Raw genomic sequence first — 56305 nt, 5'->3', positions numbered from 1 at the left:
GTCGCACGGGCGCTCGCGCACGGCGCCGACCCGCGGGCCGATGGCCACGCAGCGATCCTGACGCCCGCACAGGGCGTGCACAGCCGCTTCCTGCCTGAATCGGGCCATCTCACGCCCGGGCGCACCAACCACGACTACCAGAACATCCTGCTTCGGTTGCTGGAAGGCGGCCTGGCGTGCGCCGACATGCTCACGGTGGCGCTGCCGGCCGCCGCTGCCGCCGACAACACCGACATGCTCGACTTCCTGCTGGCCCAAGGGGCCGACATCCGCGCCGACGGCGCCCGCGCCCTCGCGGCCGCCGCCAGGAACATGGCGCAAGAGGCAGTTGCCTGGCTGCTGGGGCATGGCGCGAACGTGCATGCCGACGGTGGCGCGGCACTGCTTGCCGGTGTCGCCTCGCTGGATGCCACCACCGTCCGGATGCTGCTTGCCGCCGGCGCCGACCTGCAGGCCGCAGGCAGCCTCGCGTTCCGTACCGCGCTCGCTTCGCGGCCGCACGATCTTTACTCGGACGAGTCCGACCTGGTGGCAGAGCGCGCCGACATGCTCGTCTTCCTGCTCCGGCAGGGAGTGCGCCCGGCCGGCGCGGACCTGCGCGACGCCGGGGACAGGCTGGATGCAAGGCGCGTGACCGAGGCGGCCGCAGGGCACGAAGGCATCACCCCCGCCGACGCGGAACTGCTGCGGACACTGGCCGGGCTGGCCTGGGGGCCGGAGGGCGCCCGATGAGCTACGATTTCGCGGAGCACCTGCACCTCGACGGCACGGTCTATTCGCTCCAGTCCTTCCCGCTCAACGACTGGCTGGCGTCGCTGTCGCCCCGCCCCCGCTTTCGCCCCTGGCCAGGATGCTCCAACGGTTACCGCGCCACCTGGGAGGTGGCGGAACGGGACAGCGGCCGCGTACTGTATCTCACCGAACTCAAGGCGCCGGTGGAGGACCTGCTCGCGCAGCTGTTCGGCCGGCCCGATACGCCGCTGGCGGCAACCTGGTTCAGCGGGATGCTCCGGGGTACCCGTGGACCCATACGGCGCACCGGCTACCCGCCCCACACGTTCACCGACGACGAAATCCATCTCGAGATCGTCTCCGGCAGCGTGGTACGCGAATGGGTGCTCGACCTGCGCGGGGTCCCTGACCAGACCGACGACGAATTGCGCCTGTCGCTGCCCCGCTTTCTTTGGGGGCCGCGCCTGCGTGGCGAATCCCCGGACTGAATTCGATCGACTCATTCCCGACCAGGACGATGATGCACACAGCGCCAGACGAGATACTCCGCGAAGTACGGGACCTCCACCAGTTCATCCTCGCGCTGCTCGCGAGTCCCGACAAGACAAGATGGCACTGGCCATCGTACTACCTGCTGTACGTCGACATGGACCGCATGGCGTGGCGTCTCCGGGGGACAAGGACCGTGTTCGCCGACGAACCGCTGTTCGGGAAGGTTGCCGGGTTCGCGGCAGAACCGCGCCCGGTCGCCGGGCAGGCCGAAGCGGTGGACGACGCGTTTGCGGACCTCGGCAAAGCGCAGGGATCGATCGTGGACCGGTTGTGGCACATGTCGCGCAACACGCTGACCGTCATCGAGGACAAGCAGCTGCGGCAGCGAATGCGTGCGCACCTTCATCCGAAAAGCGAGTGGTACCAGGTATTCCGCTCGGACTACTGCCCGGGCCGTGTGTCGGCCGACGGCCGGACGCTCGAAAGGAGCATCCTGAAGACCGATCCGGAACCGCCGGATCGGATTCACGATCTCGGAGAAAAGAATCTCCACGTCCACCAGACCTTCGACATCGGTACCGACGCGGCGCGCACTTTGCTGGCTCAAGCGCTCGCCAGGGTGGAGGACGAGCACGCCCGCGTGTCGCGTGCAATGGCGGACTGTTTCCTCGCGCACTGCTCACTTGAAGCGCTCCTGCATCCGTCATCCGTATGAAGGGGAACGGACCGTTTGCAGGCAGCTTCGTCGAACTCCACGAGGTCGGCGCCGATGGCCATGCCGCCGCGCCGGAGATGATCCCCGTGCAGGCGCCGGCACGCAGCGGCACCCCGATCCTGGTGATCGCCGCTGGCCCCTTTGCGTACGCTGCGGCAAGCGCGCAGGCGGTACGCATCGCAAGGCGGCACACCGGCGGCGCGCTGCGCCTTGCCGTCGTCGAGATCGAGGACGGGCCGGTCGCGCCGGACGAAACGCACCGGGGCGAACTCGAGGCCGCCTTCGATGCCGTGGTGGCCGTGACGCGGGGACGGCGCCGGCAGCTAGTGAGCCGCCTGCTCCGGACAATACTGAGACGCGACGGACAGGACCAGCCGGTCGGTTGCGACTGGGACGACGTCAGCCACATCCTGGGAACTTCGCGCGGGGCTGCAGTTCGTTTCGGATGCGGACACGCTACGGGCGGCACGCGTGCCTCGCTTGCGGCCCTGGAGGCGATCAGGCAGGCCGATTCCCGAGGCCCGGGTCTGCGCGCCGCGCATGGCGTCTGCGTCGGCATCCGCGCTGCCTCGACAACGATAGGCGGCAGCGAAATCAAGGAAGCGATCCATCTGGTCCGTGCCCGGGTCCATCCACGCGCCGCGATCACGATGTCGATCGGATCCGAAAGTGCCCTGGAAGACGGCGCATTCGAAGTCGACATCTTTGCCTTCGGACAGTTCGACGCAGCCGAACTTGCGCGGCAAGGCACCGGCGCCGACGATGCGCTGCCGGATCAAGCTGCCGATCCGGAGGCGCCGGGGCAAGGAAAGGAAGCGTTGCGCGATCCGCTGTATGGCGCCGCCCGATCGCTCGTGATACGTAGCCAGCGTGCGTCGATTTCGCTGGTTCAGCGGCACCTGCGCATTGGCTATGGACACGCGTGCCGGCTACTGGAGAGCATGGAGGGCGATATCTTGTCCGCCCCCGGCGAGGATGGGAAGCGTACGGTGCTGGTGCCGGGCCAGACGCCGCAGCATTCGTGGCGCCCTGAATAAAAAAATTACAACCTCAAAGCGCTACCTGTCATACCATCGGTAGAGAACCACAGCGGTTCTTTCCAGAACAAGAAACAGGAGACGACAACCATGAACTTGCGCGCAAGTTTCAGCAACATGAAGGACAGTACCCGGGAAGACTGGCAGCTGATCGGCCAGGAATTCGTGCCCTATACAAAAGCCCTGCCCGACCGCATCATGGCCCACCTGAAGATCCTCGAGGGCGACTACGGCGGCTTTCCGGTCGACCGCTATACGCACTCGCTGCAAACCGCGACCCGGGCCTTGCGGGATGGGCGGGACGAGGAATACGTGGTCTGCGCACTGCTGCACGATATCGGGGACACACTGGGCAGCTTCAATCACCCCGATATCGCGGCGGCCATCCTGAAACCTTTTGTGACCGACGCCAATCACTGGATGGTGCAGAACCACGGCGTATTCCAGGGCTATTATTTCTTCCATCACCTGGGCTTGAACCGCGAGATGCGCGACCAGTTCGCGGGCCACCAGTTTTACGACTACACGGCCGAATTCTGCGACCTGTACGACGCGCCGGCATTCGACAGGCAGGCGGAAACACTGCCGCTCTCCGAATTCGAGCCGATGCTGCGCCGCGTATTCGCCAAGCCGCGCCGCAGTATTTATAAGACGGATACGCCTGCCGAACAATCGGCCTGAACCCACATCACCGGAGAAACCCGCATGCATATCCCTTCTCTTAAAGACCAGGTCAGCGCCGACGAGTGGCAACTGCGATGCGATCTGGCCGCCTGTTACCGGCTCGTTGCGATGTACGGCTGGAGCGACCTGATCTTCACGCATATCAGTGCCCGGGTGCCCGGGCCCGAGCACCACTTCCTGATCAACCCCTACGGAATGATGTTCGACGAGATCACCGCATCGTCCCTGATCAAGGTCGACCAGGACGGCAACAAGCTTTCCGAGTCGCCCTTGCCGGTCAACCGCGCCGGTTTCGTCATCCACAGCGCCATCCACGCCGTGCGCGACGACGCGCAATGCGTGATTCATACCCATACCCGCGCCGGGGTGGGCGTCAGCGCCCAGCGCAATGGCGTGTTGCCGATATCCCAGCAATCGATGTTCGTTCTCGCCTCGCTCGCGTATCACGACTACGAAGGCGTCGCGCTGCACGATGCCGAAAAGCCGCGCCTGCAGGACGACCTGGGCATGGCCAATTTCCTCATGTTGCGCAACCACGGCTTGCTGACGGTCGGCGCCAGCATCCCCGATGCCTTCCTGTCGATGTACACCTTCGAAAGCACGTGCCAGATCCAGCTGGCCGCACAATCGGGCGGCGCCGAACTGGGAATGATCGCACCCGAGATCCTGGGCAGCGCCGCCGAAGCGCTCAGGGCCCAGACCTCGGGAATGGGTGGAGCCTTCGCCTGGCCTGCGCTGCTACGCAAGCTCAAGCGCGTCGACGACAGCTACCTGACCTAACCCGTCCTGACCCGGGCGCGCGCGACGGCCCTTCCCTCACCCCGCCTGCGTCCCCGATGGCGGGCCGAGGGACGGGCCGGCTCGCTCGCTCTACTGGTTCGTGTGATTTGTTCTTTCCCATACCAACAACAAGGAGACATGAATGAGCAGTTTTATCACGCTGTTACCGACCCTGCTGATCGGCGCACTCGCCCTGATCATGTTCGGACTGGGCCTGTCGCTCACCCTTGCCGACTTTCGCCGCCTGCTCGGCCATCCCAGACCGGTGGTGCTGGCACTCGTGCTGCAGGCATTGGTGCTGCCTGCGGTCTGCTACGGCCTGATCGTGGCGCTGGACGTGTCGCCGGTGTACGCCGTCGGCCTGATGCTGCTCGCGGCCTCACCGGGCGGCGTATCGGCAAACCTGTACAGCCATCTTTTTGGCGGCAACGTCGCAATGAATATTTCGCTGACGGCCATTAATACGGTGCTGTCGATCGTCAGCCTGCCCCTCATTGGCAACTTTGCGATCAATACCTTCGCCAGGACCGGCCAGGTCGTGCCCATGCAAACCGGTAAAGTGATCGAGGTGATCGGCATCGTGCTGGTGCCGGTGGTGATCGGCATGTTCGTGAAAAGCCGGGCGCCGGCGTTTGCCGCGCGCTCGGAAAAACCCATGAAGGCCTTTTCGATGGTGGTGCTGGCGGCGCTGGCACTGATCGCCATGGCCAAGGAGTGGACCTCGCTGACCGCTTCGTTCGCCTCGATCGGACTGGCCGTCATTGCCTTCAACGCAATCAGCCTCGGACTCGGTTACTACGTGCCGCGCCTCATGGGGCTGGACAAGCCGAATGCGATCGCGATCGGCTACGAAATCGGCATCCATAACTCGACGCTGGCGATTTTTGTCGCGGTATCGGTGCTGGGCGACTTCAAGCTGATGGTACCGGCGGCGATCTACTCCGCCAGCATGTACGTGCTGGCGACGGCCTTCGGTTTTCTCGTGTTAGGGAGACAGCCGGCCGTGGTCGCGGCGCGAGCCTGATTCGGTTCCGGCAGATGGCGCCTCAGAGCGGCGCCATCTCTACCGCCACGCCCGACAGGACTGCGTTACCCGACAAGGGGTCGCGCAGGTTCTCGTCGAGCAGCGCGTTCAGGTTGACACCGGGCCGTTCGGCCGCCACGCCAAGACGGGTTCCGTCCAGGTCATGGCCCCAGCCATGGGGCAGGCTGACCACGCCGGGCATCATCTCGTCGCTCACTTCCACCTGGACGTCGATGCGGCGCGCGCCGTTCCGCAGTTGCGCCATGCCGCCGTCAAACAGGCCGAGCCGGGCGGCGTCGACCGGATGAACCAGCGCCGTGCAGCGGTAGGCGCCCTTGGCCAGCGCCGGGAGGTTGTGCATCCAGCTGTTGTTGGAGCGCAGCTGGCGCCGGCCGACGATCACGAGATCGGGTGCGGGCGCCGCGAGGTCCGCCGCCACGCGCGCCAGGTCATCGAGCAGCATCGGCGGGGCCAGTTCGATCTTGCCGGACGGCGTGCGCAAGGCTTCCGGGATGCGCGGGGTCATCGGTCCCAGGTCGATACCGGACGGCGCCTGCCTGATCTTCTCCAGTGTGAGGCCGGCGGGCATACGGCCGAACCCGTCGCCGTAAGGGCCGGTGCGCAGCGCCAGGTCGAGCAGGCGCTCCGGCCCGCGCTGCGGGGCCAGCGCCGCCATCACCTGCGCGGCGGCCGGACCGAACAACTTGTCGAGCTCCTGTTCCAGCGAGGCGGCGTCGAGCGCCGCGATATCGGCGTCGGCGCCCTGCCCCTGCGCGATCGCGGCGATGCGCAGCAGGCTTTCCCACTCGTCGGGCTGGCCGGGCTGGCGCGGGAGCACCGGCGGGCTGTAGCGCGCGTGATTCCGGTGCGAGAACTGGGTGAAGCTGACGTCGTAGTGCGCGTCCTCCAGCGGTGACGGTCCGGGCAGGATCACGTCGGCGTGGCGCGAGGTTTCGTTGAGGTAGATGTCGAGGCTGACCATGAACTCCAGCCCGTCCAGTGCGGCGGCCAGGCGCGGGCCGTTGGGGCTTGACAGCACCGGATTGCCGGCGATCGCGATCAGCGCCTTGACCTGTCCCGGGCCGGGTGTATCGATTTCCTCGGCCAGGCAGGTAATCGGCAGCTCGCCCGCCACCTCGACGGCACCCGACACTCGCGAGCGATGGCGTCCGCTGACGACCCCGCGGCCGGCGCCCGGCTTGCCGCGCGTGTTGGCCGCGAATGCCGCGGCCTTGGGAAACATGGCGCCGCCCTCCTCGTCCAGGTGGCCGGTCAGGACATTGATCACATCGATCAGCCAGGAGCACAGGGTGCCGAACTGCTGGGTGCAGGTGCCGATGCGGCCGTAGATGGCGGCGCGCGGCATAGTGGCGAGCGTGCGGGCCAGGCTGCGGATGGTGGCGGCATCGATGCCGCAGCGCGCGGCAACGCGTTCGGGCGCGTAGTCCCGGACCGCCGCGGCAAGCTCCTCGAACCCGTTGCAGTGCTCGGCCAGGCGGCCCGGCCGCACCAGCCCTTCGTCGAACAGGGCATGCACCATGCCGAGCAGGAAGAAGACATCGGCGCCGGGACGAATGAAATGGTGGGCATCGGCCACCTCGGCGGTCTCGGTTCGGCGCGGGTCCACCACGACCATCCTGCCGCCGCGCGCGCGCAGTGCTTTGGCCTTGCCGCGGAAGTCCGGCACGGTCCACAGGCTGCCGTTCGATACCATCGGGTTGGCGCCGAGGATCAGCAGGAAGTCGCAGCGTTCGATATCGGGGACGGGAACCGACAGCCAGTTGCCGAACATCAGACCGACGGACAGCATCTTCGGCACCTGGTCCACGCTCGACGCCGAGAACATGTTGCGGGTGCCGAGCGCCCTGGCCAGGCGCGGGAAGTAGAGCATCAGGCTCATCTTGTGCGAGACCGGGTTGCCGAGGACGGTCGCCACCGCGTCCGGTCCGCCGGCCGCGATGATCGGCGGCAGGCGCCGCTCGATTTCCGCATAGGCCTCCATCCAGCTGGCTTCGACGAACTTGCCGTCGCGCTTGATGAGGGGCAGGCGCAAGCGGTCGGGGTCGTCGTGCAGGTCCTTCAGGCCGACCGCCTTGGGGCAGAGGAAGCCCTTCGAAAACACGTCATTGCGGTCGCCGCGAATGCGGACGACGCGGCCCTCCTCCAGGTCCAGTTCGAGGCCGCAACTGGCCTCGCAGAAGGGGCAGATGCGGTGGGCGACTGCGGTCGAACTTGTCATGGCGACCCTTTAAGAAGGAAAACCGAACGGTCGTTCGATTGTGGTCAGGGATGATCGAATTGTCAAGCAATGCGGTTGCCCCGCCGGCCTGCCAGCCTTTCGCGATGATTGCACGGGCTCTTACAAATGGTTTCGATTGAATCGTTTACAGGCTTTATCGTGCGCGCCTCAGCAAGTAGTCTAACGGGCTCGGCATGCGTCACCTCGTGCCGCAGCTGGTGCGCGGCAGGTGCGCGGCCGGCCGAACGCTATTTCTTCAAACGGAGTCTTCCTTGTCCGAATCTACAATTCCCACCCCGGCGACGGTCATCAAAATCATCGGTGTCGGCGGTGCCGGCGGTAACGCCGTCAACCATATGGCATCCTCCGGACTGTCCACCTTCGAATTCATTTGCGCGAATACGGACGCGCAAGCCCTGTCGAATACCCGTACCGAACAACGCATCCAGCTCGGCGAGAGCGGCCTGGGCGCCGGCAGCGACCCGATGGTCGGACGCGAAAGCGCCACCCGCGAACGCAACCACATCGCCGAGGCGCTCAAGGGCGCCGACATGGTCTTCATCACCGCCGGCATGGGCGGCGGCACCGGCACCGGCGCCGCCCCCGTGGTCGCCGAAGTGGCGCGCGAGCTGGGCATCCTGACCGTCGCCGTCGTGTCGAAGCCCTTCGAATTCGAAGGCCCGCGGCGCATGCGCGTGGCCGAGGAAGGCATCGCGGCGCTGGCACGCTGCGTCGACTCGCTCATCATTGTCCTCAACAGCCGTCTCGAGGAAGTACTGGGTGAGGACGTCACGCAAAAACAGGCCTTCGCCGCGGCCGACGAGGTGCTCAGCAAGGCAGTCACCGGCATCGCGGACATCATCGCCGTACCGGGGATGATCAACGTCGATTTCGAGGACGTGCGCACGGTGATGCGCCAGACCGGCATGGCAATGATGGGCACTGCCCAGCACGCCGGCGACGACCGTGCCGCCAGGGCGGCCGAGGAGGCCATCGCCTGTCCGCTGCTCGACGGCGCCAACCTGCGCGCCGCGCGCGGGGTGCTGGTCAACATCGCCGCTTCCGAGGAAACCTTGATGCTGCGTGAAACCAAGCTCGTCATGAACACGATCTGCGCCCAGACCAACGAGGACGCCATTATCAAGTTCGGCGCGGTCTTCGACGACACGCTGGACGACGCCATGCGCGTGACGGTGGTGGCCACGGGCCTGAACCGGCCCAGCGACCTGGCGCCGGGTACGAGACGGCCATCGATTGCGCGCCCGGGCACCCAGCCGCATTCGGTCCTGCGCCAGAACGCGGTGCACGCGCCGGTCCGGCTGGCGTCGGCCCAGCAGACTGGATCGATGTCGCGCCAGTCCGCTGAACGGACCGATGAGGATACCCGGTAAGGCCGCCTGGCGGCATACCCGGGGCTTCAGCCCAGCGGCAGATGGTGCGGACGCACGAGCATATGCCAGTCGCGGTGCTCACCGAGAATCAGGCCCAAGCCGCCCTCGATGCCCGCGCGTACCCTGGCCTCGTCGCCTTCGGCATGGGCGGCCATGATGGCCGCCCTGCTCTGCCCCAGCTCGGCGGAGAGCCGGCGCGCCGTCGCGGCCAGGCGGTAGGACTCGGTCTGCGCCAGCGCGCCATGCAGCGACGCCCCGAGCGAGGGGAAGAAGATGGTGACGAAGGACAGCCACATCGAATGCACGGCGAGGTGAGCAAGCGCGCCCCCCAGCGTCAGGACGAACAGGCAGGCATTGATCTTGTGAACGCGGTGCATCAGGGCCTCGCTGCGTAGCGCCAGGTGGTCGTGGTAACCGCGCTGGGCGTCGAACTGGGCGACGGCCCAGTCCACGTACTGCCCGACAAAAGCGGGACTCGACCATGCGCCGCGCAGCGTGGCGGCGACGGCGGGCTCGTGGCGGGCGCACAATGCGTTGATCGCCGGGCTGTCGGAAACATGCAGCGCGCCTGCTCCCAGCCGGGCATACCAGCTGGGCGAGGTGCCTGCATGCGCAGGGACGGCCAGCGGCGCCACCAGCGGCAGGTAGCGTGCCAGTTCGGCCTCGGTGCGGCTGGCCAGCCACTGTCCTTGCCAGTCCTGGCGGTGCCCGCGCCGATACAGCAATCCCAGCACGGCAATCAGGACCACTTCCAGCACCGCCCAGTACGGTGCCCAGGCATGCATGGCATGCCGTCCGTTGTCCCAGCCGAGGGCCAGGGGCATCACGGCGCACAGCACCGCCATGGCGCTCAGCAGATACAGCCCCCAGAATGCGCTGCGATAGCGGTTGCCGGACCTGATCGCACAGTTGTTGCTGGCTTCCTGCGCAGGCGCGATCGCGCTCACCAGGTCGGCGATGGCCGCTGGCGGAGCCACGGCCGGCAGTTCAGCCGCCGCAGGAAAGCGCACGCCGAGGAGCAGCAGTGCCTGGATACGCTGATGAAATGCCATAAATCCCTAGTCGAGCATGGTGTAGGTCGCGGCAAAGATCTCGGCGCCGACGATACCGAAGTGGCCGTCGCCATAGTCGAGGAGCCAGTCGCCCGGCTGGCCGGACAGGCGCGACACCCCGTCGCCAAGCACGACCGCGAACGGATCGGTCATCCGGACTGCCAGCGATGGGCGCGGCACGCTGTCGTAGGCGCCAGGCGGGCCCGCCGGCCGGTAACGCTGCTCGAAGGCTGCGCGCTCGATCGGCCACTGCTCGCCGGTCGGCGCGCTCACGACGGCGTCGCCGGCGCGGGCGCGGACCGGGCCCTCGCGGGTGTGGATCGTTTCCGGCTGCGTGGCGAAACGGACCATGACGCGCATGGCACGCTTCTGGACGCGCACAACGCCGGGTTCGCCGAGCAGCGCAGGCGCACCGCCGCCCGCTCCGGCCGAATGAAATTCGCGCATCTGCATTCCCCCTGCTTGCCGTGGCGCCCGACCCGCAGATGTGCTGACGCAGCGCCTGCGCTCACTCATATCTGCCCTGGCAGCGCACGATGAAGGACTTGCGCTCAGCCGCATCGTCGATTTCATCGGCCAGCCTGGCAATGAGTTCCGCCGGCCCGGCCGCCGCGGGCGCCATGCGCCGCACCAGCACCTTCGCAATCGGACCGATCAGCCTGGCCAGGTGGCCCTCGATCCTTTCGAGCACGGCGCTGTCGATGGCGGCGGCAGCCGGCACGGGCGCCGGCAGGCGCTGCGGTGGCCTTGGCGCAGCGGACGTCAGGTCTGCAGACGTGTCCGGCCCCGTTGGCGGACGCCCGAGAAGCACGGACAGGCAGTCGCGCAACTGACCCAGATGGAAGCCGAACTCACCATCGATCGCGTCGAGCCAGTGCTGGGTGCTGATGAAATATTCCAGGCTCTTGGACAGGGGCACGTCCTCGATACGCAGCGGAAGTATATGCAGGCCCTTGTTCACGGCCCGCTCGACTTCCCGGCGCACCTGCGGAGAGCTGTTCGAATTCGACGAAAACACCAGCACCAGCACGCGCGCCGTATCGAGGGCGTCGATGATGGCTTCGGCCCAGTCCTCGCTGGGCCGGATATCGCGCGGCGCCACCCAGCATCGGATGCCGTGCGCTTCCAGGCTGTGGCAAATCGCGTCGGCGAATACCTTGTCGAAGTGCGAGTGACTGAGAAAGACGTCGTGTGCCATCCTGTCCCCGCTCAGCCCAGCATCGCCATGGCTTTTTCAAGGCTGCGGCGCATGCGGTTGAAGGCGTTGCCGAGCACCGCGATGTCGTCGTTGCCCCGGATGTCGAACGGTTCCACCTCCGCCTTCCCCGCGCTGACTGCGTCGGCGATCCGGGTGATCCTGCGCATGGGGCGCAGGATAAAGCGATAGATGACCAGATTGACGACCAGCAGCAGTCCGGCGAAGGTCGCCACCATCCCGGTCATGATCACATTGAACACGCGGTCAGCCTGCGCCATGGGCACAGCCAGCGGCACCGACACGATCTGGCTCCCGACTGTTTCGCCGAGTTTCCAGCCAAATCCATTGGCGTCGCCATACAGGGCGCGCATGGACGTTGGCGCGGCGGATGGCACGCTATGGCAGGCCAGGCACTGGGCGTCCCTGATCCGGATCGGCCGCGCGAGGAACAGCGATTGACCGGTCGGCGTCGCGCGCTCGCCCACCACTTCCTTCAGGTCGGGATGATCGCGCAGGTTACGCACGACGTCGGCCTCCCACTCCACCACGCGGTCGCGCGGATTGGTCGGGTTCAGCGTCGCCTCCTTGTAGCTGTACTCCTTGAACGCCGCCTGCATCCTGGAGAAACTCTGCGTCGCGGCATACGAGGGCACCGTCTGGGGCAGGAATTCCTTGTGGAGCCGCGCTTCCAGGAGGGGCTTGATCTCCGCACTGGTGTAGCTGCGCGCCGCCAATGCCGCTTCCATCATCAGGCTGGCGTGGCTCATCACTTCACGCTTCGCGTTTTCTTGCAATACGTTTTTGCTGATCAGGCCGGTTATCGTCAAGCCGGCACAAAACACCGCAGCCAGGGAAAGATTGACTTTCAGTAGGAGGTGCATGGCCTGCCTTTACGGAGAACGGCGATAGAAGATGTACGAATCATAACATTCAGCTATTGCCATGCTAGCAAATATTATTGTTTGGGCATCAGATGCAGCTGGTCCCGTGGCGCTAACGCATCATGCGAGTCAATGTCCCTGTCACCGGCACTGTCGTTCGCCGTCGGGGATCAAGCCATCTCCTATGCCTTAGGGAAATATCCCACATCACCATAAAGAATTGGCGTCCGATGGTGCGCTGCACAATAATTGATCAGTCTGTCCTATTCTCCTCCAGGAAATAGACTCAGCCCGCGAGTTCGCTGGCGGGCTTCTCCACTCTAAAATTAAAGAACTGATGATGAAGAAATCGATCGCACTTCTCTGCTTCGCGCTCTGCACCGGTGCCGGCTCCGCAGCCCAGGCCGCAAACAATGGCGACGCCGCCTGCACGCAGCTCTCTTCCGACATCGCTGCCCGGAGCGCCCTCTTCGTGAAAGTCGCCGACGCTGCGCCGGACCTGACCGACATCATGCCGTCGGCCCCTGCAGCCCTGCGTCAACGTGTCCACGACAAAACGCTGGCATTACATAATATTGCCAACGAAATCTGGTCGTTGCGCACGCGCATGGCCTATCTTGATTGCACCCAGGCCGGGACCTTCGCTTACTGAGCGGCATCGCGCCGCAGCGCGGCGCCGTCGCGCACCAAGTGGTAGCGCAGGCCGCCGGCATGGCACTTCATTATTTGGTGAACCGGCCTCATGAAATCGTGACGTGCGGATTCCGGAACATCGCTGACGAGGCTGGGCATCTGTGGCACTATGCGCCGATAACATCGATGAACACGCTGGAGGCGCAGTAGTGGGAAACCCGCAGTTACCTTCGAATGAGGACCTGCTCGCGCAGATACGTTTCGATCCAGACCAGGGCACCATCTGGCTGTCCGAGCAGCGCGTGATGCTCAACCATGCGGGCGTTTGGGGCGCGCTGCGCGACGAGCTGGTAGAGACCATGGGCATGCAGCGCGCGCGCGCCCTGCTGATGCGCTACGGCTACCAGACCGGATTGCGCGATGCGGAACTGGCCCGCAAACTGCGGCCGGACCTGCCGGTCGAACAAGCCTTCATGGTGGGGCCGCAACTGCACAGCATACGCGGCCTCGTGCACGTGACGCCGCTGGAGCTGGAGTTCGACCTCGCCAAGGGGAGCTATTTCGGGCGCTTCGAGTGGCGCAATTCGTTCGAGGCGCAGGTCTACCTCCAGCACCACGACACCAGCAAGGAGCCGGTGTGCTGGAGCCAGCTTGGCTACGCCAGCGGCTATACCACCTATTTCATGGGGCGCTCCATTATCTACAAAGAGGTGGCCTGCGCCGGCTGTGGCAGCACGCATTGCGAAATCGTGGGAAAACCGGCCGAGGAATGGGAAGACCACGCCGAAACGCAGCGGCTGCTGATGCGCGATTCGATGGCCGAAGAACTGTTCGCCCTGCAAAGCCAGCTGAGCGAACTGCGGGAAGCCGTGCAAGCCAGCGAGCAGGACACCCCGGCCAATTCCGTGGGGCGCTCGCGCGCCTTCCGCGAAGCGAGCCAGCTGATCCGGCGCGCGGCGGCAAGCAAGGCCAATGTGCTGCTGCTGGGCGAAACCGGCGTGGGCAAGGAAGTGTTCGCGCGCGCGCTGCACGCGGGTTCGCCGCGCGCGGAGCAGCCCTTTGTCGCGGTCAACTGCGCCAGCATTCCGCCGGACCTGATCGAAGCGGAGCTGTTCGGCGTGGAGAAAGGGGCGTACACGGGCGCCACCGTCAGCCGGCCCGGCAAGTTCGAGCGCGCCAACCGTGGCACCATCTTCCTCGACGAAGTCGTCGAACTGTCGGCGCGCGCCCAGGCCTCGCTGCTGCGCGTGCTGCAGGAAGGAGAACTGGAACGCGTGGGCGGCACGCACAGCCAGAAAATCGACGTGCGCATCGTCGCCGCCACCAACGAGGACCTGCAGCAGGCGGTGGCCAACGGCAAGTTCAGGATGGACCTGTACTACCGCCTGAACGTCTATCCCGTCCACATCCCGCCCCTGCGCGAGCGCACCGACGATATCCCCCTGCTGACGGAACACTTCGTCGGAAAGTACAACGCCGTGTACGGCAAGCGCATCCTGGGCGTATCGGACAAGGCCCTGCAGGCGCTGATGCACTATGCATGGCCGGGCAACATCCGCGAGCTGGAGAACATGATGGAGCGCGGCGTCATCCTCACCGACAGCAACCAGATGATCGACGTCCATACGCTGTTTCCGACCCTCGCCGAAGCCGGCGGCATGAAGGCCATCGCCCCGTCCGGCCACCTGCATACGCCGCCCGCGCCGGGCGCCGCCTCCAGCCCGGACACGCTGTGCGAACAACTGCTGAATAACGAGTTCAAGCTGGACCAGTTCGAAGCGCGCCTGATCCACACGGCCATGGCCAGGGCCGCAGGCAACGTCACCCAGGCCGCCCGCCTGCTCGGCATCACGCGTCCTCAGCTCGCCTACCGGCTGGACAAGCTGAAACTGCCCAAGTAGCGTCCCCGCGCCCGGCGTCGCCGCCGCGGCGCGCCTCCCTCCCTCCCCGCCTGCGCATTTGCTGAATCCCGCCCGCGGCGCCTCATCAAATCGTGAACCCCACCTGCCGCGCCGCCCGGGCGCGGACATGTCTTTCCTTTAAATTCAATCACTTGGCCTCCTGGCACACCAGTTGCTATAGCTCTTGTTCAGCCATAGAAAACAGGAGGAGACATGAATCCGTTACCCGACATGCCCAGCCGCTTCGTGCGCGTCACGTCGCGCGATGCCGACTGGGTCCAGTTCGAATTCTCGATCGGCGACCCCGACCTTTGCGTCGAGCTGACGATGCGGCCGGCCCAGTACGAGACCTTCCGCCGGCGGCAGTGTGCTCTGGTGCTGCCGGACCTTCCCGCCACCCAGCTCGAACACGAACGGCGCCACTGGCACGAGAGCGTGCCCGGCGCCTGCCCCCACGACTAAAACAACCAGGAGACCAGCATGCAAATCGACATACGGACCGACAGCGTCAAGCCTGTCCGCCAGACCTTCGCCAACATCGCGCGCCGCCTCGGCGCGGACAAGCCGGCCACCCGCTACCAGGAAGCGATGTACGACCTGCAGCCCGAGGCCAACTTCCACTACCGCCCGCTGTGGCAGCCGGAATACGAGCTGTACGACAAGCGCCGCACAGCCGTCGTCATGGCCGACTGGTATGCGTTGAAGGACCCGCGCCAGTTCTACTACGGCACCTGGGTGAACACCCGGGCGCGCCAGCAGGAGTCGATGGAAAAGAACCTCGAATTCCTCGAACAGCGCGCACTGCTGGCCGCCTTGCCCGAGCCGACGAAGGAACTGCTGGCCACGACCCTGGTCGTGCTGCGCCATACCGAGTGGGCCGCCAACATGAACAACGCCTACGTCACCGCGTACGGCTACGGTTCCGCCATTACGGAGGCGACCATGTTCCACACCATGGACCGCCTGGCGCTGGCCCAGTACCTCACCCGCATCGGACTGCTCATCGGCGGCAAGCCGGCGGTCGCGGCAGCCAGGGACGCCTGGCTGCAGGACGCGGCATGGCAACCCGTACGCCATGCCGTGGAAGACCTGATGGTGTGCCAGGACTGGTTCGAACTGTTCGTCGCGCAGAACCTGGTGCTGGACGGCCTCGTCTACCCGCTGTTCTACCAGAAGCTGGACGCGCAGCTGGCCCTCGAGCACGGTCCCGCCTGCGCGCTCGCCACAGACTTCATGCGCGTCTGGCATGCCGAGACCGCACGCTGGGTCGATGCGGTCGTCAAAGCCGCCGTCCAGGAAAGCCCTGCCAACGCCGCCACCATCTCGCGCTTCGCCTTCGCATGGCTCGACCGCTTCGAACCGGCACTGGCCCAGGTCGCGGAGCGCCTGTTCGGCCCCGATGGCGGCGACGTCCTTGCGGCCGTGGCGGCGCCGCTGGAAAAACGCCTGTCCGGCCTCGGCCTGTCCCGTGAAGGAGCCGCATCGTGAGCGATCAACTCGTCTTCATCGCGCTGCAGACCAACGAGGACACGCGTGCCGTAATCGAGGCCATCGAGACCGACAACCCGCACGCGACCGTGCACCGCTTTCCCGCGATGGTGAAGATCGATGCACCGGGCCGCCTCGAGATCAACCGCGCCACCATCGAGGACCTGATCGGCCGCAACTGGGACATGCAGGAGCTGCAGCTCGGCCTGATCTCGTTGGCCGGCAACATCGACGAAACCGAAGACCAGCTCGTGCTGGCCTGGCGCTGAATACAACGACAAGGAGACAAACATGAATACCGCAAGCACGCAGGCACAGGGCCAGGCTGGCCAGGCCAAGGCCCAGGCCACGTCGGCGAAGATGTCGATCAAGGAAAAATATGCCCTGCTCACCCGCGACCTGGGCTGGGACACCACCTACCAATCGATGGACGCCGTCTTCCCTCAAGATAAATTCGAAGGCATCGTGATCCACAACTGGGACGGCTGGGAAGACCCCTTCCGCATGACGATGGACGCGTACTGGAAGTTCCAGTCGGAGAAGGAGCGCAAGCTGTACGCCATCATCGACGCCTTCCAGCAGAACAACGGCCAGCTCAACGTGACGGATGCGCGCTACGTGAACGCCCTCAAGCTGTTCCTGACCGGCGTCTCGCCGCTGGAATACGCCGCCCACCGCGGCTTCGCCATGGCCGGCCGCAACCTGCGCGGCGCCGGCGCCCGCGTGGCCTGCCAGATGCAGTCCGTGGACGAACTGCGCCACTGCCAGACCCAGGTCCACACGATCAGCCAGTACAACAAGTTCTTCAACGGCTTCGAGGACTGGACCCACATGCACGACCGCCTGTGGTACCTGTCCGTGCCCAAGTCCTACTTCGAGGACGCGATGACGGCGGGACCCTTCGAATTCATCACCGCCATCTCGTTCTCGTTCGAGTACGTGCTGACCAACCTGCTGTTCATGCCCTTCATGTCGGGCGCCGCCTTCAACGGCGACATGGCCACCGTCACCTTCGGCTTCTCGGCCCAGTCCGACGAGTCGCGCCACATGACGCTCGGCCTCGAAGTGGTGAAGTTCATGCTGGAGCAGGATCCGGCCAACCTGCCGATCATCCAGAAGTGGGTGGACAAGTGGTTCTGGCGCGGCTACCGCCTGCTCACGCTGGTGGCCATGATGATGGACTACATGCTGCCCAAGAAGGTGATGAGCTGGAAGGAAGCGTGGGAGATGTATTTCGAACAGAACGGCGGCGCCCTGTTCGCCGACCTGGCCCGCTACGGCGTGCGCATGCCGAAGTACCACGAACAGGCCGCGCAGGAAAAGGATCACCTGTCGCACATCGCCTGGTCGATCTTCTACAACTTCAACCATGCCGCCGCCATCCACACCTGGGTGCCGGAAGAAAACGAGCTGGATTGGCTGAAGGCGCAGTACCCGGACACGTTCGAGGAACACCACCTGCCGCACCTGCGCTACTGGCAGGAACAGCACAAGGCCGGCAAGCGATGGACCAATCCGGGCCTGCCGATGCTGTGCCAGCTCTGCCAGGTCCCGATGGCCTTTCGCGAACCAGGCGACCCGACCCAGGTTTGCTACCGCGAGGTCAAGTACGAAGGCGAGAACTACCACTTCTGCTCGGACGGCTGCTGCGACATCTTCAAGAACGAACCGGAAAAGTATGTACAGGCGTGGCTGCCGGTGCATCAGATTTTCCAGGGCAACTGCGGCGGCCCCACCCTGCCCGAGGTGCTCGACTGGTACCACCTGAAACCCGAGGCCGCCGGCGACTACGCCGACTCGGCCGACCGCGCCAACTGGGAGCGCTGGACCAACGACAACCCTAAAGCCGCCTGAGCGGCACGCGAGGAGACATCATGCCAGTCATCGCATTAGCACCAGACTACCGCGGCGAAGTCCGAGACCGCGTCGAGAACTTCCACGGCAACCAGCTCGTGTACTTCGGCTGGGACCGTCGGATGCTGTTCTGCAGCCCCTTCACGCTGCCGCTGCCGCCCGACATGCCATTCAAGACCCTGGTGAGCGACGTGCTCACGCCGCTCCTGGCCGCGCATCCCGAAGGCGCTTCCATCGACTGGAGCACGGCGACCTGGCTGCGCGCCGGCCAGCCCTTCGTGCCCGAGCTTGAGGCCAGCCTGGTGGCCAATGGCCTGGGCCATAAAACCGTGCTGCGCCTGCAAACCCCGCAACCGGCCGGCGTCGGCGGCAGCGGCAACTGAACGGAGGACACCATGAGCTACCAATTGACGATCGAACCGCTGGGCCAGACCGTGGAGGTGGCCGAAGGCCAGACCATCCTGGACGCCTGCCTGCGCGCCGGCATCTGGCTGCCGCACGCCTGCGGCCACGGCCTGTGCGGCACCTGCAAGGTGCAGGCCAGCGGCGGTGAACTGGAACACGGCGAGGCCTCGCCCTTCGCCCTGATGGACTTCGAGCGCGACGAGGGCAAATGCCTGGCCTGCACCGCGACCGTGCAGACGGACATCATCATCGAAGCCGACATCGATCCCGATCCGGACGCGCAATGCCTGCCGCTGATGGACTACCAGGCCCGCGTGGCGCGCATCGAGACCCTCACGCCGACAATCAAGGGCGTGTTCCTCGAGATCGAGCACGAGCACGGTGACGCCGCGCTGCGCTTCCAGCCGGGCCAGTACGTGAACCTGTGGCTGGCGGGGGAAGCGGCGCCGCGCGCGTTTTCCATCGCTTCCGCGCCATCGTCGCGCGAGGTCGAGCTGAACATCCGGCTGGTGCCGGGCGGGAAAGTGACCTCCTACGTCCACGACGGGCTGCGGATCGGCGAGCAGGTGATGCTGTCGGGACCGCTGGGCCGCTTCTTCGTGCGCAAGAGCGACCCTCGGCCGCTGCTGTTCATCGCCGGCGGCTCGGGGCTGTCCAGCCCGCGCTCGATGGTGCTCGACCTGCTCGAGTCCGGCGACACCCGCCCGATCCGCCTGATCCAGGGCGCACGCACCCTGGACGAGCTGTATTACCGGGCCGAGTTCGAGCAACTGGCCGCGCGCCATCCGAACTTCGAGTACCTGCCGGTGCTGTCGGGCGAGCCGCAGGATTCGGCGTGGGCCGGCGAACGCGGCTACGTGCACGAACTGGCCGGGCGCCACTTCGAACAGGACTTCCGCGGCTGGCGCGCCTACCTGTGCGGGCCGCCGCCGATGATCGAGGCGAGCATCGCGGCACTGATGCAGGGCCGGCTGTTCGAAAAGGACATCTTCACGGAGAAGTTCCTGTCCGCAGCGGACGCCGGCCAGGCCGTGCGCAGCCCGCTGTTCCGTTCACTTTGAGAACCGCATGATGAGGATTGCATGAGCACCAACGAACACCGCATCGACAGCGTCGAGGTACTGCTGCTCGACGTTCCGACCATCCGCCCGCACCAGCTGTCCATGGCCACCATGCGGACCCAGAACATCGTGCTGGTGCGCATACGCTGCAGCGACGGCATCACGGGCTGGGGCGAAGCCAGCACCATCGGCGGCCTGGCCTACGGCGAAGAAAGCCCGGAAAGCATGCGCGCCAATATCGAGACCTACATGGTCCCGATCCTGGTCGGCGCCGACGCCGCCAGCCCGGGCGCGCGCATGCTGGACCTGCGCAGCCGCCTGCAGGGCAACCGCTTCGCCCTGTGTGCGATCGAAACCGCGCTGTTCGACGCGCAGGCGCGCCGTCTCGGCGTACCGCTGTCCACGCTGTTCGGCGGCCGGGTGCGCGACAGCCTGCCCGTCGCCTGGACGCTGGCCAGCGGCGACACGGCGCGCGACGTCGAGGAAGCCGAACGGATGCTGGACCTGCGCCGCCACAACGTGTTCAAGCTGAAGATCGGCAAGCGTTCCGTGCGCAGCGACGTCGCCCACGTGACCGCCATCAAGCGCACCCTGGGCGAGCGCGCCAGCGTCCGCGTGGACGTCAACCAGGCCTGGGGCGAGGCCGATGCCGTGCTGGGCATGCGCCTGCTGCACGACGCCGGCGCCGACCTGCTGGAGCAGCCCATCGCCGCCGCCAACATCGAGGGCATGCGCCGCCTGCGCGACATGAACCTGGTGCCGGTGATGGCGGACGAGGCGCTGCACGGGCCGGTCGACGCCTTCCGCCTGGCGGAGCGGCGCGCGGCCGACGTCTTCGCCGTCAAGATCACGCAGTCGGGCGGCCTCACCGGCGCGCAGGAGGTCGCGGCCATCGCCCGCGCGGCCGACGTGGCGCTGTACGGCGGCACGATGCTCGAAGGCGCGGTCGGCACCATCGCCTCGGCCCAGCTGTTTGCCACCTTCCCGGCGCTGGCCTGGGGCACGGAACTGTTCGGGCCCCTGCTGCTGACCGAGGAAATCCTGACCACGCCGCTGGAGTACCGCGACTTCGCGCTACGCCTGCCGACCGGCCCGGGCCTCGGCATCGAGCTCGACGACGACAAGCTCGCCTTCCTGCGCCGCAAGGACCGGTAGGCGCGCACATTTTTATCGATTCAGGAGACACCATGCTGTTCAAAGTATCCATGACGGTCCGCCTGCCGCACGACATGCCGCAGGCGCATGCGGATGAACTGAAGGCCACCGAACGCGCCGTCGCGCAGCAGCTGCAGCGCAGCGGCAAATGGCGCCACCTGTGGCGCGTGGCTGGCCGCTACGCCAACGTCAGCATCTTCGACGTGTCCGGCGCGGACGAGCTGCACGCCCTGCTGACCGCGCTCCCCCTTTTTCCCTATATGGACGTGGAGGTGGAGGCCCTGTGCCGCCATCCTTCGTCGATCCATGACGACGACCGCTGAACCACCCATAACAAGCAAGGAGACAGACATGAACAAGCAAGCCATCGCAGCACTGCTGGACAAGATCGAAAGCACGGAAACGGCCAGCGGCAACCCGCGCGTGCAGGCCGTCGTCAACCGCATCGTGCGCCACCTGTTCGCAACGATCGAGGAGATGGACGTCCAGCCCGACGAATTCTGGAGCGCGGTCGGCTACCTGACCGAAGCCGGCCGCAACGGCGAATGGGGATTGATCGCGGCCGGACTGGGCTTCGAGCACTTCCTCGACCTGCGCATGGACGAGGCGGAAGAGCGCGCCGGCCTCTCCGGCGGGACGCCGCGCACGATCGAAGGGCCGCTGTACGTCGCCGGCGCCCCCGAATCGGTGGGCAGCGCACGCCTGGACCAGGACGAGCAGCCGGGCGAGGTGCTGTTCATGCAAGGCCAGGTCCGCGGCGCCGACGGCAGCCCCGTGGCGGGCGCATTGGTGGAAGTGTGGCACGCGAACCACCTGGGCGGCTATTCGTTCTTCGATCCCACCCAGAGCCCGTACAACCTGCGCCGCTCGATCCGCACGGATGCCGACGGCCGCTACCGCTTCCGCAGCAAGGTGCCCGTCGGCTACAGCGTGCCGCCAGGCGGCTCGACCGAAAAGCTGCTGACGCTGCTGGGCCGTCACGGCACCCGCCCCGCGCACATCCATTTCTTCGTGACGGCACCTGGCCACCGCAAGCTGACCACGCAGATCAACATCGATGGCGATCCCTACCTGTGGGACGACTTTGCCTTCGCCACCCGCGAGGGCCTGGTGCCGGCGATGCGCAAGGTGGACGACGCCGCCGCGCTGCGCGCCAGGGAAGTCGACGCGCCCTACTATGCGATCGACTTCGATTTCGACCTGCAGGCGGCGCGCGACGGCCTTCCAGCCGACCAGATCGAGCGCGCGCACTTCGAGGCCTGAAGGGAGCGACCGATGCGGCTACTGGATCCTGGCGCGCGACAGCTCGCCTACACGCTGGAAGGCCCCGAGGGCGCACCGGTCGTGATGTTCTCGAACTCCCTCGGCACTACCGCGTCGTCGTGGCAGCCGCAGGCCGACCTGCTGTCGCGGCACCTGCGGGTGCTGCGCTACGACACGCGCGGCCATGGGATGAGCGGCCTGGCCGACGCGCAAGCGCACGGCCCTGGCCGAGGCTATACGCTCGCCCAACTCGGCGGCGACGTGCTGCGCCTGCTGGACGCGCTGGACATCGAGACCGTCGACTTCTGCGGCATCTCGATGGGCGGTCTCACCGGCTTGTGGCTGGGCGTCCATGCCGGTCCGAGGCTGCGACGGCTGGTCGTTGCCAATAGCGCGGCCCGGATCGGGACGGCAGAAGGCTGGACAGCGCGCGCGGATCAGGTGCTGGCGCAGGGCATGGATCCGATCGCGGCCGGCGCGGCCGAACGGTGGTTCACGCCCGACTTCCGCGCACGCGTCCCGGCGGCCGTGGACGGGCTGGTCGGCCAATTGCAGGCTTGCGATCCGCAGGGCTATGCGGCCTGCTGCCTGGCCCTGGCGGAGGCCGACCTGCGCGCGGAGCTCGCCGCGATCTCCGTGCCGACACTGCTGGTCGCCGGCCGCGAGGATCCGGTAACCACCGTGGACGACGCGCGCTGGATGGAGGCGCGGATCGCCGGCGCGGAATGCGTCGAGCTGCCGGCTTCGCACCTGTCCAGCGTCGAGGCGGAGCCGGAGTTCACCCGACACCTGCAACGGTTCCTGGAATGAGGGGACGGGCGGCAGGCTTCAAGCAGTCCCAGGCCGGGACACCAGCTTCGTGCCGGCCACTGTCCGCAAGACTTCACGCGGGCCGGCGGCGATGGAAGGTCAGCGGGCTCACCGAACCATATGGCACCGCGGACGGCGGTGGCGAGCGCAAAATGCCGGGCTTCATCGCCCCGACGACGTGCATCTCGCAGGGCTTGCAATCGAAGCGCAGCGTGTAGGTGTCCTCGCCCGTGCTCAAGGTCATCGGCTCGGCCTTCACCTGCCCTTGCACCCCCTGCACGCCCTTGGCCTGTTTCGGGCACAGGTTGAACGAGAAGCGCAGGCAGTGCTTGGTGATCATCAGCGACACCTCGCCCGCCTCTTCATGCGCTTCGTAGGCCGCGTCGATCAGGCCCACGCCATGCTTGCGGTAGAAGGCACGCGCCTTTTCGTTGTAGACGTTGGCCAGGTAGGACAGCTGGGTCGCCGGATACACGGCGGGCGGTTCAAGCGGCGCCTTGCGTTCCGGTCGCTCCCATGCGGCCAGCCGGGCCGCCTCATGTGCCGCCACGGCATCGCGCCGCAAGGCATTGATGGCGGCGGCGGGCACGAACCACGGCTGCGACAGCTCCAGGGCGATGCCGTCGGCTTCGAACATCGTGTTGCCCAGCTTGGTCAGGCTGGTACGCAGCGCCGCATCGGCCTGATCAAGGTTGTGCGCCGGCTGCAGCGGCAGCTGCGCGCGCGTGATTGATTGGATGCCGTCCTCGTCGCGCAGGGTCAGCGCCAGGCCGTCATCAAGCTCCGACAGGGTCAGGTGCAGTGCCACCTTGCGGTCGGCCGAACGTTTGCTGAGCGCCGCTTCCCACTGGTGGTCGCGGTTGCGGTGGACCTGCGTACCCGGCTTCAGGCCGGGCAAGCTGCTCACGGGCTCGTTCGGGAACACGCGCCAGCGCTGGCCCTCCTCGCTCTCTCCCAGCTTCTGCACCGTGTTGACCCCGATGCCGACGCTGGTGCGCTTGTTCATGTAGTTCAGGCCGTCGCCGTTGGCCAGCGGCGCGTCGGTCATCATCTCGAACTCGTCGATGCCCACCCTGGTGACGGTGCCGACTTCCACGCCCAGGTATTTCGGCGAATCGAAGGCGCCGATGTCGTCCTGGCGCCCTTGCGCGAAATAGTCGGTGTGGCCGCGATTGAAATTCTTGTCGACGTCGGGCGTGAAGAAGATCTGCGTGTGCCCGCTGGCGGCGCGCACGAAACCAGAACGACCCGCCGCGCGGCGCTCCAGGATCTCGTCCAGCAGCAGGCGGTAGTGGGCCGTGATGTTCTTCACGTAGCCCATGTCCTTGTAGCGGCCCTCGATCTTGAACGAGCGGATGCCGGCGTCGATCAGCGCTTCCAGGTTGCGGCTCTGGTCATTGTCCTTCATGGACAGCAGGTGCTTGTCGTAGGCCACCACGCCGCCCTTCCCGTCCGTCAGCGTGTAGGGCAGCCGGCAGGCCTGGGAACAGTCACCGCGGTTCGCGCTGCGGCCGGTGTCCGCATGCGAGATATAGCACTGCCCGGAAAACGCGACGCACAGGGCGCCATGGATGAAGTATTCGAGCGGCGTGTCCACCTCTGCGCGAATCTTGCGGATCTGTTCGATGGTCAGCTCGCGTGCCAGCACCAGCTGGGAGAAGCCGACGTCACCCAGGAACTTCGCTTTCTCCACGGTGCGGATGTCGCACTGCGTGCTGGCGTGCAGCTGGATCGGCGGCAGGTCGAGTTCGAGCAGTCCCATGTCCTGGACGATCAGCGCATCGACGCCCGCCTCGTACAGCTGCCAGACCTGCTCGCGCGCCAGATCGAGCTCGGCGTCGTGCATGATCGTGTTCATCGTGACGAAGATCCGGGCGCGGTAGCGGTGCGCGAACTGCACCAGGCTGGCGATCTCCTCCAGGGAATTGCTGGCATTGTGGCGGGCGCCGAAGGCCGGGCCGCCGATGTAGACGGCGTCGGCGCCGTGCAGGATGGCCTCGCGGCCGATCTCGGCGGTTTTGGCGGGGGACAGCAATTCGAGCTGGTGGTCTAGTAGAGACATGGCACGTTCCTCGTCGACGAAGGCGTCGATTATAGCTTTGGAGGGGACGGCGTGTCATCGGCGCCGGGTTGGCAGAGGCGTGTTCGCATTTCAGACAAAAGCATGTGCCGATATCTCGTGTCACACTTGCACTGCGGCCGATCCAGGGCCGGCGTATCCATGAAGGAGCATCGTCATGCCAACGCAAGCACGCTCGGGCGGCATCACCCTGTTCTTGTGCGGCGACCTCATGACCGGGCGCGGCATCGACCAGATCCTGCCGCACCCCGGAAAGCCGCGCCTGTTCGAACCCTGGATGCGCTCGGCACTCGGCTATGTGCAACTGGCCGAGGAGACCAACGGCCCGATCGGCCGGCCGGTCGACTTTGCCTACATCTGGGGCGACGCCCTCGATGCCTTGCGCCGTACCGGGCCGGACCTGCGCATCGTCAACCTGGAGACTGCGGTCACCGCCAGCAAGGATGCCTGGCCCGGCAAAGGCATCCACTACCGCATGCACCCCGCTAACCTGCCCTGCCTCGCCGCGGCCGGCATCGACTGCTGCGTACTGGCCAACAACCATGTGCTGGACTGGGGCACGCAAGGCCTGAAGGAAACGCTCGACAGCCTGCGCCGCGCCGGCATCGCGACGGCCGGCGCAGGGCTCGATGAGGCCGGCGCCGCGGCACCGGCCCTGCTCGATGTACCGGGCAAGGGCCGGGTATGGGTGTTCGCGTGGGCCATGGAAGACAGCGGCGTGCCCGCGGACTGGCGTGCGGGTCCGTCCCGCCCTGGCGTGAACCTGTCGCATGAGGCCTCCTGCATGCCATTTGGTCGGGCCCAGACATGGAACATCTCTTCCGTATCCGTGTCAGCCCCGTGCAGCAGCGTAAAGGCCGTGTCGAACAACCACTGATGACGTCCGCAGTGCTCGGTCTGGAGCGCCGGCATATCCGGCCTGCCGAACTGGGCCTGACTGTCCACGGGATTCGGGGCGCAATAATGGCGATACGCACACGCCGCACAGTCGGTTGCTGCGCTCTCGCTCGCCTGCCTCAATTGCTGCCTGGTGGGCGACGCCAGCAGCTGGTCGAGCGAATCGGTCACCCTGCCCATGCGCAGGCTGGCATCGCCCGTCTCAAGAGCATGCGAGCCTCATCGCTCGGATAGACCCAGCCGTCGTAATTGTAGTCCAGCACACTCGAGCCAGCGCCGGTTGGACTTTGAAGATCGACATAGCCGGCGTCGAACGTCGACAGGATCTTGTTCATCACGATCGACATATAGACTTCGCGCAGCTGAACGCCCTGCTCGTTCCACCACAGGATGCGTCGCAAAGCACGCTCGTAGAAGACCTCGAATTTTTCATGCATGTAGCCGACGCGCGCCAGGTTGCGCTTGGCGAAGCCGTAGATGCTCAGTGGGCGCAGAAAGATTTCCTTGAAGCCGAGCCGCACATACTCGTCGACAATCTCCTCCGGGAATTCGAGACGCTTTCGTCGTCGTCATCAATGCTGACACGGCGTGCTCGCCAATACGCTGCCGGGCCAGCGCGATGCCTTCCAGGGTACGCTTATAGCTTTCCCTTCCCGGTACGGGGCGGTTGCGGTTGTGCATGTGCTCTGGTCCATCGAGACTTGTCGAGAGGACGACGTCATACGCGCGAAAGAAGTCGCACATTGCCCCGGTCAGCTGGTGCAGCGTCGATGCGACCACGAAGCGCAGGCGCTTCCGTCCTCCATTGTTCAGTTGAGTCAGCTTCTCGACCGCCCGGACGATCAGGTCGAAGCGCAACAATAGGTCGCCCCCCTGGAACTCGACCGTAACGACGGGCCGGCAGCGACCGTTTCCCGTTTTGCTGCGCGCCGCGCGGCAAGCAGGCGCTCTTTCCCGATGTTACGTCCGTGGTTTGGAAAGAAAAAACGTGCCGCCAGTTCAGCCCTGCGGCTGGGGGAAAGCTTGTCAGGGTCGTTGAGCAAGCTATCGAGTTCATTGTGGTGAAGGAAGAGGTGATCGCCTGACGCCGAGATACCTACCAGGGTTCCGTCGGTGAGCCGTCGTACGTCAAACGGCATCCCGCTGCTCTGCAGGCTAGTGGCGCACGCCGGGGATTCGAACTGACGCTGAGTTAGGCTTGGGCTGCGACTTACTCTCGAGCGAGGGTGAAAAAGCCAGCGGCTGCATCAGTCAAAGCTCTCTTTACGTTTTAGCAGGCAAGCTTATCAGTATCCTCGAGGAAAAATATCTCACATTGTCACTTCCGGCAAATTTTCGTGGCGCATAAGCTCGGTATCGCCCATCGCCTTGGCGACAGAGCCCATGAGGTCGTTTGAGCAGTCCGTTAATTTCAACTACTTGCGACGCTTGCCAGCGCTGAAACCCCGACTTACCAAGGGCAGACACGTTTTCTTGTCAGAAGCGGGCACTGCCATGGTGCTTCTTGAGTGAAAGCTCTCAGTCACGGAAATGACTGTATTTGGCGCCGCAAAACCAGATTCGCTAGGCCGGAATCGTTACTTGGTGCGTACTGGCGGCACTTGGTCGCACACCTAGTATCAGTCAAAGACACAGAATGTTGCGTGCCATGGATGACCGGATCGCCACCACTGCAATGAGGAGAATCAGATTGTGCAGCCACGCCGGTATGCACGACAGCAACGTACAAAGGCGCATTTGTTTCCTTCGATGATGCGAATCAATGTTGCAAGACACTCTGATTGCAGAGGAATCGACCTTAGTCCACACTCGATCGAGCAAGTTTTCATCAGGAAATAACCGCACTACTGCAAATACAAGGGAAGACATGGACTCGGATAACGTTTGGCCTGCGAAGCGGCGTCGATACTGGTCATTCATAGCGCTTCTCTACTCACTTTTAGGCTGGACGCTTTTCGACGCGTGGCTATTCCTGATAGGCGCCGGATTTTCATTGCATTTGTTTGCCGCAATTCCCGGGGCATCGCTTGTTATATGGTCTGGCCGCGGTCCAGCATTCGACCGTAGTAATGTGGAGGCTGAACGCGGCACGAGTCCAGCGACGGAATCCTGGCAGGCTGGAATGTCATGCGGCCTGCTCTATGTTTCAGGTGTGATTTTCGGAGTCCTATTCCTCGCCGGAAGCCTTACCCTGCTCGGAATGGCTGCTATTTCCCTCGCCTTTGCCCCGTGGGCTCGCCTGTCTTTCAGCCGTGACAAGCTCGCCATATCCTGCGTGAGCGCAATGGGCGGATTTGGATCTGCCATTGCGATAGGACACAAGTCTATCGACACGATGTTTCTACCCCTCGCCGCCTGGGCGTTCTGGTCGTGTGCATGCTGTGCATTGCTGCTTAGGAGGGAGCAACGACGGCGTATCACGCACGAGAAGAATGGGTCAACGAATGCTGTTGAACCAGAGCCCTGCACGATCCACTGCGCTGGTTAACGAGCATTAGCGGCAGCGCTAGCCTGGGCCGTTGGGCTAGTTTTAGAACGATGGCCTTTGATAGTTTCCAATCCAGAACTATTTCTTCTAAGTTAGAGCTATCGAGTATTTCAACGGTCTCGAGGATATGAGGCAATTATGACATCTGGGCAGAATGCATTTCGTGGAAGGCGCAGCGCCTGCACAAGTCCATTGGCTATATCGCGCTCTGTGAAAAACAGGCGCCCCAGGCAGCAAGGTGCCTTTGCTGTGATGTTCGTTCCATTGCTGATAGTAATGCTCGGCTTCTGGGGCCTTGCCGTGGATATCGGACAGATCTACAACCGCAAAGTCGACCTGTACGGAATAGCCAAGGCGGCCGCGCTCGCAGCTGCACGGGAGCTCGACGGCACTCCTGCAGGACTTGTTGCGGCGAGGAACGCAGCGAGTGTGGCCGTAGCAAATCTCCGCTACCGAAACTATGGTAGCGGCACTGCCTTTACGTGGCACGACGACGCCCTCAGTTTCGGCACCACCTCATCGCGTACTGGAACCTGGGTTACCTCGGCCGGAGCAGCCCAGGCTGCGGAACTCTTTTTTGCACGTGTCGATACCGCAGGTCTTGATCCAGCCATTGGCGAAGTCGAGACCTTTTTCATCAGGATCCTCGACAGCAGCCTGGCGAAGGTTCAGCTCAGCGATAGTGCGATCGCTGGGCGCACATCGGTGAAGGCAATGCCGATCGGGGTCTGCGCGATGTCCCCGGATGCCGCGGCAGCGCGTCCTGCCACCAGCTCTTCCGGGGCCACGCTCTCGGAGCTGGTGCAATATGGGTTTCGTCGCGGGATCAGCTACGACCTGATGAAACTCAACCCAAATAACACAACGCCAGCCCGTTTTGCAATCAACCCCGTCTCCGAGCCTGGAACAAATAGCCAAGGCTTCAACATCCCAGCGCTGGCACCCTTCGTATGCAGCGGGTCCATGTGGATTAGACGGATAACAGGCAGCCCTATCCGCGTCTCCGAACTCCCCGACACATCTCCCCTTGCATCGTTGAGTACTGCGCTCAACACGCGTTTTGACACCTACGCAAACACGTCCTGCGCCCCGAGCAGCGCTTCACCGGACATCAATATCAAGTCATATGCATACGACCAAGCCGGTATCGTCAAATGGATGAGCCCCAACAAAGGTACACCAGCCGTGGCAACGACGACAGCCCGTGGCAAGATTGAGCCCGTCATTGACTTGCCGGCGCCGCCAGCAACACCTGGGGAGTACGGCCCTTTGTGGGCATATGCGAAGGCAGCCAAGGCGCCTTCCCCTGTGACTTCGCCCGAACCGCCCGGCGGCTATCCGACGTTTTCTCACACGGACTGGCCCACCCTGTACCCGTCGGGTCCCACTTCTTCAAATTACCCGACATCGCCGCCAGTGCCCTATCTTTCGTCTACCACAGCCAGCGGCTATTACCAGGCTCCGAGCCTGGCCAACAGACCCATGGCGGTCCCGCACCGGCGGGTACTGAACATCCCGCTGCTCTCATGCAGCCCGTCAGCGCCATCCGGCGCGAACGCACCGGCCACAGTGGTCGCGATCGGGAAGTTTTTTATGACCGTACCAGCGACCGACAACAGTCTCATCGCCGAATTCGCCGGATTGATTCCCCTGCAATCGTTGCCAGGTCACGTGGAGCTCTTCCCATGAAAAAATTCCCTCCTGCAGTAGTCCGCAGATCAACGAAATACCAGGCCGGCGTAGCTGCCGTAGAGTGCGCACTCCTGCTGCCGGTTCTCATAGCGTTCCTTACACTAGGTTTCTTCACTGTAAGCATATTCTGGCATTACACGATGGCACAGAAAGCGGCACAGGACGCCGCCCGCTACCTGTCTACCGTGCCCGTAGCAGAAATGATGACACCCGCCTCGGCACGAGCGGCAGGGGACCTTGCCCAAGAGATCATTCGACGGGAAATCGCTGAGGTTTCATCGAGTTCTGAAATTGGTACTCTCGAAACGTTCTGTGATACGTCGAATTGCGGCGGCAACGCAGCGGGAACGCTCCCTACGACCGTCCGCGTTCATTTTTTGATCTCAATGTTCGACCCTTTCGGGCTTGTTGACACGGGGTGGTATGGCTTGCAGATTACTGCCAATTACACCATGCGCTATGCCGGCAACTAACCTGTCGCGGCGCGACGCCTGGCGCCCACTCAAGACACAGGCCGGTACTGCAGCAGTCGACTTTGCGCTGCTCGCCGTCATTTTTTTTATGTTTGTTTTCGGCATCATCGAACTGGCGCGCGTCCTGTTTGTGATTAACACCCTGCATGAGGTCACGCGCAGGACTGCCGCTGCTGCAGTGAACGTCTATCCGCGTGACACCGCCGCAACTGCCAGGGTAAGGCAATACGGGATCCTACGAAGCTCGCCTGGTGGGCTCGTGCTTGGGAACCCCGTTACGGACGAACATGTCCGTTTGGAATACCTGCGGTTTGACCTGTCTGTGATACCCGAGGCATTGTGGCCAAACGACGCGGCCGTGAACAGGCGGATTTGCATGAGTGATTTGCGTGCGCCCACATGTATCCGCTTCGTTCAGGTCCGAATTTGCGACCCAGCCATAACGGACCAGTGCAATACAGTGACTGCGGAGATGATATTGCCGTTGGTCGATCTGCGCGTGCCATTTCCTCGAGCAACGACCATTGTGCCTGTCGAGTCATTGGGATACGTCCAAGGAACCCTTCCGCCGGCCGCGCTGCTATGAGGCGCGTGCCGGCAAGGCGGGCTGCAGATGAAGGCGGCTTGGAATCGGCTGAAACAGCACGCAGGCGCCGCACTCGCTATCGCGTCTGTCCAACGTTGCGAACGATGCCAGATGCAACCGCCTCGCCAGTTAGCTTTCGCAATCCCTTTCGCTAAAGCCTGTTTCGGTCGCAAGTGCTCCTAAAGCCATCCGGCAACATTACGCAGCAGGCGATACCAAGCCTTCAGTCGACTCCCCTTTCCAAGACCTGGCCTGGGTGCCCCCCATGTTTTCGTCCCTTTTGTTCTGTCGCTAGCTGCTCGCTGCCGAGCGCCGACGCCACCGCAAACTTTCGCTCAATGGTCGCTCTCGTTACCTGCTCCTCCTGAAGCATGCCTGACAGCTCCTGGATTTTCTTGTCGAGTCTATCGCCACGCCCAGGCCAGTTACGGCCGGGCGCACCTTCCTGGCTCGCCGCCCTGACATCTTGCTGCGCTACCTCTCCGTGCTGTGCACGCGTGAAGCGATATTTTGTCGCGCCTTTTCCTCTGTCGTTGAACAATCGTTCCACAACGGTTCAACGAGCGTTCAACAGGATGGAAGCGGCAGCCGCAGAAACTCGTTGTTGAACACCCGTTCAACAAGCGTTCAACAACGGTTCAACACCTATGCCGCGAGAAGCACCCGAACCAAAGCGGCTGAGAAACAGAGGTACCTCGTTCATCGGCCACGTCGAGCGAAAATCGCCTCGATTTCGGGCTTGAGAGCGCCAAATTGGCACCAGCGAGAGTTTTCGGGCTCCTCAAGCATCTCGCCTGACAGGCACGGGCGTTTTGCTGTGCCTGAGCACGTTTCCTGGTCCCCGCAACCTTGGCTATGCCTCAAGCGGGCGGTGCGCTCGTTACGCGAATCGGCCTCGGCCGCAATAGAAGTTTTGTCCCGCCCTCCCGGGTGGACCCTGTTTTATCTGGCGCTCAAGGCTTTCGTCTTGCGTGCCACCGTTCCTTCCGTCAAGGAAGACCCGCCCGCACCGCAAGTCGGAGAGGCAAGCGATCGCTTGGCCTCGTTGAGCATCTCCCTTGCCTCTGCCAGTTTGATCCCGTCCGGACCGTACCTGCCGAGGACCAGCGTCTCTTGCCGCCCATTGATCGCATAGTTGTAACGAAAGGATAAAAAAGCCCCTGAAATCAGGGGCTTCCTTGTGCTCTATTGCCTGAGCTTGCGGGCTACTGCCGAGTTGTTGATTATTCCCACTCAATCGTCGCCGGCGGCTTCCCCGAAATATCATAAACCACGCGATTGATCCCGCGCACTTCGTTGATGATCCGGTTCGACACCTTCCCCAGCAGCGAATGCGGCAGATGCGCCCACTGCGCCGTCATGAAGTCGAGCGTCTGCACCGCGCGCAGCGCGACCACGTATTCGTAGGTACGCCCGTCGCCCATCACGCCCACCGATTTCACCGGCAGGAACACGGCAAACGCCTGGCTGGTCGCTTCGTACCAGTTCACCGGCGCCTTGCCGGCGTCGATGCCGGCGACCGGCGGCAGTTCGAACGGGGTGTTGCGCAGTTCTTCGATGAAGATGGCGTCGGCTTCGCGCAGCAGGTCCGCGAATTCCTTCTTCACTTCGCCCAGGATGCGCACGCCCAGGCCGGGGCCCGGGAACGGATGGCGGTAGACCATGTTGTGCGGCAGGCCGAGGGCGACGCCGAGCTTGCGCACTTCGTCCTTGAACAGTTCGCGCAGCGGTTCGAGCAGTTTCAGGTTCAGGGTTTCCGGCAGGCCACCCACGTTGTGGTGGCTCTTGATGGTCTGGCCCTTCTTGCCCTTGCCTGCCGATTCGATCACGTCCGGGTAGATCGTGCCCTGGGCCAGCCACTTCGCATTGGTCAGCTTGCCGGCTTCGACCTGGAACACTTCGACGAATTCGCGGCCGATGATCTTGCGCTTCTGCTCGGGGTCGTTCACGCCGGCCAGGTGGCCGAGGAACTGGTCTTCGGCATCGATGCGGATGACCTTGACGCCCAGGTTCTTCGAGAACATGTCCATCACCATCTTGCCCTCGTCCTTGCGCAGCAGGCCGTGGTCGACGAAGACGCAGGTCAGCTGGTCGCCGATGGCGCGGTGGATCAGGGCTGCGGCCACGCTCGAGTCGACGCCGCCCGAGAGACCCAGGATGACTTCGTCGGTGCCGACTTGCGCGCGGATCTTTTCGACGGCTTCGCCGATGTAGTCGGGCATGTTCCAGTCGGATTTGCAGCCGCAGATCTCGTGCACGAAGCGGCCGATGATGGCTTCGCCTTGCGTGGTGTGCGTGACTTCCGGGTGGAATTGCAGCGCGTAGAAGCGGCGCTCTTCGTCGGCCATGGCGGCGACGGGGCAGCTGTCGGTGGAGCCCATCAGCTTGAAGCCTTCTGGCATTTCCAGGACCTTGTCGCCGTGGCTCATCCAGACCTTCAGCATGCCGTGGCCTTCGTCGGTGACGAAGTCGTTGATGCCGTTCAGCAGTTTGGTGTGGCCTCTAGCGCGCACTTCGGCGTAGCCGAATTCGCGGACCTTGCCGTTTTCCACCTTGCCGCCGAGCTGGGCGGCCATGGTTTGCATGCCGTAGCAGATGCCGAGCACGGGGACGCCGAGTTCGAACACGGCTTGCGGGGCGCGCGGGGAGTCGCCTTCCAGCGTGGAGTTGTGGCTGCCGGAGAGGATGACGCCGGAGGCGCCGTAGTTGCGCACGAATTCGTCGTCGACGTCGTAGGGGAAGACTTCGGAGAAGACGCCGGCGTCGCGGACGCGGCGGGCGATCAGTTGGGTGACTTGGGAGCCGAAGTCGAGGATCAGGATTTTGGAGTGCATTGGGCCGATTTAAAGAAGTGATTCGAATTCAGGGGCAGCGCGTGGCGTCGCGGATGATTATCGGGTGCAGACGCGTGGGCTCGGGGAGCCCACCCTACGGTGCACGACCGATGCAGATGCAAAAAAAGCGGCCGCATTGGGCCGCTCTTGCATTACTCCGAACGGTAGTTCGGCGCTTCCTTGGTGATCTGGACGTCGTGGACGTGCGATTCGCGCATGCCCGCCGAGGTGATCTCGACGAATTCCGCCTTTTCGCGCAGTTCGTCGATCGTCGCGCAGCCGCAGTAGCCCATCGACTGGCGCACGCCGCCGACCAGCTGATAGATGATCGCGAGCACGCTGCCCTTGTAGGCGACGCGCCCTTCGATGCCTTCCGGGACGAACTTGTCGGCCTTGGCCGAGGCGTCCTGGAAGTAGCGGTCGGCCGAGCCTTCGGCCATTGCACCCAGCGAACCCATGCCGCGGTAGGATTTATAGCTGCGGCCCTGGTACAGGATGACTTCGCCCGGCGCTTCTTCGGTACCGGCGAACATCGAGCCCATCATGACGGTCGAGGCGCCCGCTGCCAGTGCCTTCGAGACGTCACCCGAGTAGCGGATGCCACCGTCGGCGATGCAGGGCACGCCGGTGCCGGCCAGCGCTTCGGCCACGTTCGAGATCGCGGTAATCTGGGGCACGCCGACGCCTGCGACGATGCGGGTAGTGCAGATCGAGCCGGGACCGATGCCGACTTTGACTGCGTCAGCGCCGGCCTCGACCAGCGCCCTGGCGGCGGCGGCGGTGGCGATGTTGCCGCCGATGACGTCCACGTGCGGGTAGCGGGTCTTAATGGATTTCACGGTGTCCAGGATGCCCTGCGAGTGGCCGTGGGCGGTGTCGACCACCAGCACGTCGACGCCGGCCGCGACCAGCAGCTCGACGCGCTCGCGATCCTTCTCGCCGACGCCGACCGCCGCGCCGACCAGCAGCTTGCCCTGCGCATCTTTCGATGCGAACGGGTGCTCGTGCGACTTCATGATGTCTTTCACGGTGATCAGGCCGCGCAGTTCGAAGGCGTCGTTGACGACCAGCACGCGCTCGAGGCGGTGCTTGTTCATCAGGCGCTTGGCTTCTTCCGTGTTCGCTTCCTCGTTCACGTACACGAGTTTTTCGCGTGGGGTCATCTTGGTGCGGGTTTCCGCATCCAGGTTGTCTTCGAAACGCAGGTCGCGGTTGGTGATGATGCCGACCACCTGCTTGCCCTCGACGACCGGGAAGCCCGAGAAGCCGTGTTGGTGCTGCAGGGCGATGACGTCGCGGATCTTCATCGTCGGCGGGACGGTGATCGGATCGCGCAGCACGCCTGCTTCGAAACGCTTGACGCGCGCAACTTCGCGGGCCTGGTCGGCCGGGCGAAGGTTCTTGTGGATAATGCCGATGCCGCCTTCCTGCGCCATCGCGATCGCCAGACGGGCTTCGGTCACGGTATCCATCGCGGCCGAGAGCAGCGGGATGTTCAGCGTGATGTTGCGGGTCAGCTTGGTGCGAAGGGAGGTGTCGGCCGGAAGAACATTGGAGTAGGCCGGGACGAGCAGCACATCATCGAACGTGAGTGCTTTTTGAAGTAGACGCATAGCATTTTCCTATAGGCGCAAAAGCGAATTATACAGAAAGCCGCGAAAGTCGTCGCACGTTGGGTAAAAAAGACCGTTTCCGCACGGCTTCGTTGACAGCCGCGGGGAATCATGGAGAATCGCACTCAGTTGCTAAAGAGTTGCCACACGAAAATATCCACCATGCCAAGATCGCTTCGCCCCTCCCTGTCCCGCTGCGCCGCCGTGCTCCTGTTCTGCTGCGCCGGCCTTGCGCAGGCCCAGTTCGTCTGGATCGGCCCGAACGGCACCCGCGTGTATTCGGACCAGCCGCCGCCGCCCGGCACGCCGGCCGCGAAGATCCTGAAGGGACCGGGTCGCGCGGCGCCGCCGCAGGTGCTGGAGGCCGGGAAGGAAGCGAAGGAGGAAGACAAGGCGCCTGCTCCCGCGAAGCCGAAGCCTCCGACCCTGGCGGAGCGCGAAGCCGACTATCGCAAACGCAGGCAGGAGAGCGAGGACGCGCAGCGCAAGTCGCAGGCGCAAGCGCAGCAGGCGGCGGCCCAGGCCGAATATTGCGAGAACCTGCGCAAGCACAAGCGCCTGTACGACTCGGGAATCCGGATCGCCGACGTCGGGGCGGACGGCCAGAAACGATTCGTGAGCGATGCCGAGCGTGCCGCACTGGCCGAGCGCACCGCCAGCGAAATGAAAGAATGCCGCTAGGCGCCTTCCCTCATTTCCGGGCGCCGGCTTCCTTCTTTGCCGCACGCTTGCGGCGCGAATCCTTGGGGTCGGCCACCAGCGGGCGATAGATCTCGATGCGGTCATGCGCGCGCAGGACGGTATCGAGGGTTTTCTTCTTGGCGAAAATGCCGACCGGCTGGGTCACCAGGTTGATGTCGGGGAAGGCGGCGAGCACGCCGCTGGCCTCGATCGCCTGGCCGATCGTCGTGCCGGGAGCGACGTCGAGCGGCCGCAGGAATTCCTGCTGCGGCGTCGCATAGCAGACCACCACCGCGAGGGTGCCAGCCGCCCCATCAGACACCATAGACCACCTCGGCGCGCTTGCAGAAGGAATCGACCATGTTATTGGCGATCATCCCGAACACGGGTCCGACGAGCTGTTCGAGGATAATGCTCGAGAACTCGTACTGCATGTCGAAATCGATCTTGCAGGCGTCTTCACGCAAGGCCTTGAAATTCCAGGTGCCTTCCAGCATTTTGAAGGGGCCGTCGACCAGGTGCATCTTCATCTGCGTCGGACGCTGGTTGTGGTTCGAGGTGGTGAAGCTCTGCTTGACGCCGTGGAAGTTGATGCCGAGGCTGGCCACCAGCTTGTCGTCGCTGCGTTCGAGCAGCTTGACGCCGCTGCACCAGGGAAGGAACTTCGGATAATCTTCCACCTTTGCCACCAGATCGAACATCTGTTCAGCGCTATAGCCCAGGAAAACTGATTTGTGCACTACTGCCATTGGTCAACCGTTTGTTATGATGTTGGACAAGTTGCATTTCGCGGCCATTCGGCCGCGACAGCTGTAGTTTAACCGACCCGCGGATTTTCGCTATTTCATGAGCATCGCTGACAATAAAAAAGCATTTTTCGACTACTTCATCGAGGACCGTTACGAAGCGGGCCTGGTGCTCGAGGGCTGGGAAGTCAAGGCCATTCGCGAAGGACGCGTGAACATCAAGGAAGCCTATGTCGTCGTGCGCGGCGACGAGCTGTTCCTGTTCGGCTGCCACGTGAGCGCGCTGACCACTGCCTCTTCCTTCAGCCACCCGGAAGCCCTGCGCACGCGCAAGCTGCTGCTGCACCGTGCCGAGATCGACAAGCTGCGCGGCAAGGTCGAGCGTTCGGGCTATACGCTGGTGCCCTTGAACCTGCATTACAAGGGCGGGCGGGTGAAGTGCGAAGTGGGCCTGGCCAAGGGCAAGAAGCAGCACGACAAGCGCGCGACCGAGAAGGATCGGGATGCCAAGCGCGAGGTGCAGTCGGCGATGAAGACGAACCGGCGGTGATTCGCGGCGCGGTGTGCACATGTATGTAAACGCGTGGGCTCGGGAGCCCACCCTACCTTACGCAATTGTCGTTGGCTGCAGTGCACCGTAGGGTGGGCTCCCGAGCCCACGCGTAAACCGTGAGCAGCCCGCAGCCAACGCTCAAGCCAGCTTGCTGGCCCTCCACGCCCCAAAACTCAACACCAGCCCCACCCCCACCCCGCAAGCCAGTTTAAAAGCGCTGTCGAACAGCACCGGCGCCACCAGCCCCGACACCAGCGCGAACGACATCATCTGGATAAACCCCAGCATCGACGAGGCCAGCCCGCGATTGTCCGGAAACAGCCCCAGCGCCGTCATCTGCACCGCCGGCATCGCCACGGCCAGGCCGAAGGTATAGATCGCCAGCGGCAGCACCGCCCAGGGAATCGCGGCCGGGAACAGCGCGTTGTAGCCGATGTTCAGCACCGCCGCCGCCAGCATGGTGCCGAAACCGATCCACTTCAGGCGCCCGGCCGCCATGTGCGCCGCGCGCTTGCCGCCCCAGGCGGAACCGAGCACCATGCCGCCGATCAGCGGAATGAACATCCAGGCAAAGGCCGTTTCCGGCAGCCCGAGAATGACCATCACGAAATTCGCGGCGGAGCCGATATACAGCGACAGGCCGCCGAAGGACATGCCGACCGACAGCGACAGCAGCAGGAACTGCGGATTGCGCAGCACCTTCAGGTAATTGGCCGCGATCGTCGCCGGATGGAAAGGCTGGCGCTTCTCGACCGGCAGGCTTTCCGGCAGCAGGCGCAGCGTCAGCACGATCAGCAGGGTGCCGAAGGCAGCCAGGAACCAGAAAGTCGAGCGCCAGCCGAAGTGCACGTGCAGCCAGCCGCCGAGGATCGGCGCGATGGCCGGCGCCAGGCCGAACACCATCATGATGTTCGACATCATCTTCTGCGCTTCGGCGCCCTTCAGGCGGTCCTGCACGATGGCCTGGCCGATGACGGAACCGGCGCCGGCCGACAGTCCCTGCAGCGCGCGGCAGGCCAGCAGGAAGCCGAAGCTTGGGGCAAAGGCCGCGCCGACCGACGCCAGCGTATAGATCGCGAGCGCGACCAGGATCACGCGCCGCCGTCCGAAGGAATCGGACAGCGTGCCGTAGAACAGCATCATGAAGGCAAAGCAGAACAGGAAGACCGACAGGGTCTGCTGGACGGCGACCGGACCGACATTGAAATCGCGGCCGATGGCCGGCATCGAAGGCAGATAGGTGTCGATGGCTAGGGCCCCGGCCATGCCGAGGCAGGCCAGGACGACGGTCAGGATTCTGTACATCAGGGACTTTCAGTGAAGCGGGAAGGCCGAGATTGTACAGAATATTAGGTCAGCTCATCGGGAGCGGGCCCGGAGCGGCAGCCGCTTAGTAGCGCAGGGACATGCCGAAGCGGTCGAAGCGCGGATGCCAGTTACCGAGCGTATCGGCCGAGACCAGCACCCGCTCGGCGCGGCCGATCAGCAGATTACGCGGCACGAAGCCGATGTAGCGCGAATCGGCGCTGTTGTCGCGGTTATCGCCCAGCATCATGTACTGGTCCGGCGGCACCGTCACCGGTCCGAAATTGCGCGCCGGCGAATCGATCTGCGGGAAGAATTGGACGCGGCGCGCGTGGCCATCGAGGCGCTCGTTGATGCGCAGCGCCGGCACTTCGCCCTTGCCCGCCGGTTCCATCACCTGCTGCACGGCGTCGTACTGGGCATGCTGGCCATTGATGATCAGCATTTCGTTGCGCATCTCGACCACGTCGCCCGGCAGTGCAACCAGGCGCTTGATCAGGCGCGTGCCGTCCTTCGGCGAACTGAAGGTGACGACGTCGCCGCGCTGCGGTTCGCCGGTGCGGGTGACGATGGTGTCGGTCAGCGGCACCTTCAGATCGAAAGCCAGGCGGTTCACGAACACCACGTCGCCCTCGAGCAGGTTCGGCCGCATCGAGGACGAGGGAATCGGGTTCCAGTCCGCGACCGCCGTTCGGAACACGCCGAACAGCAGCATGAAAGCGATAAAGCCTTTGTTGGCGCGGATGAAGTTCTTCACTGGAGTCTCCCGATGTGTGGTGGTTGGTGTCTCCACTTTATACGGGGCAATTCTTTGGAAAAGCTTAAGCTTCAGGCAACGAAAGGCGGCTTAAGGAAGGCTTCAGAAATGCTCAGCTGCGCCAGCCGCGCAGGCCGTACCAGAAGCCAACGATGACCGGGACGCCGAGCGCAAAAGCGGACAGGACGTCCCAGATGCCGTCGCCCAGCAGCGCGCTGAGGAGGCCGATCGTGGTGAGCAGGCCGAGCAGGATCGGCATGCCCCACAGTTTCAGGAAAGGGCTGTTCATCGCCCTTCCCCGCTGCGCACCAGTGCCCGCGCCGGCGTTCCCGTTTGCCGCGCGACGGCCTGTGCATGCCGCCTGAGCGCGCGCCCACGCTGGAACCACAAATACAGTCCGCTGCCCAGCACCACGATGGTCGCGAGGTCGAGCAGCGCCCACAGGAACTTCATCCAGCCGCCGCCGTAGTCGCCGAAGTGCAGCGGCTGCGAGATCAGCAGGCCCGTCAAATACCACGGCAGGTCGCGGTGGTCGGTGATGGCGCCAGTCTGGGCGTCGATCAGCACCGGCTTGTACAGGCGCGAGGAAAAGGCTTCGTTGCCGCGCATGTAGACGCCGTAGTGATGGGGACTGGCGAACGGCGTGCCGGGGAAGGCCACGAAACCGACCTGCATCCCGGGCGCCGCCTTCTCGGCTGCCTTGACGGCCGCGTCCATCGAGGCCAGTTTCGTCGGCGGCGGCGCGCCCTTGTAGGGTTCGAGCATGGCCGCGATCTCGGTCGCCTGCCAGTATTTCAGCAGCACGTCGGCCCAGGTATTGACCATGCCGGTCGCGCCGACGACCAGCGCCCACACCAGCGTGACGATGCCGAGCAGGTTATGGAGGTCGAGCCATTTCAGGCGTGCGGTGCGGCCGTGGCGCACGGTGCCGAAGTCGAGCTTGCGCATGAAGGGCGCGTACAGCACCACCCCGCTGACGATGGCCACCAGCAGGAGCAGGCCCATCAGGCCCAGGAACAGCTTGCCGGGCAGGCCCGCGAACAGGTCCACGTGCAGGCGGAACATGGTCGACATGAAGGCGCCGCCCTCGAAAGCCGGCTCGGTGATGAGCTTGGCCGTGCGCGCGTCGACCGCGATCGGCTTGTAGTGTTCGTCGGTCGGGTGGTCGCCCAGGGTGACGTTCCAGATCGCCGGCTCGTCCGTCTCCTGCGAGATGTACATCGTGATCTTGTTCGGATACAGGGCGCGGGCGGCGGCGATCACGTCGTCGACATTCGCGCGCGGCGGATCGGCTGCCAGAGTGGAATCCAGCTTCGGCGCCTCGACATCGTTGCCCAGCAGGTGGCCGATCTCATGGTGATAGATCAGCGGCAGGCCGGTCAGGCACAGCAGGAGCATGAAGATGGTGCAGACCAGGCTGCTCCATTTATGGATCCAGGACCAGCGGCGTAGGGAATGCGATGACATGTGGCGCTTGAAGAAGATGAGTACAGATAATAATGGTTCTCATTTACAGCCGCAAGCTTCGCGTGCATAATAATGATAACTATTCTCATTCAAGAACAATACTACCGATGAACCAGCTCCGCCTTACTCCCCTCGCCTTTGGCGCTTTCGTCTTCATCTCCGGCCATGCCGGCGCCCAGACCGCCGCTCCAGACACCCCTGAACAGCCGATCCAGACCGTCGTCGTCACCGCCTCGGCCGACGCCTCGGCCCAGGGCCTGCCGAAGGATTTCGCCGGCGGCCAGGTAGCGCGCGGCGGCCGCATCGGCCTGCTGGGCAATGTCGACATGATGGACACGCCCTTCAACACCACCAACTACACCCACGCGCTGATCCAGGACCAGCAGGCCAGGAGCGTCGCCGACGTGGTCCAGAACGACCCCTCGGTGCGCGTGGCGCGCGGCTTCGGCAATTACCAGGAGCTGTATGTGATCCGCGGCTTCGCCGTCAACTCGGACGACCTCGCCTATAACGGCCTGTACGGCCTGCTGCCGCGCCAGTTCGTGGCCTCCGAACTGCTCGAGCGCGTCGAAGTCTTCCGCGGTGCGAACAGCTTCGTAAACGGCGCGGCGCCGGGCGGCGGCGGCATCGGCGGCATGATCAACCTGGTGCCGAAACGCGCGCCGAACGCGCCCCTGAACCAGGTGACGCTGGGCGTCGAGAGCGGCGGCCAGCTGTACGGCGCCTTCGACCTGGCGCGCCGTTTCGGTCCCGAAGGCCGCGCCGGCCTGCGCATCAACGGCGCGCGCCGCGACGGCGACACCGCCATCGACCGCGAGGGCCGCGAACTGTCCGTGTTCTCGGTCGGCGCCGACTACCGCGGACGCGGCTGGCGGGTGTCGGCAGACGCCGGTTACCAGAACCACCGGCTGGACAAGGCACGCCCGAGCGTCACCGTCGCGGCCGGCTTGCCTATCCTCGAAGCGCCCGATGCCGACAGCAACTGGGCCCAGCCCTGGACGGTGTCGAAGGAACGCGACGTGTTCGGCACCCTGCGCGCGGAAGTCGATCTCGGCAAGGATTCGGTCGCCTGGGCCGCCTTCGGTGCGCGCAAGGGCGACGAATCGAATGTGCTCGCTTCGGCCGACGTCTTCGCCCGGGACGGCAGCGCCACCATGAGCCGCTTCGACAATGTGCGCGAGGACGAGGTGCGCACCGGAGAGCTAGGCGCCCGCACGAGCCTGCGTACCGGCGCGATCGGCCACACGCTGTCGGCCACGGCCTCGGGCTTCCACAGCGAGTCGCGCAACGCCTTCGCGCTTGGTAACGCGCTGATCAACACGAACATCTACCGTCCCACGGACGCGGCCGCGCCGGGCTACCTCGCCTACCCCGGCGGGAACATGAGCGATCCGCTGTTGACGCGCAAGACCATCCTGTCGAGCGCGGCGATCGCCGACACCCTCTCCTTCGCCGGCGACAAGGTCCTGCTGACGCTCGGCCTGCGCCACCAGCGCATCAGGGATGCCGGCTACGACTACGCCACCGGCATCGAGAACTCGCGCTACGAATCGAGCGCCAACACGCCGGTCGCGGGCCTGGTCTACAAGCCGGCCGAGGGTGTGTCCCTGTACGCGAACTATATCGAGGCGCTGCAGCCCGGCACGGTTGCCACCAGCTTCGACCGCGCGCATCCCTTCGCCAACGAAGGCGAGGTGCTCGCGCCCTACACCTCGCGCCAGAAGGAAATCGGCGTGAAGGTCGACGCCGGCAAGTTCGGCGCCAGCGCGGCCCTGTTCACGACCAGCCAGCCGCAGACGAATGTCCTGAACAATACCTTCGGCCTGTTCGGCGAACAGCGCAACCGCGGGCTGGAGCTGTCGGTGTTCGGCACGCCGGCCAGGGGCCTGCGCCTGCTGGGCGGCGCCACCCTGCTCGACACCCAGCAGCGCCACACCTACAACGGCGCCACCGACGGCCGCGAGGCGATCGGCGTGCCGGAAATGCAGTTCAACCTCGGCGCCGACTGGAGCGTGCCGGGCGTGCAGGGCCTGTCGCTGAACGCGCGCGCCGTGCACACCTCGGACCAGTTCGCCGATGCGGCCAACCTGCAAAGGCTGCCGTCCTGGACCCGCCTCGATATCGGCGCCACCTGGATGACGCGCGTGATGGCGCGCGACGTGACGCTGCGTGCCCGCATCGACAATGTCGCCAACCGTAGCTACTGGGCGTCGAGCGGCGGCTATCCGGGCTTCGGCTACCTGGTGGCGGGTGCGCCGCGCACGGTGAGCGTGTCGGGGTCGATCGACTTCTGAGCATGTAGGGTGGGCACTGCGTGCCCACGCGTTGCGGCGGCTGCACACCACTGACTTCACGTTATCCCGCAACTGCGCGACCGCCGAGACGGCGTGGGCACGGAGTGCCCACCCTACGAGCTGATGCTGAAGGGGCGCAATGTCGCATGGATGCCGTCGCTGCGCGGCCCTCGACGAGGGTTCGGCAGTGGTGCTGGTCGGGGCGGCGCACTTGCCCGGACCATGGGCTGCTGCGCGCCTCAGTGGACGGCGAACCGAAGCGCGGTCCCGAAGCCGGATGCCAGTATCATCAACAGGAAAAATCCGAGGCACCGAAGCAGCGCGCGGGCACGCTCGCCGCGCGGGCGGGTGCGCAGCAGGTAGATCGGCAACACGACCGGCGTCAGCGTGACGACGCCAGTGCTCATCCAGCGCGAGGGCAGGAACAGGCGCGCTTCGCTATCGAGCCGGTACCAGTAGAACGGTAAAAAGCTCGACAGGAAGGCCGACACCAGGACCCACCACGCGGGCGGCATGGCGGATGTCGGTTCGAGCGGCTCGAGGAGTCCGGAAACCAGCATCAGCGCCAGCATGGCCATCAGTACGTGCTTCGTGCGCATTGTTTCACCTCACCACGTTCGACAGCCGGCCGTATGCATGTTCGTGGTCTTGCCTACCCATGCGGCTTGACTTCGTCCTTCAAGGCCGCCAACGCCATTTTTTCGACCATGCCCGGCGCCAGCAGCTTGAGGAAGCGCCCGAGCTTCCCCTTGGCCGACATCACCACCTCGCGCCTGCGCGCATTCATGCCCTCGATGATCAGGCGCGCGCACTCCTCGACGCTCATCGCGCCCTCTTCCTTCAAGCCGCTCGCTCCCGCCGCCTCGCCCTGCGCATTGAAGCCGCGATAGCGGATTCTGGTTGCGACCACGCCCGGATACGCTGTCGTCACGCTCACGCCGGCGCCCTTCACTTCCGCCCGCAGCGCCTCGAAGAAGCCGGTCATCGCGAACTTGGTGGCGCTGTAGGCGGTGCGTCCCGGCACGCCGATCAGGCCTGCGAGCGAGGAGACGGCGACGATGCTGCCGCGCGCATCCTTGAGATGCGGAAGCGCCGCCTGGGTGCACCAGACGCTGCCCCACAGGTTCACCCGCATCAGCTCTTCATACCAGCCGAGGTCCTCGACCTCTTCGAACAGGGCGTGCGCCGAGCGCCCGGCGTTGTTGACCAGGACATCGATGCGGCCGAAGCGTTCGACGGCCGTGATCACCAGCCTGCGGCACTGGATCTGCACGCCCACATCGGTCGGCACCGCGAGCACCTGTGCACCGAAAGCGGCGCATTCGGCCGCCACTGCGTCCAGCTGCGCGGCGTTGCGGGCGGCCAGCACCAGCGCCAGGCCCGCGCCCTCCTTCGCCGCCAGCTGGCGCGCCATCTCGGCGCCGATGCCGTCGGAGGCGCCGGTGATGATGATGACCCGCGGCGTTGGTGCCCCGGTCATTTCTGCGTCTTCACGATCTGCAGCGCGCTGGCAATCAGCCCGCTCATCTCGCCCAGGTTGGCCGGCACGATGATCGAGTTATTCGTCTTGGCCAGCTTGCCGAAGGCGTCGACATAGTGTTCGGCCACGCGCAGGTTCATCGCGTCTTCGCCACCCGGATCGCGGATCGCGGCGCCCACCTGGCGCAGCGCCGTGGCGCTGGCCTCGGCGATGGCGACGATCGCGCTCGCCTCGCCCTGGGCGCGGTTGATCGCGGCCTGGCGCTCGCCTTCGGAACGCGCGATCGAGGCTTCGCGTTCGCCGCTGGCGATGTTGATCTGCTCCTGGCGCCGTCCCTCGGACGCCGCAATCAGTGCCCGTTTTTCGCGCTCGGCGGTGATCTGGCGCTGCATCGAATGCAGGATCTCGGCCGGCGGCGTCAAATCCTTGATCTCGTAGCGCAGCACCTTCACGCCCCAGTTCGCGGCCGACTCGTCGATGGCGTTGACGATCGTGGTGTTGATGTGGTCGCGCTCCTCGAAGGTTTTATCGAGCTCCATCTTGCCGATCACCGAGCGCAGCGTGGTTTGCGCCAGCTGGGTGATGGCCTGGATGTAGTTCGACGCGCCGTAGGAGGCGCGCATGGCGTCGGTCACCTGGAAGTACAGGATGCCGTCCACCTGCAACTGGGTGTTGTCCTTGGTGATGCAGACTTGCGGCGGCACGTCGAGCGGGATTTCCTTGAGCACGTGCTTGTAGGCGATGCGGTCGATGAAGGGGATCACGATGTTCAGGCCCGGCGCCAGCGTCGCGTGGTACTTGCCGAGGCGCTCGACCACCCAGGCGTGCTGCTGGGGGACGACGTTGATCGTCTTGAAGACGAAGACCATCGCGATGATGAAAATGACCAGCGCTACCGTTCCGAACGAGAATTCCATGAGCATGCTTTCAAGATGAGTATTCGTTTGTTTATGAATTTGCGACGATCAGGCGGCTGCCCTGCACTTCGACGATGCGGTATTCGCCGGCTTCGGGCAGCGCGCCCGGGCCGAGTTCGACATCCCACAGCGCACCGCGGTACATCACGCGCGCCCGGCCGCCCTGCCAGCTGGGAACGCTGACACGCTCGCCGATGTCGAGGTTCACGTTGTGGTCGCGGTTGGCGCTTCCCTTGGCCGGCCGGCCGAAACGGCTGCGGTGCAGGATGCTGGTGGCGACGACGCCGACCACGGCCGCGACCAGCGTCTGGATCGGTCCGCTCAAGCCCAGCAGCGCGGCGATGCCGCCGAAGGCCAGGCCAATGGCGATCATCAGCAAATAAAAGGTGCCGGTGAACAGTTCGGCGATCACCAGGATCCCCGCACCGACCAGCCAGTTCATCCAATCAAGCATGGCGTTCTCCTGTCGGGCAGTACTCAGCCGCTCTTGCGCGGCGTGAAAATCGGCGAGACCGGCGCCTTGGCCTCGGGCGCCTTGCAGGTTCGTTCGCAGCGCTGCCAGGTGCTCTCGCAGGCCGCCGTGCGCACGATGCGCCGGTTCTGCACCGCCGAGTGCTCGCCGGCCCGCACCGGCTCCGGCGAAGGTGCGCCAGTCTTCGCAGCCGTGCGCGCCAGCTGGTTTTTCTCCTGCATCACCAGCAGGCCCTCGCCGTCTTCGGCCGCCAGCTGCGCCACGTCGGCCTTGCAGGCACGGCGTTCGCTGTCGCAGACGGAATGGCAGAAAGTTGGCTCGGCCGCAAGGACGGCGTGCGAGACCAGCATACCCGCCAGGGTGAGGAGCAAGGGTGCGAGGCGCATGTATCTCTCCAGTCAATGTGAAAAACCCCCGCCGCCGCAGGGCTGACGAGGGTTACCAAAAGTTTAACCCGTTCCCGGGATGAGTCAAGACTTTTGTTGCCGTTAGGCTATTAATAAATTCTTAATCGCGACCCACGACATTATCGTCCCGAAAGCAGTATCTTGAACAATTCATTCATCACTGAAATATCTGTCATTGCCAACGAGAATTGGCGCAAGGGCCGGAACCGGCCTATAAAGGGAGTATCGGTGATCGCAGGATGCACCGCAATGCAATCCCAGGAGATGGAAATGAAACGATTGGTCAGAACTGTCACGCGCCTCTTGATGCGCATGTCCCGCCACCGCGCCGAGCGGTTCATGGAACGACAGGCAGCCGGCGGCTGCAACTAAAGCCGGCAAGGTACGACGCACACGCCAACCATTCGGTTGGCGTTTTTTTTGGCGCATCGCCGGTGCGAAAAAAAACCCTCGCCACCAGCAAGGTGAGCGAGGGTTTTTCCGGTCCAGCGAAGCTTACATCTTCGCCAGCTTCTGCCAGGTCTCGATCACCGAGTCCGGATTCAGCGACATCGACTCGATGCCCTCTTCCACCAGCCACTGTGCGAAGTCAGGATTGTCCGAAGGACCCTGGCCGCAGATGCCGATGTACTTGCCCTGCGCGCGGCAGGCCTTGATCGCCAGCGACAGCATGGCTTTCACGGCCGGGTCGCGCTCGTCGAAATCGGCGGCCAGCAGCGGCATGCCGGAGTCGCGGTCCAGGCCCAGGGTCAGCTGGGTCAGGTCGTTGGAACCGATCGAGAAGCCGTCGAAGTGTTCGAGGAAGCGCTCGGCCAGGATGGCGTTCGACGGCACTTCGCACATCATGATGACGCGCAGGCCGTTTTCGCCGCGCTTCAGGCCGTATTTCGCCAGCAGGGCAATGACCTTCTCGGCCTGGCCCAGGGTGCGCACGAACGGGATCATCAGCTCGACGTTGGTCAGGCCCATCTCTTCGCGCACGCGCTTCATCGCGATGCATTCCATCTCGAAGGCTTCGGCGAAGTCTTCGGCCAGGTAGCGCGCGGCGCCGCGGAAGCCCAGCATCGGGTTTTCTTCGTCCGGCTCGTAGCGCGAACCGCCGATCAGCTTCTTGTACTCGTTCGACTTGAAGTCGGACAGGCGCACGATGACCGGCTTCGGCCAGAAGGCGGCGGCGATGGTCGCCACGCCTTCGGCCAGCTTGTCGACGTAGAAGGCTTTCGGCGAAGCGTGGCCGCGGGCGACCGATTCCACCGCCTTCTTCAGGTCGGCGTCGATGTTCGGGTACTCGAGGATGGCCTTCGGGTGCACGCCGATGTTGTTGTTGATGATGAACTCGAGACGCGCCAGGCCGACGCCGTTGTTCGGCACCGACTGGAAGTCGAAGGCCAGCTGCGGGTTGCCGACGTTGAGCATGATCTTGGTCGCGATCGGCGGCAGTTCGCCGCGCGATACTTCCGTGATTTCCGTTTCCAGCAGGCCGTCGTAGATCTTGCCTTCGTCGCCTTCGGCGCAGGAGACGGTGACGAAGGTGCCGTCCTTCAGCACTTCGGTCGCGTCGCCGCAGCCGACGACTGCCGGCACGCCCAGTTCACGGGCGATGATGGCCGCGTGGCAGGTGCGGCCGCCGCGGTTGGTGACGATGGCCGAGGCGCGCTTCATGACCGGTTCCCAGTTCGGGTCGGTCATGTCGGCCACCAGCACGTCGCCCGGCTGCACGCGTTCCATTTCCGACGGGTCGGTAATCACGCGCACCGGACCGGCGCCGATCTTCTGGCCGATCGCACGGCCCTGCGTCAACACCGTGCCGCTGCCCTTCAGGCTGAAACGCTGCTGGGCGTCGGTCGCCTTCTGCTGCGATTTCACGGTTTCCGGACGCGCCTGCAGGATGAACAGCTTGCCGTCGCGGCCGTCCTTGCCCCACTCGATGTCCATCGGACGGCCGTAGTGGTTCTCGATGATGACGGCATACTTGGCCAGCTCGACGACTTCCTCGTCGGTCAGCGAATAACGGTTGCGCATCTCGATCGGCACGTCGACGGTTTTCACGGAACGGCCGGCTTTCGCCTCGCTGGTGAATTCCATCTTGATCAGCTTCGAGCCGATGTTGCGGCGGATGACAGGCTTCTTGCCCTGGGCCAGCATCGGCTTGTGGACGTAGAACTCGTCCGGGTTGACCGCGCCCTGCACCACGGTCTCGCCCAGGCCGTAGCTCGAGGTGATGAAGACGACGTCCTTGAAACCGGATTCGGTGTCGATCGTGAACATGACGCCGGCGGCGCCCAGGTCCGAGCGCACCATGCGCTGCACGCCGGCCGACAGGGCGACTTCGGCGTGGGTGAAGCCTTTATGGACGCGGTACGAGATCGCGCGGTCGTTGTAGAGCGAGGCGAAGACGTGCTTCATCGCTTCCAGCACGTTGTCGATGCCGACCACGTTCAGGAAGGTTTCCTGCTGGCCCGCGAACGAGGCGTCCGGCAGGTCTTCGGCGGTGGCCGAGGAACGCACGGCAAAGGACATCTCGGCGGTCGAGTCGGCGACCAGGCGCTCGTAATAGCTGCGGATTTCGTTTTCCAGGCGCGGCTGGAACGGGGTTTCGACGATCCACTGGCGGATCTCGGCGCCAGCGGCGGCGAGCGAGCGCACGTCGTCGATGTCGAGGCCTTCGAGGCGGGTGGCGATGCGGTCGGCGAGCGAAGGACCGCCGTCGATCGAATGCTCGAGGAAGTCGCGGAAGGCCTGGGCCGTGGTGGCGAAGCCGGTCGGCACGCGCACGCCGGCTTCGGCGAGCTGGCTGATCATTTCGCCGAGCGAGGCGTTCTTGCCGCCGACCGATTCGACATCGGTCATGCGCAGGTTTTCGAACGGGGCAACGTAGACACTCGCCCCTTGCTCGGGTTCTTTCAATACTGCATTAGACAGGTTAGTCATGGTAATACACCTTACTTGATGATGGAAACCTTTGGTGCGGCTGCGGATGCGTGTTCTTGTTATTCTTGGCGCGGTGCAGCACAATGCAAAATCCGTTGCCGAGCATTCTACCCCGTGTGCCCCGGATTCACATCGCACAACACTGCAAACCCGACAGTATTAATAAAAAAATACCATGACGCTCGACGCCCGCCCTTCGCTGCCCCCGCCGACCCGCACCGTGTTCTTCGTTTCCGACGGTACCGGCATCACCGCGGAGACCTTCGGCCACGCGGTGCTGAGCCAGTTCGAGATGCGTTTCCGCCAGATCCGCATCCCTTTCATCGACACGCTCGACAAGGCCAGGGACGCCGCGCGCCGTATCAACGAACACTATGCCGCCGACAACCAGCGCCCGATCGTCTTCTCGACCCTGGTGAAGCACGACCTGTCGGGCGTGATCCGCGCGTCGAACGGCATGCACATGGACCTGTTCCAGACCTTCGTCGCCCCGCTCGAGATGGAACTGGGCGTGAAATCCACGCACACGATCGGCCGCATCCACAATGTCGTCGATTCGGAGGAATACAAGAACCGCATCGAGGCAATCAATTTCTCGTTGGCACATGACGATGGCCAGTCGCACAAGAACCTGGCCGAGGCCGACGTCATCCTGGTGGGCGTCTCGCGCTCCGGCAAGACGCCGACCAGCCTGTATCTTGCAATGCAGTACGGCATCAAGGCGGCCAACTATCCGCTCATTCCCGACGACTTCGAGCGCGGCAAGCTGCCTTCGTCCTTGCCGCCGTTCAAGCACAAGCTGTTCGGCCTGACGATCACGCCCGAGCGCCTGGCCCAGATCCGCGAAGAGCGCCGCGCCGGCAGCAAGTATGCGTCGATCGAGAACTGCCGCTATGAGGTGAACGAGGCGGAGATGATGATGAAGCGCGAAGGGATCCGCTGGCTGTCGTCGACCACCAAGTCGATCGAGGAGATCTCGACCACGATCCTGCAGGAAATTAAGCCGGACCGGCGCGAGTATTGATCGGCGCTTCCGTTTGTAACCTCACCATCTTGAACCGACCTGGAAAGATACGGCATGCCCGATCTCGATTCACGTGAGTATGAAATAAGCAAGTTGCGCGAGCAAAAACGGTTCGACGAAGCCCTGGCCCTGCTGGAGCACCTATTTGCCGAGTTCGAGCGCGAGTCCGAACCGTCCAGGTCGCGCCATTTCATCCTGATGGTGGAGTTCCAGGCGCTGGCCGAAGACTACGCGCCGGCCCGCCGCTCCCTGTCCGCCATCCGCGCAGAGCAGGCGGCGCGGGCGCTGGCCGGCGACCTGTACCGCGGTGCCGGCGACGGCAAGGAAGACAGCTTCCCACGTCTCACCCGATTTTCGCTCGTGGTCGAGATCGACCGGATCCTGGGCGACACGCGGCCGACCTACGAGCTCTTCGCCCGGCTCGACGCTGCCCAGCCCGCCTTTGCACGCCGCTATGCCGGGCTTGCCCTGCCAGCGGTGGTCGAGGCCGGCGACTTCAACCTGGCGGACCGTTACCGCCGCGATCCCCTCGCCATGCTGGGTGAGGTCAACCGGAACGCCCGCAGCATGCCGCTGTTCCCGCCTTCCGGCCAGGCCCCACGAGTCGCCGCGGAGCTGATGAACCTCACCAGGGACGTGCAGCTCGCCATGGCCGTGCTGCGCGGACAGGGCAAGCAAGCCGAGGCCGTTGATTTGCGCCGTGCCCTGCTCGACGGCCTGGAAGCGGCGGAAGTGCGCGCGCTGGCGGAACGCGAACTGGACGCATCCGGGACGATCAATCGGGAACTCGTCGAGCGTTCGATGGCAGGGGAAACCAGCTGAGATCGGGACGGACCTGACGCCAGCCTCCTGATCGGCCTCTGGCAGCGTCCTTCTGCATGAACACAGACAGCGGATCGTCCGGATAATCGCCGAACGGGCCGCGGTACCGGTAACCCAGGCGCTCGTAAACGATCAGCGCTTCCGGTTGCGTCGGTCCCGTTTCCAGCATGAACCTGCGGCACCCCTGCTCCGCCGCCTTGCCTTCCAGCGTTTCGATCAGCCGCCGTGCGAGGCCGCGGCCGCGTGCTTGCGGGCGCACGTACATCCGCTTGACTTCGCCGTATTCCGGCTTCAGGACGATGGCCCCGCAGCCCAGTGCGGCGCCGGCGGCGTCGCGCGCGACGGCGAACAGCACGCCCGGGTGCTGCAGCGAGGAGATGTCGAGCGCATACACGTTCTCGGCGGGATACAGCGAATACAGGTAGGCATCGAGCTCAGCGATCAGCGCATGCACGTCGGGTTGATCAGGGGATTCGAAGGTAATGTGCATGCGCGCTCGCGGTGTATAAAGCTGACAGTTAAAAGTTTATCATCGGTTACCGGCCTGTCGGTAGCCACTCAGGCCGGCCTGGCGCCGCGCACCGTCGACAGCACCTGCCCCAGCCTGTCCGTATCCATCGGCTTCACGAAGTGATGCTCGAAGCCGCTCGACTTCGACAGGATGCGGTCGTGCGCCTGGCCGTAGCCGGTGAGCGCGATGAACAGCGCGGAACCGGTCGCCGGATCGGCGCGCAGGCGGCGCGCCAGTTCGTAGCCGTCCATCTCCGGCAGGCCGATGTCGAGGATGAAAACCTCGGGCGGGTCCTGGCGCGCGGCGGCGAGCGCCTGCACGGGGTGCGCTTCCACCTGCACGCGGTGGCCTTGCGCGTCCAGCAGCACGGCCAGCGACTCGGCGGCGTCGACGTTGTCGTCGACGATCATGATCTGCAGCGGCGCCGGACCCGCCAGGGCGCCCTCCCTTGCCGCGCCCTCGATCCGGTCCTTCACGCCCTGGGTGACGGCCGGCAGGCGGATCGTAAACGTGCTGCCGGCGCCCGGTCCGTCGCTGGCGGCCGTCACGACACCGCCGTGCAGCGCCACCATCGTCTTGACCAGCGCCAGGCCGATCCCGAGGCCGCCCTGCGCGCGGTCGGGCGTGCGTTCGGCCTGGGTGAAGAGCTCGAAGATATGCGGCAGCAGCCTGGCGTCGATACCGATGCCGTTGTCGATCACGCCGATGTCGACCCAACCCTGGTCGGCCTGGGCGTGCACCGCGAGCGCGATCTCGCCGCCCTGGGGCGTGTACTTGGCCGCGTTGTTCAGGAGGTTGGCGATCACCTGCACCAGGCGCGTGCGGTCGCCCAGCACGGTCGCCTGGCTGGCGTCGGTGCGCACCGTGAGCGCGTGGCGGCGCGCCTCGATCAGGGGCCGCGCCTGCTCGACGGCGTTGGCCACGGCCGCCTTGATGTCGACCAGCTCGCGTTCCAGCTCGACCAGCCCGCGCGTGACGCGCGAGACGTCCAGCAGGTCGTCCACCAGCGCCGTCATGTGCTTCACCTGGCGGCTGATGACCTCACTTGCCTTCCTGGTGCGGGGGTCGGTGGCATTTGCCAGGCGCAGCATCTCGGCTGCGGTGCTGATCGGCGCCAGCGGGTTGCGCAGCTCGTGCGCCAGCATGGCGAGGAACTCGTCCTTCTTGCGGTTCGATTCGCGCAGCTCGAATTCGGCCTGGTAGCGCTCGGTCACGTCGACCGTCACGCCGCGCATGCTGACCGCCCGGCCTTCCTCGTCGAAGCGGACCTTGCCGCGGCTGTCGAGCCATACCTGCCTGCCGTTGTCGGGCCGGATGAAGCGCAGCACCTCCTGGTAGCTGCCGGCGCCGTCGACCGCTTCGCGGTGGGCGCGGTCTATCGTTTCGCGGTCGTCCGGATGGATATGCGCGCCGACGCCGTCCATCCCGCCCGGTGTGAAGCCGAGCACGAGGCCGATGTTGTCCGAATAGGCCAGCTCGCCGCTCGCGAAATCCCAGTCCCAGACCGCCATCCTGGCCGCATCCATGCCGTCGCGCAGGCGCTCTTCGCTCTCGCGCTTGGCGGCCTGCGCCTCGACCGCGTCGGTGACGTCGTAGCCTTGCGCGAAGATGCCGATCGTGGTGCCGTACTGGTCCTTGTAGGGCTCGTACACCAGGTCGATGTAGCGCTGGCTGATCGGGCCGTTGCGCTCGCGCTGGACCGAGATCGGCATCGCGCGCGTGGTCCAGGCCTCGCCGGTGCGGTACACCTGGTCGAGGAATTCTTCGTAGCCCTGCCCCGCCACCTCGGGCAGCGCCTCCCACACCGCCTTGCCGATCAGTTCGCGATGCCCGACCAGCTGGTAATAGGCTTCGTTGACCATCTCGAACACGTGCTTGGGTCCCATCAGCACGGCGACGAAACCGGGCGCCTGGTTGAACAGGCTGCGCAGGTGCTCGCGCTCGTTGTTCAGGATGCGCGAGAGCGCCTCGTGCATCTGGGCGCGGTTGAAGTTTTCGGCATGGCTGTCGCTCGGCGGCGTCAGCTGCAGGGTCGCGACCTCGGACTGCTGGTCGTAGCGATACAGCTCGGTGACGTCGACCGCATTCTGGAACAGAAGAACGGGCTGCCCATCCTCGCCCAGCACCGGCGTGTGCACGGTGCTCCAGTAGCGTTCCTCGTACTTCTTCCCTTCCGGCGTATTGACCTCGACCGCGTAGCGCACGAAAGCGCTGGTGTCCGGCTGCCCCTTGGCCAGCGCGCGCAGCATCGAGGCTTTTACTTCGGTGATGTTGGTGGCCTCGGCATTGCTTTCCTCGGCCGGAAAGGCCTCGAACACGTTGCGCCCGACGATGTCTTCTTCGGTGCGCTGGACCGAGCGCAGGTAGGCTCCGCTGGCGCCGACGATGGTCAGGTCGGGCGTCATCACGAGATAGGGATAAGGAGTGACGCGAAACAGCGCCTGGAAATCCGATAAGGTCATCATGCGCGGAATTGTCGCATGGATGCCCGTGCACGCCTAAGCGCCGCCATACCGGACAGCCGCGCTTGAGGCTATCGGCTGGTGACCTGGCATGAATCCAATTCGCCCCGCCCTGAGTTTTCCTCGTTTGCGCGCGCGGCCACGGTCCGCGAACATGGGCTTACAACCAACACCCATGGAGACACAACATGTTACTCAAGGAACGCGTGGCAATCGTAACCGGCGGCGCCGGCACCAACGGCCTGGGCTTCGCCACCGCCCGCATGCTGGCCGCGCACGGCGCGCAAGTCGTGATCCTCGACCTGGCCGCCGCCAATCCGGCCGCGGCCGCCGCCGAACTGGGCACGGGGCACCTCGGGGTGGTGGCCGACGTCACCAGCAAGGAGCAATGCGAAGCCGCCGCCGCGGCCGCCGTGGAGAAATACGGCCGCATCGACATCCTGTTCAACAACGCCGGCATCACCCAGGCGCGCAAGACGCTCGATATCTCGGCGGCCGACTACGACGCCGTGCTCGACGTCAGCCTGCGCGGCACGCTGTTGATGTCGCAGGCAGTGCTGCCGGCCATGCAGCGCCAGGGCAGCGGCAGCATCATCTCGACCTCGTCGGTGTCGGCCCAGCGCGGCGGCGGGATCCTGGGCGGACCGCACTACTCGGCGGCCAAGGCCGGCGTGCTGGGGCTGACGCGGGCGATGGCGCGCGAGTTCGGCCCGGACAACATCCGCGTCAACGCCATCACGCCCGGCCTGATCGCGACCGACATCATCAAGGGCAAGCTGACCGAGGAGAGAAAAGGCGAGATCGCCCGGGACATTCCGCTGGCGCGCCTGGGACGGGCGAACGACATCGCCGGCGCCGTCGTCTTCCTCGCCAGCGACTTGTCGGCCTATTGCACGGGCATCACGCTCGATGTGAATGGGGGGATGCTGATCCACTGACCGGCATAGGTGCCCGTAGGGTGGGCTCTCGAGCCCACGCGGAACCACGCATGCATATGGAAAGTGCTGTTCGCGAACACTGCGGTGTGCACAGGTACGACCGCGTGGGCTCGAGAGCCCACCCTACGCGTCCTCAGGCGCCCCCATTCGGGTCGCTCTTCTCCCCATCCACAAACCCCCGTATCCACTCCAGCACCGTGTGCACCGCCCCGAGCCCCTCGCGGCTTTTGGGCACCGCCAGGTAATGCGCGGTCGCCTCGATGGCCAGTTCCCCGAACGGACACACCAGCCGCCCATCGCGCAGGTAGTCGTGCACCAGCACGGTCGACTCGATGCACATCCCCAGTCCGTTCTCGGCCGCACTGAGCGTCATGAAAGCGCGGTCCAGGCGCAGCCCGCGCACGGGGTTCAGGCAACCGGGCGCGAAGCGCGCGATCCACTCGTCCCACGACGTCAGCGAGACATCGTTCTGGATCAGGTAGAAATTCTCGATGTCGGCGGCCGGCAGCGGCAAGGTCCAGCCCTCGACCAGGGCCGGGCTGCACACCGGCAGGTAGCGCTCGCGCCGCGAGATCGGCTCGACGTGGATGCCGGCCGACGCGGGCGGGCGGCCGTAGGTCACCGCGACGTCGACGCCGCTGTTCGAAAAATCCGGCGCCTGGTGCACCGCCCACAAGCGGACGTCCATGTCCGGATGGGCGCGCAAGAAGGCCGGCAGGCGCGGCATCAGCCAGATCGCGGCGAAGCTCGGCGCGCACTGGATCGTCACCACCTGCTGCTGGCTGCTGCTGCGGTCGAGGATGGTGCGCAGCTCGTCGTCGATCTCGCCGAAGGAGCGCCGGATCACCTCGAACAGGCGCGCCCCGGCCTCGGTCGGCACCACGCCGCGCCGCGCGCGCTCGAACAGCAGCGTGCCGAGCGCCTCTTCCAGCGTCTGGATCGAATGGCTCACCGCCGAGGCCGTGATCGACAGCTCCTGGGCGGCGCTGGCGAAGGAACGGTGCATGTAGGCGGCCTCGAAGGCTTGCAGGCCCTTGAGGGAGGCCTTGCGCAGGGCGCGGTATCGCTGAACTGGTTTCA

General features: G+C 64.8%; 54 protein-coding genes and 1 pseudogene (2 of these 55 running past the window's edge). 31 read left to right on the top strand and 24 right to left on the bottom strand.

Going from position 1 to position 56305, the window contains the following annotated elements:
- The 7 genes from ACI48I_RS08940 to ACI48I_RS08910 all read left to right on the top strand — a co-directional run.
- On the top strand, positions 1-732 hold the 3' portion of the coding sequence (locus tag ACI48I_RS08940) for an ankyrin repeat domain-containing protein (protein ID WP_498573956.1). It extends 483 nt beyond the left edge of the window; only the last 732 of its 1215 coding nucleotides appear in the window; its start codon lies off the left edge, out of view; its stop codon occupies positions 730-732.
- Positions 729-1220: a hypothetical protein gene (locus tag ACI48I_RS08935; protein WP_193685542.1), complete on the top strand. Its 492-nt coding sequence runs from the start codon at positions 729-731 to the stop codon at positions 1218-1220. The genes ACI48I_RS08940 and ACI48I_RS08935 overlap by 4 nt, the downstream gene beginning before the upstream one ends.
- Before the next feature lie 29 nt (positions 1221-1249).
- The gene (locus tag ACI48I_RS08930) at positions 1250-1939 is read left to right on the top strand and encodes a hypothetical protein (RefSeq protein ID WP_498573955.1); all 690 of its coding nucleotides are present in this window, start codon (positions 1250-1252) and stop codon (positions 1937-1939) included.
- Entirely contained in the window at positions 1936-2976 is a 1041-nt protein-coding gene (locus tag ACI48I_RS08925; protein ID WP_498573954.1) for a DNA translocase FtsK, read from the top strand. The genes ACI48I_RS08930 and ACI48I_RS08925 overlap by 4 nt, the downstream gene beginning before the upstream one ends.
- Positions 2977-3066: 90 nt before the next feature.
- Positions 3067-3657, top strand: a complete 591-nt coding sequence (locus ACI48I_RS08920; RefSeq protein WP_193685540.1) for an HD domain-containing protein — start codon at positions 3067-3069, stop codon at positions 3655-3657.
- 24 nt (positions 3658-3681) lie between these two features.
- On the top strand, positions 3682-4440 hold the full coding sequence (locus ACI48I_RS08915; RefSeq protein ID WP_498573953.1) for a class II aldolase/adducin family protein: 759 nt from the start codon (positions 3682-3684) through the stop codon (positions 4438-4440).
- A gap of 142 nt (positions 4441-4582) precedes the next feature.
- On the top strand, positions 4583-5464 hold the full coding sequence (locus ACI48I_RS08910) for a bile acid:sodium symporter family protein (RefSeq protein ID WP_498573952.1): 882 nt from the start codon (positions 4583-4585) through the stop codon (positions 5462-5464).
- A 22-nt stretch (positions 5465-5486) separates the two neighbouring features.
- Here ACI48I_RS08910 and ACI48I_RS08905 read toward each other — a convergent pair whose 3' ends face one another.
- Positions 5487-7703, bottom strand: a complete 2217-nt coding sequence (locus ACI48I_RS08905) for a molybdopterin-dependent oxidoreductase (protein WP_498573951.1) — start codon at positions 7701-7703, stop codon at positions 5487-5489.
- Positions 7704-7975: 272 nt separating this feature from the next.
- On the opposite strand from ACI48I_RS08905, the gene ftsZ reads away from it, so the two are divergent.
- A complete protein-coding gene (gene ftsZ / locus ACI48I_RS08900; protein ID WP_498573950.1) occupies positions 7976-9094 on the top strand; it encodes a cell division protein FtsZ in 1119 nt (372 codons plus the stop codon).
- Between the two features lie 26 nt (positions 9095-9120).
- Here ftsZ and ACI48I_RS08895 read toward each other — a convergent pair whose 3' ends face one another.
- The 4 genes from ACI48I_RS08895 to ACI48I_RS08880 all read right to left on the bottom strand — a co-directional run bounded on the left by ACI48I_RS08895 (position 9121) and on the right by ACI48I_RS08880 (position 12225).
- A complete protein-coding gene (locus ACI48I_RS08895; protein ID WP_498573949.1) occupies positions 9121-10146 on the bottom strand; it encodes a hypothetical protein in 1026 nt (341 codons plus the stop codon).
- 6 nt (positions 10147-10152) lie between these two features.
- On the bottom strand, positions 10153-10593 hold the full coding sequence (locus ACI48I_RS08890; protein ID WP_498573948.1) for a PGDYG domain-containing protein: 441 nt from the start codon (positions 10591-10593) through the stop codon (positions 10153-10155).
- A 61-nt stretch (positions 10594-10654) separates the two neighbouring features.
- The gene (locus ACI48I_RS08885) at positions 10655-11344 is read right to left on the bottom strand and encodes a toll/interleukin-1 receptor domain-containing protein (RefSeq protein WP_498573947.1); all 690 of its coding nucleotides are present in this window, start codon (positions 11342-11344) and stop codon (positions 10655-10657) included.
- Between the two features lie 11 nt (positions 11345-11355).
- On the bottom strand, positions 11356-12225 hold the full coding sequence (locus ACI48I_RS08880) for a Tll0287-like domain-containing protein (protein WP_498573946.1): 870 nt from the start codon (positions 12223-12225) through the stop codon (positions 11356-11358).
- A gap of 337 nt (positions 12226-12562) precedes the next feature.
- Here ACI48I_RS08880 and ACI48I_RS08875 point away from each other — a divergent pair, with 337 nt between their 5' ends.
- The 12 genes from ACI48I_RS08875 to pcaD all read left to right on the top strand — a co-directional run bounded on the left by ACI48I_RS08875 (position 12563) and on the right by pcaD (position 22795).
- Complete coding sequence (locus ACI48I_RS08875; RefSeq protein WP_498573945.1) at positions 12563-12877, top strand: hypothetical protein; 315 nt, start codon at positions 12563-12565, stop codon at positions 12875-12877.
- 190 nt (positions 12878-13067) lie between these two features.
- On the top strand, positions 13068-14759 hold the full coding sequence (locus ACI48I_RS08870) for a sigma 54-interacting transcriptional regulator (protein ID WP_498573944.1): 1692 nt from the start codon (positions 13068-13070) through the stop codon (positions 14757-14759).
- A 213-nt stretch (positions 14760-14972) separates the two neighbouring features.
- Positions 14973-15221: a phenol hydroxylase subunit gene (locus ACI48I_RS08865; protein WP_498573943.1), complete on the top strand. Its 249-nt coding sequence runs from the start codon at positions 14973-14975 to the stop codon at positions 15219-15221.
- A gap of 18 nt (positions 15222-15239) precedes the next feature.
- Positions 15240-16247: an aromatic/alkene monooxygenase hydroxylase subunit beta gene (locus ACI48I_RS08860; RefSeq protein ID WP_498573942.1), complete on the top strand. Its 1008-nt coding sequence runs from the start codon at positions 15240-15242 to the stop codon at positions 16245-16247.
- Positions 16244-16516, top strand: a complete 273-nt coding sequence (locus ACI48I_RS08855; protein WP_193685527.1) for an MmoB/DmpM family protein — start codon at positions 16244-16246, stop codon at positions 16514-16516. The genes ACI48I_RS08860 and ACI48I_RS08855 overlap by 4 nt, the downstream gene beginning before the upstream one ends.
- A 91-nt stretch (positions 16517-16607) precedes the next feature.
- Positions 16608-18101 carry an aromatic/alkene/methane monooxygenase hydroxylase/oxygenase subunit alpha gene (locus ACI48I_RS08850; protein WP_193689041.1) on the top strand — a complete coding sequence of 498 codons (1494 nt, stop codon included), beginning with the start codon at positions 16608-16610 and terminating at the stop codon, positions 18099-18101.
- A gap of 20 nt (positions 18102-18121) precedes the next feature.
- Complete coding sequence (locus tag ACI48I_RS08845) at positions 18122-18484, top strand: phenol hydroxylase subunit P4 (protein WP_498573941.1); 363 nt, start codon at positions 18122-18124, stop codon at positions 18482-18484.
- Between the two features lie 12 nt (positions 18485-18496).
- On the top strand, positions 18497-19567 hold the full coding sequence (locus ACI48I_RS08840; protein WP_498573940.1) for an NADH:ubiquinone reductase (Na(+)-transporting) subunit F: 1071 nt from the start codon (positions 18497-18499) through the stop codon (positions 19565-19567).
- Between the two features lie 21 nt (positions 19568-19588).
- Positions 19589-20722 carry a muconate/chloromuconate family cycloisomerase gene (locus ACI48I_RS08835; protein ID WP_498573939.1) on the top strand — a complete coding sequence of 378 codons (1134 nt, stop codon included), beginning with the start codon at positions 19589-19591 and terminating at the stop codon, positions 20720-20722.
- A 32-nt stretch (positions 20723-20754) separates the two neighbouring features.
- Positions 20755-21045, top strand: a complete 291-nt coding sequence (gene catC / locus ACI48I_RS08830) for a muconolactone Delta-isomerase (RefSeq protein WP_193685523.1) — start codon at positions 20755-20757, stop codon at positions 21043-21045.
- A 28-nt stretch (positions 21046-21073) separates the two neighbouring features.
- On the top strand, positions 21074-21985 hold the full coding sequence (gene catA / locus ACI48I_RS08825; protein ID WP_498573938.1) for a catechol 1,2-dioxygenase: 912 nt from the start codon (positions 21074-21076) through the stop codon (positions 21983-21985).
- Positions 21986-21997: 12 nt separating this feature from the next.
- A complete protein-coding gene (gene pcaD / locus ACI48I_RS08820) occupies positions 21998-22795 on the top strand; it encodes a 3-oxoadipate enol-lactonase (RefSeq protein WP_498573937.1) in 798 nt (265 codons plus the stop codon).
- A gap of 73 nt (positions 22796-22868) precedes the next feature.
- Here pcaD and ACI48I_RS08815 read toward each other — a convergent pair whose 3' ends face one another.
- On the bottom strand, positions 22869-24857 hold the full coding sequence (locus ACI48I_RS08815) for a peptidase U32 family protein (protein WP_498573936.1): 1989 nt from the start codon (positions 24855-24857) through the stop codon (positions 22869-22871).
- A gap of 175 nt (positions 24858-25032) precedes the next feature.
- Here ACI48I_RS08815 and ACI48I_RS08810 point away from each other — a divergent pair.
- Positions 25033-25638, top strand: a pseudogene (locus tag ACI48I_RS08810) (CapA family protein); the annotation flags it as partial.
- 301 nt (positions 25639-25939) lie between these two features.
- Here ACI48I_RS08810 and ACI48I_RS08805 read toward each other — a convergent pair.
- Positions 25940-26293: a hypothetical protein gene (locus tag ACI48I_RS08805; protein WP_498573935.1), complete on the bottom strand. Its 354-nt coding sequence runs from the start codon at positions 26291-26293 to the stop codon at positions 25940-25942.
- A gap of 2105 nt (positions 26294-28398) precedes the next feature.
- On the opposite strand from ACI48I_RS08805, the gene ACI48I_RS08800 reads away from it, so the two are divergent.
- From ACI48I_RS08800 to ACI48I_RS08790, 3 genes are read left to right on the top strand one after another with little or no spacing between them, the layout of a single operon-like run.
- Entirely contained in the window at positions 28399-29949 is a 1551-nt protein-coding gene (locus ACI48I_RS08800) for a pilus assembly protein TadG-related protein (protein ID WP_498573934.1), read from the top strand.
- Positions 29946-30425 (top strand): TadE/TadG family type IV pilus assembly protein, encoded by a 480-nt coding sequence (locus tag ACI48I_RS08795; protein WP_498573933.1) that lies wholly within the window; start codon positions 29946-29948, stop codon positions 30423-30425. The genes ACI48I_RS08800 and ACI48I_RS08795 overlap by 4 nt, the downstream gene beginning before the upstream one ends.
- Positions 30412-31011 carry a TadE/TadG family type IV pilus assembly protein gene (locus ACI48I_RS08790; protein WP_498573932.1) on the top strand — a complete coding sequence of 200 codons (600 nt, stop codon included), beginning with the start codon at positions 30412-30414 and terminating at the stop codon, positions 31009-31011. Before ACI48I_RS08795 ends, ACI48I_RS08790 begins: the two co-directional genes overlap by 14 nt.
- A gap of 1223 nt (positions 31012-32234) precedes the next feature.
- On the opposite strand, the gene guaA is transcribed toward ACI48I_RS08790, so the two are convergent.
- Both guaA and guaB read right to left on the bottom strand, forming a co-directional pair.
- Complete coding sequence (gene guaA / locus ACI48I_RS08785) at positions 32235-33845, bottom strand: glutamine-hydrolyzing GMP synthase (protein ID WP_498573931.1); 1611 nt, start codon at positions 33843-33845, stop codon at positions 32235-32237.
- Between the two features lie 152 nt (positions 33846-33997).
- The gene (guaB, locus tag ACI48I_RS08780) at positions 33998-35458 is read right to left on the bottom strand and encodes an IMP dehydrogenase (protein WP_193685512.1); all 1461 of its coding nucleotides are present in this window, start codon (positions 35456-35458) and stop codon (positions 33998-34000) included.
- A 162-nt stretch (positions 35459-35620) separates the two neighbouring features.
- Here guaB and ACI48I_RS08775 point away from each other — a divergent pair, with 162 nt between their 5' ends.
- The gene (locus ACI48I_RS08775) at positions 35621-36139 is read left to right on the top strand and encodes a DUF4124 domain-containing protein (RefSeq protein WP_193685511.1); all 519 of its coding nucleotides are present in this window, start codon (positions 35621-35623) and stop codon (positions 36137-36139) included.
- A 10-nt stretch (positions 36140-36149) separates the two neighbouring features.
- Here the strand turns inward: ACI48I_RS08775 and ACI48I_RS08770 are convergent, their stop codons facing one another.
- The gene (locus ACI48I_RS08770) at positions 36150-36464 is read right to left on the bottom strand and encodes an RnfH family protein (protein ID WP_498573930.1); all 315 of its coding nucleotides are present in this window, start codon (positions 36462-36464) and stop codon (positions 36150-36152) included.
- Positions 36454-36888: a type II toxin-antitoxin system RatA family toxin gene (locus tag ACI48I_RS08765; RefSeq protein ID WP_193685509.1), complete on the bottom strand. Its 435-nt coding sequence runs from the start codon at positions 36886-36888 to the stop codon at positions 36454-36456. Before ACI48I_RS08765 ends, ACI48I_RS08770 begins: the two co-directional genes overlap by 11 nt.
- Positions 36889-36985: 97 nt before the next feature.
- On the opposite strand from ACI48I_RS08765, the gene smpB reads away from it, so the two are divergent.
- Positions 36986-37435 carry an SsrA-binding protein SmpB gene (gene smpB / locus ACI48I_RS08760; protein ID WP_193685508.1) on the top strand — a complete coding sequence of 150 codons (450 nt, stop codon included), beginning with the start codon at positions 36986-36988 and terminating at the stop codon, positions 37433-37435.
- 141 nt (positions 37436-37576) lie between these two features.
- Here smpB and ACI48I_RS08755 read toward each other — a convergent pair whose 3' ends face one another.
- From ACI48I_RS08755 to ACI48I_RS08740, 4 genes are all read right to left on the bottom strand, one after another.
- A complete protein-coding gene (locus tag ACI48I_RS08755) occupies positions 37577-38743 on the bottom strand; it encodes a multidrug effflux MFS transporter (RefSeq protein WP_498573929.1) in 1167 nt (388 codons plus the stop codon).
- 85 nt (positions 38744-38828) lie between these two features.
- Entirely contained in the window at positions 38829-39500 is a 672-nt protein-coding gene (gene lepB / locus ACI48I_RS08750) for a signal peptidase I (protein ID WP_498573928.1), read from the bottom strand.
- 112 nt (positions 39501-39612) lie between these two features.
- Positions 39613-39789, bottom strand: coding sequence for a hypothetical protein (locus ACI48I_RS08745; protein ID WP_498573927.1), 177 nt, complete (start codon positions 39787-39789; stop codon positions 39613-39615).
- The gene (locus tag ACI48I_RS08740) at positions 39786-40967 is read right to left on the bottom strand and encodes a PepSY-associated TM helix domain-containing protein (RefSeq protein ID WP_498573926.1); all 1182 of its coding nucleotides are present in this window, start codon (positions 40965-40967) and stop codon (positions 39786-39788) included. The genes ACI48I_RS08745 and ACI48I_RS08740 overlap by 4 nt, the downstream gene beginning before the upstream one ends.
- 107 nt (positions 40968-41074) lie before the next feature.
- Here ACI48I_RS08740 and ACI48I_RS08735 point away from each other — a divergent pair, with 107 nt between their 5' ends.
- Positions 41075-43261 carry a TonB-dependent receptor gene (locus ACI48I_RS08735; RefSeq protein WP_498573925.1) on the top strand — a complete coding sequence of 729 codons (2187 nt, stop codon included), beginning with the start codon at positions 41075-41077 and terminating at the stop codon, positions 43259-43261.
- A gap of 239 nt (positions 43262-43500) precedes the next feature.
- Here ACI48I_RS08735 and ACI48I_RS08730 read toward each other — a convergent pair whose 3' ends face one another.
- Genes ACI48I_RS08730 through ACI48I_RS08710 form a run of 5 tightly spaced genes read right to left on the bottom strand, consistent with a single transcriptional unit; the run spans position 43501 to position 46516 of the window.
- Positions 43501-43860 carry a hypothetical protein gene (locus ACI48I_RS08730; RefSeq protein ID WP_498573924.1) on the bottom strand — a complete coding sequence of 120 codons (360 nt, stop codon included), beginning with the start codon at positions 43858-43860 and terminating at the stop codon, positions 43501-43503.
- 53 nt (positions 43861-43913) lie between these two features.
- Complete coding sequence (locus ACI48I_RS08725) at positions 43914-44741, bottom strand: SDR family oxidoreductase (RefSeq protein ID WP_498573923.1); 828 nt, start codon at positions 44739-44741, stop codon at positions 43914-43916.
- Positions 44738-45658, bottom strand: a complete 921-nt coding sequence (locus tag ACI48I_RS08720) for an SPFH domain-containing protein (protein ID WP_193685500.1) — start codon at positions 45656-45658, stop codon at positions 44738-44740. Before ACI48I_RS08720 ends, ACI48I_RS08725 begins: the two co-directional genes overlap by 4 nt.
- A gap of 31 nt (positions 45659-45689) precedes the next feature.
- The gene (locus tag ACI48I_RS08715; protein ID WP_193685499.1) at positions 45690-46112 is read right to left on the bottom strand and encodes an NfeD family protein; all 423 of its coding nucleotides are present in this window, start codon (positions 46110-46112) and stop codon (positions 45690-45692) included.
- Between the two features lie 23 nt (positions 46113-46135).
- A complete protein-coding gene (locus tag ACI48I_RS08710; protein WP_498573922.1) occupies positions 46136-46516 on the bottom strand; it encodes a hypothetical protein in 381 nt (126 codons plus the stop codon).
- Between the two features lie 162 nt (positions 46517-46678).
- Between ACI48I_RS08710 and ACI48I_RS08705 the strand changes: the two genes are divergently transcribed.
- Positions 46679-46909, top strand: coding sequence for a hypothetical protein (locus tag ACI48I_RS08705; RefSeq protein ID WP_498573921.1), 231 nt, complete (start codon positions 46679-46681; stop codon positions 46907-46909).
- Between the two features lie 123 nt (positions 46910-47032).
- On the opposite strand, the gene ppsA is transcribed toward ACI48I_RS08705, so the two are convergent.
- Complete coding sequence (gene ppsA, locus ACI48I_RS08700) at positions 47033-49387, bottom strand: phosphoenolpyruvate synthase (protein ID WP_498573977.1); 2355 nt, start codon at positions 49385-49387, stop codon at positions 47033-47035.
- A gap of 256 nt (positions 49388-49643) precedes the next feature.
- Here ppsA and ppsR point away from each other — a divergent pair, with 256 nt between their 5' ends.
- Complete coding sequence (gene ppsR, locus ACI48I_RS08695) at positions 49644-50492, top strand: posphoenolpyruvate synthetase regulatory kinase/phosphorylase PpsR (RefSeq protein WP_193685493.1); 849 nt, start codon at positions 49644-49646, stop codon at positions 50490-50492.
- Between the two features lie 93 nt (positions 50493-50585).
- Positions 50586-51314 carry a hypothetical protein gene (locus tag ACI48I_RS08690; protein WP_498573920.1) on the top strand — a complete coding sequence of 243 codons (729 nt, stop codon included), beginning with the start codon at positions 50586-50588 and terminating at the stop codon, positions 51312-51314.
- Here ACI48I_RS08690 and ACI48I_RS08685 read toward each other — a convergent pair.
- Positions 51268-51804 (bottom strand): GNAT family N-acetyltransferase, encoded by a 537-nt coding sequence (locus tag ACI48I_RS08685; protein WP_498573919.1) that lies wholly within the window; start codon positions 51802-51804, stop codon positions 51268-51270. The two genes, ACI48I_RS08690 and ACI48I_RS08685, sit on opposite strands and share 47 nt — an antisense overlap.
- Positions 51805-51872: 68 nt before the next feature.
- Positions 51873-54290, bottom strand: coding sequence for a hybrid sensor histidine kinase/response regulator (locus tag ACI48I_RS08680; RefSeq protein ID WP_498573918.1), 2418 nt, complete (start codon positions 54288-54290; stop codon positions 51873-51875).
- A gap of 185 nt (positions 54291-54475) precedes the next feature.
- On the opposite strand from ACI48I_RS08680, the gene ACI48I_RS08675 reads away from it, so the two are divergent.
- The gene (locus ACI48I_RS08675) at positions 54476-55225 is read left to right on the top strand and encodes an SDR family NAD(P)-dependent oxidoreductase (protein ID WP_193685489.1); all 750 of its coding nucleotides are present in this window, start codon (positions 54476-54478) and stop codon (positions 55223-55225) included.
- Positions 55226-55358: 133 nt separating this feature from the next.
- Here the strand turns inward: ACI48I_RS08675 and ACI48I_RS08670 are convergent, their stop codons facing one another.
- On the bottom strand, positions 55359-56305 hold the 3' portion of the coding sequence (locus ACI48I_RS08670; protein ID WP_193685488.1) for a LysR substrate-binding domain-containing protein. It continues 1 nt past the right edge of the window; 947 of the gene's 948 nt are visible here — the last part of the coding sequence; only part of the start codon is in view: it crosses the right edge, with 2 bases visible at positions 56304-56305; it ends in the stop codon at positions 55359-55361.

Source organism: Massilia sp. LXY-5 (assembly GCF_059801075.1).
The sequence above is the reverse complement of the archived record's forward strand: the minus strand, read 5'-3'. Positions and strand labels throughout refer to the sequence as shown.

Bases quoted from the DNA above. Each gene is read 5' to 3' on its own strand.
- ACI48I_RS08935 (WP_193685542.1), top strand. From the start codon at position 729: ATGAGCTACGATTTCGCGGAGCACCTGCACCTCGACGGCACGGTCTAT.
- ACI48I_RS08930 (WP_498573955.1), top strand. From the start codon at position 1,250: ATGATGCACACAGCGCCAGACGAGATACTCCGCGAAGTACGGGACCTC.
- ACI48I_RS08925 (WP_498573954.1), top strand. From the start codon at position 1,936: ATGAAGGGGAACGGACCGTTTGCAGGCAGCTTCGTCGAACTCCACGAG.
- ACI48I_RS08920 (WP_193685540.1), top strand. From the start codon at position 3,067: ATGAACTTGCGCGCAAGTTTCAGCAACATGAAGGACAGTACCCGGGAA.
- ACI48I_RS08915 (WP_498573953.1), top strand. From the start codon at position 3,682: ATGCATATCCCTTCTCTTAAAGACCAGGTCAGCGCCGACGAGTGGCAA.
- ACI48I_RS08910 (WP_498573952.1), top strand. From the start codon at position 4,583: ATGAGCAGTTTTATCACGCTGTTACCGACCCTGCTGATCGGCGCACTC.
- ACI48I_RS08905 (WP_498573951.1), bottom strand. From the start codon at position 7,703: ATGACAAGTTCGACCGCAGTCGCCCACCGCATCTGCCCCTTCTGCGAG.
- ACI48I_RS08895 (WP_498573949.1), bottom strand. From the start codon at position 10,146: ATGGCATTTCATCAGCGTATCCAGGCACTGCTGCTCCTCGGCGTGCGC.
- ACI48I_RS08890 (WP_498573948.1), bottom strand. From the start codon at position 10,593: ATGCGCGAATTTCATTCGGCCGGAGCGGGCGGCGGTGCGCCTGCGCTG.
- ACI48I_RS08885 (WP_498573947.1), bottom strand. From the start codon at position 11,344: ATGGCACACGACGTCTTTCTCAGTCACTCGCACTTCGACAAGGTATTC.
- ACI48I_RS08880 (WP_498573946.1), bottom strand. From the start codon at position 12,225: ATGCACCTCCTACTGAAAGTCAATCTTTCCCTGGCTGCGGTGTTTTGT.
- ACI48I_RS08875 (WP_498573945.1), top strand. From the start codon at position 12,563: ATGATGAAGAAATCGATCGCACTTCTCTGCTTCGCGCTCTGCACCGGT.
- ACI48I_RS08865 (WP_498573943.1), top strand. From the start codon at position 14,973: ATGAATCCGTTACCCGACATGCCCAGCCGCTTCGTGCGCGTCACGTCG.
- ACI48I_RS08860 (WP_498573942.1), top strand. From the start codon at position 15,240: ATGCAAATCGACATACGGACCGACAGCGTCAAGCCTGTCCGCCAGACC.
- ACI48I_RS08850 (WP_193689041.1), top strand. From the start codon at position 16,608: ATGTCGATCAAGGAAAAATATGCCCTGCTCACCCGCGACCTGGGCTGG.
- ACI48I_RS08845 (WP_498573941.1), top strand. From the start codon at position 18,122: ATGCCAGTCATCGCATTAGCACCAGACTACCGCGGCGAAGTCCGAGAC.
- ACI48I_RS08840 (WP_498573940.1), top strand. From the start codon at position 18,497: ATGAGCTACCAATTGACGATCGAACCGCTGGGCCAGACCGTGGAGGTG.
- ACI48I_RS08835 (WP_498573939.1), top strand. From the start codon at position 19,589: ATGAGCACCAACGAACACCGCATCGACAGCGTCGAGGTACTGCTGCTC.
- catC (WP_193685523.1), top strand. From the start codon at position 20,755: ATGCTGTTCAAAGTATCCATGACGGTCCGCCTGCCGCACGACATGCCG.
- catA (WP_498573938.1), top strand. From the start codon at position 21,074: ATGAACAAGCAAGCCATCGCAGCACTGCTGGACAAGATCGAAAGCACG.
- pcaD (WP_498573937.1), top strand. From the start codon at position 21,998: ATGCGGCTACTGGATCCTGGCGCGCGACAGCTCGCCTACACGCTGGAA.
- ACI48I_RS08815 (WP_498573936.1), bottom strand. From the start codon at position 24,857: ATGTCTCTACTAGACCACCAGCTCGAATTGCTGTCCCCCGCCAAAACC.
- ACI48I_RS08800 (WP_498573934.1), top strand. From the start codon at position 28,399: ATGACATCTGGGCAGAATGCATTTCGTGGAAGGCGCAGCGCCTGCACA.
- ACI48I_RS08795 (WP_498573933.1), top strand. From the start codon at position 29,946: ATGAAAAAATTCCCTCCTGCAGTAGTCCGCAGATCAACGAAATACCAG.
- ACI48I_RS08790 (WP_498573932.1), top strand. From the start codon at position 30,412: ATGCCGGCAACTAACCTGTCGCGGCGCGACGCCTGGCGCCCACTCAAG.
- guaA (WP_498573931.1), bottom strand. From the start codon at position 33,845: ATGCACTCCAAAATCCTGATCCTCGACTTCGGCTCCCAAGTCACCCAA.
- guaB (WP_193685512.1), bottom strand. From the start codon at position 35,458: ATGCGTCTACTTCAAAAAGCACTCACGTTCGATGATGTGCTGCTCGTC.
- ACI48I_RS08775 (WP_193685511.1), top strand. From the start codon at position 35,621: ATGCCAAGATCGCTTCGCCCCTCCCTGTCCCGCTGCGCCGCCGTGCTC.
- ACI48I_RS08770 (WP_498573930.1), bottom strand. From the start codon at position 36,464: ATGGTGTCTGATGGGGCGGCTGGCACCCTCGCGGTGGTGGTCTGCTAT.
- ACI48I_RS08765 (WP_193685509.1), bottom strand. From the start codon at position 36,888: ATGGCAGTAGTGCACAAATCAGTTTTCCTGGGCTATAGCGCTGAACAG.
- smpB (WP_193685508.1), top strand. From the start codon at position 36,986: ATGAGCATCGCTGACAATAAAAAAGCATTTTTCGACTACTTCATCGAG.
- ACI48I_RS08755 (WP_498573929.1), bottom strand. From the start codon at position 38,743: ATGTACAGAATCCTGACCGTCGTCCTGGCCTGCCTCGGCATGGCCGGG.
- ACI48I_RS08745 (WP_498573927.1), bottom strand. From the start codon at position 39,789: ATGAACAGCCCTTTCCTGAAACTGTGGGGCATGCCGATCCTGCTCGGC.
- ACI48I_RS08740 (WP_498573926.1), bottom strand. From the start codon at position 40,967: ATGTCATCGCATTCCCTACGCCGCTGGTCCTGGATCCATAAATGGAGC.
- ACI48I_RS08735 (WP_498573925.1), top strand. From the start codon at position 41,075: ATGAACCAGCTCCGCCTTACTCCCCTCGCCTTTGGCGCTTTCGTCTTC.
- ACI48I_RS08730 (WP_498573924.1), bottom strand. From the start codon at position 43,860: ATGCGCACGAAGCACGTACTGATGGCCATGCTGGCGCTGATGCTGGTT.
- ACI48I_RS08725 (WP_498573923.1), bottom strand. From the start codon at position 44,741: ATGACCGGGGCACCAACGCCGCGGGTCATCATCATCACCGGCGCCTCC.
- ACI48I_RS08720 (WP_193685500.1), bottom strand. From the start codon at position 45,658: ATGGAATTCTCGTTCGGAACGGTAGCGCTGGTCATTTTCATCATCGCG.
- ACI48I_RS08715 (WP_193685499.1), bottom strand. From the start codon at position 46,112: ATGCTTGATTGGATGAACTGGCTGGTCGGTGCGGGGATCCTGGTGATC.
- ACI48I_RS08710 (WP_498573922.1), bottom strand. From the start codon at position 46,516: ATGCGCCTCGCACCCTTGCTCCTCACCCTGGCGGGTATGCTGGTCTCG.
- ppsA (WP_498573977.1), bottom strand. From the start codon at position 49,387: ATGACCGATGTCGAATCGGTCGGCGGCAAGAACGCCTCGCTCGGCGAA.
- ppsR (WP_193685493.1), top strand. From the start codon at position 49,644: ATGACGCTCGACGCCCGCCCTTCGCTGCCCCCGCCGACCCGCACCGTG.
- ACI48I_RS08685 (WP_498573919.1), bottom strand. From the start codon at position 51,804: ATGCACATTACCTTCGAATCCCCTGATCAACCCGACGTGCATGCGCTG.
- ACI48I_RS08680 (WP_498573918.1), bottom strand. From the start codon at position 54,290: ATGATGACCTTATCGGATTTCCAGGCGCTGTTTCGCGTCACTCCTTAT.
- ACI48I_RS08675 (WP_193685489.1), top strand. From the start codon at position 54,476: ATGTTACTCAAGGAACGCGTGGCAATCGTAACCGGCGGCGCCGGCACC.